This window comes from Oceanobacillus sp. M65 (assembly GCF_052246275.1).
In the GTDB taxonomy this organism is placed as follows: Bacteria; Bacillota; Bacilli; order Bacillales; family Amphibacillaceae; genus Oceanobacillus_B; species Oceanobacillus_B jordanicus.
This window is the reverse complement of the sequence record NZ_JBQQCJ010000004.1, coordinates 230687-287162: the sequence shown is the minus strand read 5'-3', so window position 1 is coordinate 287162 and position 56476 is coordinate 230687. Positions and strand designations below refer to the sequence as shown.

The following is a 56476-nucleotide window of genomic DNA, read 5'->3' as shown; positions in this document are numbered from 1 at the left end:
ATGTCATCTGTGTAGCCTTCTTCGTACCCATTATCAAAGGTTAGGTAGATATTTTTTTGTCCGGTTTTATCTGCATAATAGGCTCCGTATTCCTCAAGCATACTTTCGTACTTACCTATATACGGAAGTTCATGGTTGGAGTTCTTTTTATAACCCCAGCCATACCCTGCAGCCTGTACTGTAGACATTTGGAAAAGAGGAAAGGTAAGGAGAACAACCATGGATAACATTATCAACTTCTTCATAACAACCCACCTGTTTTTACCTTACTTTCTCCCCTTTCCATTTAATTATGCGTGAGAGAAATCCTTACGATATGTGATCTCTTTACAAAATAATTGCTGCTACCCATCCAAACAAGAATAATGGAATATTATAATGTAAGAATGTAGGAACAACGGTGTCCCAAATGTGATTATGCTTTCCGTCAGCATTCAACCCAGAGGTTGGGCCGAGCGTGCTATCAGAAGCAGGAGAACCTGCATCACCTAGTGCACCCGCTGTTCCAATTAGTGCTGCAGTAGCCATTGGTGAAAAACCCGCTGCCATACAAATAGGTACATATAGAGCTGCCAGGATTGGAATCGTTCCAAAGGATGACCCGATCCCTAATGTTACAAGCAACCCCACTAAAAGCAAGATAAAAGCAATGAGTGCTTGGTTACTGCTATCTAAAAATCCTGATGATGATTCAACTAAAGCTTGCACTGCTCCTGTTTCAGTAAGGATGTTCCCATAGCCTGAAGCAACAAGCATCACAATTGCGATCGTACCCATCATGGCAATCCCTTCTGACATGACTCTATCTCCGTTTTTAAAAGGTACTGCCAATAAAAGAAACATAAGTACTAAGCCAGTTAGTGCACCTATTACAAGGCTTTCAGTAATAAGCTGTACAGCTAAAGCTGCTGCTATAGCAATTAAAGTCATGACATGCTTACGATTGAATGATACTGCTTCCTGCTCAATAATAGCAGATGCTTCGATTCCACCTGCTCCTTCTGGCATATCACGGTCCTTGCGATAAGAAACGAAAATCGCAATAAGCAGTCCAACAATCATTCCCGAACCTGGTATCAGCATGGATAGTGCCGACTCACTAACTGTGATATTCGCACCATTTTCTGTCATACCCGTTACGATCGTTTCGTGAAAAATTAATCCAAAGCCTGCCGGGATCATAATATACGGTGCCTTTAAACCGAAAGTTAGAGCTGTAGCTACTGCACGGCGATCCATCCGCATGTTATCAAATAATTTCAGTAACGGTGGGATTAAAATTGGTATAAATGCAATATGCACCGGGACTAAATTCTGTGATAAGGACGCGACACCTGCAATAACCAATAGCATCATTGTCTTCTTACCAGTTAACACACGTATAAGAAAATTTACTAATATGGTAGTAATACCTGTATAGCTAATTGCAACAGCAAATGCTCCAAGTAAGATGTAGCTTAATGCAGTATTGGCTCCTCCGCCCATTCCATTAACTAGTAATTCAGTTGAGTCTACAGTAGATAAACCTGCCATCAATCCTGCAGTAAGTGAGGCAGCAATAATAGCTATTATGACATTAACACGTAATAAACTTAAGATAGTCATTACGAGAACAGATACAATAACAACCCATTCCATGTTTTTCTTCCCCTTTCTCTATTACCAAATCATTCATTCACTTTAATACTTTATTATGATAAAGCAATGAAGCATTACTTGTCAAGACGTTTTATAATGGATTTTGGGGTTCTGTTTATGATCAGCTCCCCCCTTAACTGGAAAGGTTAGATAATAAAAAATTGATCTCGAATTGGAATTGATGGGGCATTTGTTTTTCCGGCGCTTCTTTTAGGGTTGGTGCGTCTCTCATGGGTACCGTTGCGCCATTCCAAACGCTGATGCGCCTCTTTGGATGCGGAGCGTCTCTCATGTACCCCGATGCGCCATCCCCAATGATCACTGCGCCTCTTCCGATCCTTGCCGCGTCACTTTGAGTTCCTGTGCGTCTCTTTTTCAGTACTAAAAACCCCGCAAATAATGCACGGGGCTGATAAACGTTCTAAACAAGCAGGTTATTTCACATTATAGGAGAAGGAAACATGATCCTGGATAGGAATCCATGCACCTATCCCTTGCTTTGTTACATTTTTTACTACGAGGGACTTTTTAGAGCCTTTTAACTGAATATATACCTCTCCAAACGTAACCTGTCCCTTCTCATTGACAGCAGGCGCGTAGGAATCTAAAGTTGCATGCTTATCCGTTGGAACTGCATAGGAATTATCCTTCTTCGTGTTTTTACCGATAACAGTATGGTAAGCCAAAGGAAGCTTTGTTTTTTCTTTCGACTTAATTAACATCATGCTCTTAATATCATCAGGGTTCGCAATTTTATTTGTTAACGCACCTTTTACTTCCTTTTCTTCTTGCTGTACATAGTTCATCTTCTGATCTGATTCTCCACCTAAATTGTTGAGTTCATTTTTATTTATCTGCTGGTACTCCCAGTTAATGGTTGTCTCTAGAGACTCATAATTTAGTGGCCATCTCCCTATAAAGACCATCCCACGATATCCAAGTGCAATGGGGGATGGGTTAATAGTAGACTCGTTCAGCATTTTAATTAGATCAGGATTCTCAATTTTTATTTTTAACCCATCCATTAATTCCTGTGTTAGCTCGCTAGGCTCAATAACTTCTTGATCCTCAGTGGCATTAGGAAATGTATTTTCCTTTGAAATGGTTAAGACATGGCTTGGTGTTTCAAAGTCTTCCTTCTTTTCTTTGCTTAAACCAGTTGCGGGAAAAAGAAACGTCAACACGAATACAGTTAATAATAGAAAACCAACATTGCTTTTTTTCATATTTTTATGTCCCTTCTTTTTCCTCTAGTTTTTTCGGACATAAAAATTTTATACCTCGTATCTGCTATCGTTAGCTTAATTCAACCGTATCGATATGCTCCTCTATCGTAATACTCCCTTCGACAGACCTTATCATAGAGCAATTTTTACGAGCTATTTCCATATTTTTATATAACCTTTCAGGGTCAAGACGTCGCCCTTTCACCATGTACTTTAAGGTTATTTTCTCTATACGATTGGCTACCTCCGAGTTCCTCTCCACTTCTGCATGAACCTGTAGATCCGCGACCTCCGTACGTTGCTTCTCTAAAATTTTACGAAAGACAGATGCACTACAACCAGCTATGGATGCAACCATTAATTGGAAAGGACGATAGCCATAATCTTCATTCCCAGAAATATCAATTTCTCCATATGGCAATTTTGCTTTCATACCATTTTCTTTGAGATAAAAATCCATCTTAAACTCCTCCTTTTTCTATACTATTTCCTAAAACAGATTTTTCCTAACATCTTACAATCTAAATGATTGACGATTGCAAATAAAGCCATTAAATTGAATAAAGAGAACCCAACAGAAGGAGAACAACATGGTATCAGCTAAAACACGATTTTGGATATTAATTTCACTTGTAACTATTTCAGGCTTTTCACAAGGAATGTTGCTTCCCCTCTTGGCTATCATTCTAGAGCAAAACCAAATCTCTTCTTCTATCAATGGACTTCATGCAACTGGTTTGTATGTTGGAGTCTTAATTGCCTCCCCGTTCATGGAGAAACCAATGCGTAAATTAGGATTTAAACCGATAATTGTCATAGGTGGATTTCTTGTATTTGCTTCCTTAGCATTGTTTCCATTATGGCAGTCTTTATGGTTTTGGTTTGTGTTACGAATGATGGTAGGAGTCGGAGACCAAATGCTTCACTTTGGTACCCAAACATGGATTACCACAACAGCAACAAAAGAGACTCGAGGTCGCAATATTGCTTACTATGGTATGTTTTTCGGCTTAGGCTTTGCGCTTGGTCCGTTAATGACAAGGCTGCTTTCAATCAATGAAGTACTTCCTTTCTTTGTATCCGCAGGTTTAAGCATTATCGTCTGGTCCCTTATGCTATTCGTTAGAAATATGTGGCCCACAGAGGATTATGATTCTGGAAGTGGCTCAAGTTCCACTAAACGGTTTATTCAAACAGGGAAAATTGCCTGGGTTGCTTTACTTCCTAGTTTTGGATATGGCTTCCTTGAAGCAACACTCCATAGTATCTTCCCGATTTACGGATTAAGAATTGGCCATGATGTGGACATACTCTCATTACTTATTCCTTGTTTTGCGATCGGAAGTCTTATTACACAGCTTCCGCTCGGGATACTTAGCGACAGAATCGGCAGAAGAAGCATATTATTATATGTACTTGTTGGCGGAGTTGCCTGCTTTATGATGGCAGCATACCTCGAGACATCCGTTACTGCGCTCTTCATTCTATTTACATTAGCGGGGATGTTCGTAGGATCCCTGTTCTCTTTAGGTATTTCGTATATGACAGACCTGTTGCCGGGTAATCTACTGCCTGCTGGTAACCTCATGATCGGAATTGCTTTCAGTCTTGGAAGCATTAGTGGTCCATTTTTAGGTGGATTGTATGTCGAGTTTTTCCCAACACTATCATTTTTCTACATGATTGGGATCATGCTCGTTTTCATTCTTGCTGCGATCTATTTTAAACGTGAGAAACAAATTTCGGTAAGCTAGCACACCAAGTCTTTATGTAGCTTTGCGTAAGCGGCAACTGTTTATTCACGCTAAAAGAGTTCTCTGCTTATTGTTCCTATAATCAAAAAGGCCGAGCGACCATTACGTAGTAGATACGTAAGGTCACTCGGCCTTTTAACGTTAAAAAACATCTATCAATTTTTTTATAAAAATCGGCTATAACGATCTTCCAAGCGATCTTGGAAGAAGGAAATAACGATACACACCGGCCAATAGATTAATGCAACGAGAATATACAACGTCATCGCATCGAATTCCCTACCTGTCACAAGTTGTGCCTTTTGAAACAGCTCCGGCACTGTAATAACGGCTGCTAGAGAAGTTGCCTTTACAATATCCATAAATACATTGGTAAGTGGCGGAATCGCAATTCGTGTTGCCTGTGGAAGAATAACTTTACGCAATGTCTTCAAATAGCTCATATTTAAAGCCTTTGCTGATTCCCATTGACCACGATCAATGCTATTGATTGATGAGCGATCAATTTCTGCTATGTAGGCAGCACTATTTAAACCAAAGCCTAAACAAGCTGCGACAATTGCTGTAAATTTAATTCCAACCACCGGTAAACCAAAGTATAGTATAAACAAAAATACGAGGATAGGTGTTCCACGCATAAAGGAAATATAGATTCTTGCAGGCCAACGTAATATAATTCGGTTCGAGCCTCTGGCTAATGCAAGGAAAAGCCCTAGGATAAGCCCCATGCCCATGCTTACAATAGCAATGAGCATGGTTACTGGTAAGCCACCTAATACAAAGGGAAGGCTTTCCCATGCAAGTACCGGATTAAATAATCCACCAAAGTTAAAAGCACCTAAATTCATAATAGCCTCCCCTTAGAGGTCAATTCCTTCAAGTTCTTGAATCTCTTCTTCTGGTTTTTGTGATGCGTCTTCATTATAAAATTCTTCCGCTAGCTTTGTAAGCGTACCATCCTCACGCATTCCTTCAAGCGCCTTGTTTATTTCTTCAGTTAGCTTATCGGCACCCTTGGGTATCACAACTGCCTGTTCTGTTGGATGGAATTTCAAGTCTGGATGTAAATGAATATCGAAGTCAGGAAAACCTGCAACACCAAATTTAGATAAATAGTAATCATTTACAATAACATCTGTTCTGCCGTTGTCAACATCACGTAAGTAGGCTTCATTTGGCGCATTGCCATATGTTTTTATTTCTGCACCAAAATGCTCGGCAATCTGGCTGTAAATCGTGGTTGCTCCACCACCAGCAATTTTCCCATCCAGATCTTCCAAGGACTCAATTCCAGAATTATCTTCTTTTCTTACAACCATCGTTGAGTATGAATATTTATATGGCGCACTAAAATTAAATTCTTTTTTTCTTTTATCTGTAGCTTCCACGTCGTTAGCAGCAACATCAATGCGCCCACTTTTTACCGCAGGAAGCATACCGTCAATTCCCATGATTTCAAATGAGATATCCAAGTCGAGGCGCTTGGCAATCTCGCGCATCACTTCTACATCATAGCCTGTCAGCTGGTCCTTACTTTCCTCTTCACCATCATAATAGGAAGCAGCCATTAGAGTACCAGATGTGCCCACAACAATTTCACCAGACTCTTGGATCTCATCCCATCTTTCATCTGTTCCACTAGATTCATTATCACTGTTACTTTCTTCCTCCCCATTACCACACGCACTAAAGAACGCTACAATAGCAACTAATGAAACCAATAACAAAAACTTCTTCAATACCATTCACCCCTATTGTTATATTTAAAATGACAATATGATTGTAACAGCTTATCTAAATAATTTCAAAATTTATTTACTTCGCTTTTTGCTTTTCCCTATAGTTTGGCTTAGGGTTAGAATTTTACCCGAACAGTCCACAATACTCCGGTTGCAAATGAAAAATCAGCGAGACTGATAAAGCCTCGCTGATTGGTAGTGTTTATTTTAGAAGCTATGTTAACTATAGTCTTTTAAGACTCCAGCTTATTCTTTCTTATGACAGCATTCATTATGCCACCCGCCATAATAATAATGCCTGAAAGATAAAACCAAATCATAAGGACAATTACGGTTCCTAAACTTCCATATGTGGCCGAGTAATTGCCGGCTGTACTGACATAATATGAGAACCCAAGTGAAGCTAGTTGCCATAAAATGGTAGCAAACAGTGCGCCCCATACCGTATTCTTTAAATAAACACGGAGATTTGGCGCAAGCTTGTACAATGCGACCAGCACAATAAAAATGACGATGGAGGATAACACCCAACGAAGTCCTTGCCACACGAGCAGGAAGCCTTCAGATAGGCCAACAAACGAAAATAAGTAAATACCGATCATCCGTCCAAAAATGGGGAGGAGAAATGCGATTGAGATCACCAGCACCATCGCTACGGTAAGAACGATAGCGATAAGGCGTGAAACAATAAAAGAACGATTCTCTTCCACTCCATACGCAATATTAAAGCCTCGCATGATAGCATTTACACCATTGGAAGCTGCCCAAAGTGTTGCAATAAATCCAAATGACAATAACCCACCATTTTGTTGTTCCAGCAAGTTACTGACATTCGTACTTATAAGATCCACAATTTGAGCTGGTGCATAGGTTCTGATCATATCAAGTATGGCTATGTCATCAAATGGCAAATAGCCAACCAATGTCAAAAGGAACAATAGAAAAGGGAATAATGATAACAGGAAAAAATATGCAAGCTGTGCAGCGAGACCAAACACGTCTACCTCTTCAAGCTTGGCATATAATTGTTTAACAAAGTTTAATACTTTGCTCACGTGGACACACTCCTATACGATCTGTCATCCCTATTCTATTCAGTTTGATCCATTTCTATTTGTATATTTTTCTAAAGTTGTTTCTACTTGTTCTAATGCAGTAATGGTGCTTTCCACCCCAGATGTAAAGTTTTGATTAAATGTATCAAAAGTCTTCCTTATATTTCTAACTGCCTCAGAAGGGTTTTTCAAAACAGATTGCGAACTATATTTCATGTTCGATAACTTCATTCGCGAGTAGTTTCGAGTCTCTCTGTCGAATAAAGTAATTGCACCCCCAACTATTGCTCCAATTAATACACCTACTACAAGCTTACGATTGCCCATGTTTGTTTCTCTCCTTTTTCTGTATAGAATCCATAGCTCTTTCTAGCTTTTCCAAACTTTTATATTTTAAGAGCTCATTCGATAATATCTTTATTATAAGCAACTTAGTAAGCAGGAAGCAATGGATTAGGTGTTCTGTAAGAAATTACACTAAAAAAACGCTTGACTTAAATTTTCTTAATATTTAATATAGTAAAATAACAGGGGAGGGGTTTGGATGGAAGAAATAATTAGCTCCATAAGTGACATAGTATGGGGACCACCAATGCTAATATTGATCGTGGGTGCCGGGTTGTACTTAACATTACGTCTAGGTTTTTTACAATTTCGTACATTACCCTATGCTTTGAAGCTAGCTTTTAGTCCAGCACGTCAGGACAAGAAATCCAAAGGGGATATCAGCCATTATCAGGCATTAACAACTGCCATGGCCGCAACGATTGGGACCGGTAATATTGTCGGGGTAGCAACAGCAGTTGTGTTAGGTGGCCCAGGTGCCGTGTTATGGATGTGGGTTACAGCCCTTTTGGGAATGGCAACAAAGTATTCAGAGGCTATTCTCGCTGTAAAGTACCGTCAAGTTAACAGCAAGGGGGAAATTTCAGGTGGGCCCATGTACTACCTAGAAAAAGGGCTAAAGGCAAAATGGCTCGGCGTTCTGTTCGCAATCTTTGGTTCGTGTGCTGCCTTTGGAATTGGTAACATGGTTCAGTCCAATTCTGTTTCTAAAGCAATGTCAGATTCTTTTAATGTACCAACATGGGTAACCGGAATTTTACTTACCGTATTAGTTGGATTGGTTATCTTGGGTGGTATTAAAAGTATTGGGAGAGTTACTTCTTTCTTCGTCCCGATTATGGCAGCCTTTTACGTTTTAGGTGGACTTATTATTATGATTTTAAATTTTGATCTTGTCCCACAAGCTGTCGGAATAATTTTTAATGATGCCTTTACAGGAAGTGCCATCGGTGGTGGTATACTTGGAACAGTAATTCGATACGGAGTAGCACGCGGAGTATTCTCTAACGAAGCTGGACTAGGCTCCGCACCAATCGCAGCTGCTGCCGCTAAAACAGATTTACCTGGAAGACAGGCACTTGTTTCCATGACCCAGGTTTTCATTGATACAATCATTGTTTGTTCCATTACAGGAATTACGATCGTTATGGCAGACATGTATGGTGGCGGACTTGAAGGCGGAGAGCTTACCTCAGCTTCATTCGCGGCATTTCTAGGCGATACAGGCGGATACATCGTCACAATCGGGATTGTATTATTCGCATTTTCTACCTTGGTAGGTTGGTCTTACTACGGGGAAAAGTGCTTTTCTTATCTATTCAGCGATAAGGCTGTCCCTTACTATCGCGTTGTATTCGTTGCTGCTGTCATGTACGGTGCTCTTGAAGAACTTAGTGTTGTATTTGGAATCTCGGACATTATGAATGCTCTAATGGCCGCACCAAACATCATTGGCTTGGTTGGCTTATCAGGAGTAGTGGTATATGAAACAAAACGATTCCTAAAAGTAGCCAAAGAAGAAAAACTTCAAGATAAAGAAAGAAAAGCTCGAGTCGGATAGTAGAACTAAATAGCATACCAAATTACATTGTGTTGGTATGCTATTTTTTTGATATCCCATACAAGATTGAAAGCAAATTAATTATTATTACGTCATTTTTGGTTAAATATGAATATAAAACAGTAAGATAAAAATTTTAATAGGATTAATCTTACATTGAAAATGGGAGGTGATCGCGTGCAATTATGGATAATATTGCTAATCATATTTGGCGGTTTTATAATCTTTGGTCTACTGTACGATTGGGTAGCAAAGAAAAAGAATATGAATACTGATTTTCAAGGTGGCGTAAAAAGTCTAAATGAAGCCAAAAATATATATGCAGAAAAAACATTGGAGGATGCAAAAGGTAAAATCGGTAATAATGGGAAGTGGTAAATTTGCCATAAGTGTGTTAATTGCTTGGTATAGACGTCTTTTTCTTTCAATAGTTAAGAATGAAAACGCTTGGATACTTCATTATCTGAGCATTTTTCGTATTTGCTAATATCGAAGGGGGGCTTTCTCTCTTTTAACCACTTAACTTATCATTCTCAACCTATGCAAGTGGTGCAATACATGTGGCATCATTATTTTTCGCGGCATTCACATAAGAAGAAACATTGTATGCGTGAAGGTCGTCTATATCTATATTTTGAAGAAATGCATGCATCGTGTCAGGCTTCTCTTTTTGTGGTTCGATCCAATCTGTCTCTTTTTCTTTTGGCAAAATAATTGGCATACGATGATGGATGTCCTGCATAAAAGGATTTGCCTCTTTCGTTAAAATGGTGCAGGTGAAAAGGTCTTTATCTTCCTGCTCCCATTTGTCCCAAAGCCCTGCAAATGCAAAGAGCTTGCGATCTGCCAGTTGAATTCGCTTCGGCTGTTTTCCAGCTTCATTCTTTTGCCATTCAAAGAAGCTATCGGCAATAATTAAACAGCGCTTTTGCGCCATCAACTTTTTAAAGCTAGGTTTTTCATGCGCCGTCTCACTCCGTGCATTAATCATTTTATAGCCAATTTTTTCATCCTTTGCCCAGGATGGGACCAGCCCCCAACGCATATAGCCTGCACGCTTTTTATTTCCATCATGAATAATAGCAAGCACATTCTGACCTGGTGCAATATTATAGCTTTGTCCAAAGTTATCTATCCCGTCCTGTTCCAAGTCGAACGCCCTTAAGACCTCAAGTTCATCTGCTAACAATGTATATCGTCCACACATTTACTCCACCACCCTAGCCTCATCTGTTTCTAGAATATACTTAAATCCCATTGTGTCGCAATATGACGCAACAGTCTGATTCCTGCTGTACTGTTTCCCTTGCTATCCAGCGCCGGTCCGTAAACCGCCATCCCACAGCCATCCATAAACGGAAGCGGTTCATTTCTAACACGAGGTGGGGACACTGCAATAATCCCGCCTGACACCCCACTTTTTGCTGGTATGCCGACATAGGCTGCGAATTTCCCAGAAGCGTCATACATGCCACACGTCAACATTAGTGCTTTCGCCAACCGAGCAACCTGTCTCGGTATAATTTCTTGGTCTGAATCTGGGTCTTTTCCATCGTTTGCTAGGATAAGGCCAATTCTGGCTAAATCATCAATCGTAACTTCAATGGAACACTGTTTGAAATAGGTATCAAGTGTAACTTCTATATCCGAGTCCAAAAATCCTGTTTCCAAAAGATAGTAGCCAATCGCTCTGTTCCTCATGGAGGATTCACGTTCTGACTCATATACTTCAAGGTTGATGGGTGGACGATGGCCGATTATTTCTTCCAATAATGAAAGCAGCGGCTGCAGCTTTTCCTCTGATGTTTCACCATCTAGCATGGAGGATACCGTAATGGCGCCTGCGTTGACGAGTGGGTTAAATGGTTTTTTTAATGGTTTCATTTCTAAATGCATGATTGAATTAAATGCCTCTCCTGTTGGCTCCACATCCACCTTATCCAGCATGTAGGAAACCCCTCTTTGCATACATGCTACGATGAAGCTAAGTACTTTGGAAATACTTTGGATGGTAAACCGAACATCGACATCCCCAGAGCGTATCTTCATCCCGTGCATACCAATAATAGAAATCCCGAGATGATCCTGATTCGCTTCTTTTAATGCAGGTATGTATGAAGCGACCTCTCCCTCAGCAGTATGCTTCCTATAGAAAGATACCCAATCATCCACATATTCTTGCAACCACTCTTGGGTCATCCCCGTATTCCAGTTCGCTGCTCCCTGTACCATAATAAACCTCCTGTCCGTAATCTATAAATACATTCCCTTCTGTTTTTCCCTTAAACACGTGGAATTATAAAGTGAAACTTCAATCAGTGGGTGTTTTTTTTCTTCCCCCACTGATTGTTAGTTGAACGAATCGGGGTGTTAGCGTCCCTTTACTCCCACTAAAAATTAACGGTTTCACTTCATGTTTTGAAGTGGGAGTCTTACGGACGGTTGCACCGGGACCAACAAAACGTTATTAGAACTATGATTCGTCTTTGTTTGCGTGTGGTAGTTGTGCGTGGTTGATTGATGTTTGGCTGTGGTCGCGATTGGAGTGCTTATGTGGATGATTGGCGCTCTGATATGGTCGATTGGATCGATTATGTGGTTGATTGGCGCTTCGGTGTAGTTGATTGAATCGCTTTTGTTGTCGATTGGCGTTCCGATGTGATCGATTGGCACTCCACTTTGATCGATTGGATTGCTTATGTGGTCGATTGAAAGTTTATAAACGCAAAAAAGAGGCTAACCTAAGTTAGCCTCTTTGCAGAAATATTATTTTCCAATAAATTGTTGTGTCCAGTGATTACCCTGTTCAACATATCCAACACCGATATGAGTGAAGTTAGCATTCATAATGTTAGCACGGTGACCTTCACTGTTCATCCAAGCATTTACTACTTCTTCTGGTGTACGTTGCCCTTTAGCAATGTTTTCACCAGCAGTGCTGTAGCTAATACCGAATTGTTTCATCATATCAAACGGAGATCCGTATGAAGGACTGTTATGAGCAAAGTATCCATTTGATGCCATGTCGCGTGATTTTTCTCTTGCAACTTTGCTTAGTTCTGTATCAATTTTTAACGGTGAAAGACCTTGTTTAGCTCTTTCTTGGTTCGTTAATTCTACAACTTCTTGTTCAAATTGGCTTAGTTCTGAAGATTGGTTTTGTTCAGTTGTTTGTTCAGTTTCTTCAGCTACTGGTTGTTGTGGTGCTGGTGCTTCTGTATTTTCTTCTTGTTTTGGTTCCTCTTGCTTAGGTTGTTCTTGTTTTGGTTGTTCTTCTTTAACAGGAGCCTCTTCTTCAGGCTGTTCTTGTTTCGGTTGCTCTTGTTTTGGTTCTTCTTTCTCAACTACTTCTTCTTTTGGCTCGTCAGCTTTTTCTTCTTTTGCTGGTTGCTCTTCTTGTTTTTCAGGTTGTTTCACTTCTTCTGTTGGTTGAGCTGATTCTGTGTTTTCTTTTTGTTCAACTTGAATTTTATCCCAGTTGAAGTCTTTCCAGTTAAGTTGGAACTTAGTAAGATATTTATTTACAAGTTCATTGATGTTATCATCAGAAAGTTTTCCACCATTCCCATTAATAGAATAGTAGATTTTATATATATGATTCTGATTTACATCCTTGGCTTGTGCATCAACAGAATTTTGAAAAGCTCCTCCAAATAATAAAGCAGCTGATAGTGCTGTAACCATGCTTACTTTCTTAAACATCTTGCTACACTCTCCTTTTGGCTTGTTTTGTTTTGCAAAATTATCATAGCATGGGTTTTCTGTAATATTAGTGGCATTCTTTGCCAAAGTAGATACGTAGACTCACTTTTCTTGAGGTTAATTCCAAAAACCCTTCTAAATAAAAGAGGTGTTACTTGACCTAAAAACGGGTAAACAGGAAAAAGTTCAGCGCAATGGAAATTTTTACATCGAAAGTACTATTGACAACCTTTAAAACAGCAATCGTTTGTTACAGAAACCAATAACTTGTAACGAAAATGTCACTTGATTTTACACGGCAGTATGGTTTATTTTGGTCACAACCTAGGTAGAATCTATTGCCAAAATATGTGCATTGTATTACTACCCCCAGAAAGTATACTATTTAATAGAATGACTGTATGAGAAAATTGTCATCATTGGAGGATATTATATGTTATCTACTGCAGAAATCGGTATTGATTTAGGTACCGCAAATATACTGATATATTCAAAGACTAAAGGAATCGTATTAAATGAACCATCTGTTGTTGCAATTGATGTTAATACGAAGCAAGTGGTAGCGGTAGGAACCGAAGCAAAACAAATGGTTGGTAAAACACCGCAAAATATCATTCCAATTCGCCCATTAAAGGATGGCGTTATTGCGGATTATGATGTAACGGCTCAAATGCTAAAAGAGTTTTTGAAAAAAGTAAGTAAGAAAATTGGCATGTCCATGAGAAAGCCAATTGTTGTTGTATGTACGCCATCAGGAAGTACAACAGTTGAACGTCGTGCGATCCATAATGCTGTCACAAGCTATGGTGCGAAACAGGTACATTTAATAGAAGAACCTGTAGCTGCAGCAATCGGTTCCGACCTACCTGTAGACGAACCTGTAGCCAATGTTGTCGTTGACATCGGGGGCGGTACTTCAGAAGTAGGAATTATTTCATTTGGTGGGGTTGTATCATGTAACTCTGTACGTACTGGCGGAGATAAAATGGACGAAGAGATTATTCACCATATCCGCAAGAAATATAATATCTTAATTGGTGAGCGCACAGCAGAAAATGTTAAAATGGAAATCGGCTATGCTCATCCAAACCATAAAGAAGAAACAATGGAAATCCGTGGACGTGACATGGTATCAGGACTTCCAAAAACAGTGATGATTACATCTACTGAAATTCATTATGCTTTAAAAGAATCACTAGATTCAATACTAGAAACCATTCGCGCTACGCTTGAAAACTGTCCTCCTGAACTAAGTGGGGATATTGTCGATCACGGTATTGTGCTTACAGGTGGAGGAGCATTGCTAAGAGGCATGCAGGAATGGTTATCAAACGAACTAATCGTTCCCGTACACCTTGCGCCAAACCCGCTTGAATCTGTGGCAATCGGTACAGGACGTGCTCTGAAAATGATTAACAAACTACAAAAAGCAGCAAAATAACCAAATTAAAGCCTGTGTAAAATAGCACAGGCTTTTTTTATTAGCTAAAATTTATTGTGGGCAGAGTTTGAGCCCGATTGAGTAGCGCTCGGCGTTATTTCCACTTTCACGGGGGATGCGGACTTGCTCTCGGGCGATACTTCCACCTTCTCAGCCGATGTGGCCACGCTCTTGGGCGATACTTCCACCTTCTCAGCCGATGCTGGCTCGCTCTCAGGCGATACTTCCACCTTCTCAGCCGATGCAACTACATTCCCAGCCGATATACGCACACCACAGGCGATCGTACCCGCCTCGCACAGCCAGCCCAACGTGACTTTGTTCTTATCCGTTTTTTTCGTTTTCTGTTATCACCACGCCGCGTTTTTTCATTTCTTGCATGTACTTCTTTCCTGGCACAATCTGTTCGGGTGGATATACGCCAGGCTTGCTTATTGTTTTATTGCCGATCATTTGCGCCACTACGGAGATTGTATTTGCAGTAGCTCTGGCCATTGCAGTAACATTCTCTTTTTTAAAGGTTGCCATTTCGTAATGATAGATCGTCTTTTTTCCAGCCCTTTCACCTGAAACAATTACTCTTAATAGGACTGCGTCTTCTTTATTACCTAGTTCTACGATAGGCTCCAAAACTTTTAGCAGAACGTCTCTTGGGTTAATCTCGTTTCCCCGAACGTCTACCTTATAATCTTTTTTCGTTAGATTTAAATCTACCAGCAATTTAAATTTTTCCGCATGTCCTGGATAACGAATGGTTTTGTATTCCAATGTGTTTAGGTGTGGATAGGTCAAGGATAGGGTCGATGTCCCACCAGATGTATGAAAAGCCTCCAATGGACCAAATCGGTCAAAATAAATGTTTTCAACTTCTGTTAATGAAGGAATTTCCTGCTTTAATCCATTACGAATGATGAGAGACGGGTCTGTATAGTGATCGAAAACACCTTCCATGGAAAAAACATGATTGTACTCGAGGGGTGGATCAGGTTTCACTGGAATCCCACCCACGTACAGTTTTATTGTATTTAGCTTATCAAGTTTGCTAGCACCATAGCCAGATAGAATATTGATCATACCTGGTGCAACTCCAAGATCCGGAATAATCGTCACACCAGCAGCCACTGCCTCCTCCTTCAATGCCAAGACTGCGTTTGTCATATTTCCAATATGCCCACCTAGATCAACAGCATTTACCCCAACTTTGATTGCCGTTTTGGCTACCTTTTCATTAAAAGAGTAAAATAGCGCATTGATCACGACATCATATTGGCGCATGTATGCAGCTAGATCATCCTCGTCACTAGCATCCACCCGAAACGCGTTTAACTTGGTTGAGGCAATCTGATTACACGCTTCCTGGGCCAGTGATAGATTAATATCTGCTAGGCCAACTTTGCTGACACCGTCACTTACTGCAAGATCACGAGCGGCTTCTTTTCCCATCAATCCTGCTCCTAGAACTCCTATCTTCATACCATCACTCCTCTTGGAATTGTTCTTTACTCGATATCGATCTGTGCCCGCTGGAGCTTCCCGCTATAATCGACGTAGATTGCTTTCCATTCTGTAAAAACATCGAGTGCTTGAACTCCTGAATCGCGATGTCCATTCCCTGTTCCCTTCGTTCCACCGAAAGGCAGGTGAATTTCCGCCCCAGTTGTACCAGCATTCACATATACAATTCCTGTATCAAGATCGCGCTGGGCTCGAAAAACTCGGTTCACATCATTTGTAAATATCGAACTCGATAGACCAAAGGAAACACTATTGTTAACCTCAATTGCCTCTTCAAAACTCTTAACGGGAATTAAGGAGACGACCGGTCCAAATATCTCCTCTTGCGCAATCCGCATAGTTGAAGAAACATCAGTAAACAAGGTAGGAGCAAAATAGTTCCCATCTTGTTTGGCTCCTTCTTTTAATGCATGCCCACCTGCGAGTAATTTGGCTCCTTCTTTTTTTCCGATTTGAATATATTCTTCTATTTTTGCAAGTCCCCTATCATTAATAATCGGCCCAACTTTTATCGTTTCATCTAGCCCATTTCCAATGGTTAGCTCTTCCATCTTCGCAAGCAAGCGAGTTTCTAAAGTGGCTTTTACTTGCTCATGGATGATCACCCTGCTGCACGCGGTACACCGCTGCCCACTCGTTCCAAACGCACTCCATAATATTCCCTCTACTGCCAAGTCAATATCTGCATCATCCATTACGATAACTGCGTTTTTCCCACCCATTTCAAGCGATACCTTTTTTAATTGCCGGCCACAAGCAGCAGCAATCTCTCTTCCGACATTGTTAGATCCTGTAAAGGAAATCACCTGTACTTTTTCATGATTAACGAGTGCATTGCCTACCTCATTCCCTGAACCAAATACGACATTAAGTACACCCTTTGGCAGACCCGCCTCTTCAAAAATTTTGGCTAGTTCAAAGGCCATGATTGGCGTTTCTGTCGCTGGCTTCCAGACCACGGCATTTCCTGAAACGATTGCAGGGAATGACTTCCATGTAGCAATAGCGATTGGGAAATTCCATGGTGTAATGATCCCAATTACACCGACCGGCACACGTTGGCTCATCGCAAACTTATCCTTCAGCTCTGCAGGAGTTGTCTGGCCAAATAGCCTCCTCCCTTCTCCAGCCATGTAGAACGCCATATCAATTCCTTCTTGCACTTCACCGCGTGCTTCTTCAATAACTTTTCCATTTTCGCCAGTTAAAAGCTGTGAAAGTCGCTCTTTTCTCTCTTTCATTAAATAACCAACACGGTACAATACTTCCGCGCGTTGCGGTGCCGGCACAAGAGCCCACTCTTTTTGTGCATTCTTCGCTGCGAATACTGCTTTATCTACCTGCTCCCCAGATGATAACGGCACTTGGACAATTTCTTTTCCAGTAGCAGGATTTAAAACAGCTGTTGTGCGAGCAACATCCTGCCATTCACCATTAATAAAATTACGTAATTTCTCCGCTTCCAGCTTTACCATTCAGCAACACTCCCTATAACAATTTCGAACAGCAATGATAGTCTTTGGAGGAACACGATCGAACCCTTTTCACATAAAAGCGTGTACCTCTTTTTCCAGATGCCGCTAGCCTTTTTGTCTGCTACTATATATTTTATTTATAAAAAACTTTCATATGACGTATTTCCTTCAACAGTCCATTATTTGGTAATCCATAATGAGATCTAACCGTTCAAATGGCCAAAAACCTTGGCCGTAATGCCTTGAGGCTACAAATATCCAATAAGGCTAAAACGATTTATGCGTAATGTTTAAAAAAATCATGAAATATAGTGATGGCTTTTGTTAGAATAGTAGACACAATACTTTTACAGGAAGAGGCGGTCTGATTGAACACAGAAAAATCGTATGCTAAAGAGTTAGACCAGCAGGATGAATTAAAAAGTTTTCGCAAAGAGTTCTATTTAGGAAATGACACGATTTATTTTGACGGAAACTCACTAGGTCTTTTATCAAAGCGAGCGGAGCAAAGCGTTTTAGCACTCATGGCTTCTTGGAAAGAACATGCTATTGATGGATGGACGGAAGGAACTCATCCTTGGTATTACGTATCAGAGAAATTAGGAAAGCTTTCAGCTCCACTAATTGGTGCGGAGGCAGATGAGGTGATCGTGACAGGATCGACTACCACCAACCTTCATCAATTGGCTGCTACTTTTTTCAATCCAAAAGGAAAGCGGACGAAGATCCTGGCAGATGAATTGAATTTTCCTTCTGATATTTATGCCATTAAAAGCCAGTTGGAGTTGAAAGGGGTGGATCCCGAGGAACATCTCGTTCAAGTGAAAAGCAAAAATGGGAACACATTGGAAACAACAGACATAGTAGCAGCGATGACTGAAGACATTGCCTTAATTATTTTGCCAAGTGTTCTGTACAGAAGCGGGCAGCTCCTTGATATTCAGACCTTAACCAAAGAGGCACATCAGCGTGGCATTATGATTGGTTTTGACCTCTGTCATTCCATTGGTTCTATTCCGCACCATCTATCTGAATGGGGTGTTGATTTTGCATTCTGGTGTACATATAAGCATCTAAACGGCGGCCCAGGAAGTGTTGGTGGTCTCTACGTAAATAGAAGGCATTTCGGAAAAAGACCAGGACTTGCAGGATGGTTCAGCTCTGCAAAAGATAAGCAGTTTGATATGGAGCATACGCTATCACCAGCCGACACTGCAGGTGCCTATCAAATTGGTACACCACATGTACTAAGTATCGCTCCGTTGATCGGTTCACTGGAAATGTTTCAAGAAGCAGGGATAGACAGAATAAGAGATAAGTCACTCCGATTAACCGGATACTTGATGGACCTCATTAAATCTGAACTATTTTCTTACGGGTTCACAATTGCCAACCCTGAGGATGAAACGACACGTGGTGGTCATGTGTTTTTAATTCATCCAGAAGCAGCCCGAATATGTAAAGCTCTAAAAGCTGACGGCGTTGTACCAGATTTTCGTAATCCAAATGGCATTCGCCTTGCACCTGTTGCGCTTTATAACACATTTGAGGAAGTATGGGAAATGGTCTCGCGTCTAAAGGAAATTATGGATAAAAAAAGCTATAAAAACTATGAGAACAAACGAGGAGTGATTGCATAATGGCAAACTGGATTGATATTTCGCAACCTCTTACCAATGATATGGCACACTGGCCTGGTGATACACCTTTTCGTTATAGCCTAACCTATTCCAAGGAAGAGACTGGTTCTGTCAATATCGGCCAATTGACAGCTAGCTTGCATACCGGTACCCATGTTGATGCTCCATTTCATTATGACTCAAAAGGAAAGACCATCGATATGCTTGACTTGGAGCGCTACATCGGAGAAGCAGTTGTTGTAGACGTGAGTGCACACGATGAAATTAATCTGGATGTGTTGAAGAAGGCGGATTTAAAGGGCAAGACAAGAGTTTTACTGAAAACGTCCCTTCCTAACAATCCCAATAGATTTCCTGACAACATGCCCACTATTGCACCGGATGTTGCAGCCTATTTGCAGGAAAAAGGCGTTACCCTGCTGGGTGTCGATATCCCTTCAGTTGATCAGACGGACAGTAAGGAGCTTGCTACACACCATGCTTTATACAACCATGGGATTAACATTTTAGAGAATATCATGCTAGATCACGTTGAAGTTGGTGTATATGAACTGATCGCATTGCCACTAGCCATCCATGGTGCAGACGGCAGTCCAGTAAGAGCTGTCATCAGACCATTAGGTACAGAGGAGCGAAACAGATAATGAAGGACAACCAGACGAACGATACATTTAAATCAGAAAAAGGCATCCACACCGATTTCAAGGAAAAAATGACATATGGTGATTATTTACAACTTGATACCTTACTAGATAGTCAAAAGCGGCTGTCCGATCACCATGATGAAATGCTTTTTATCGTAATTCATCAGGTGAGCGAGCTTTGGCTTAAATTAATTATCCATGAAACACAGGCCGCGATTGCAGCAATACAGAAGGGTGAATTACAAGCTTCTTTTAAGATGCTATCACGTGTTTCCAGAACGCAGGCACAAATTACTCAAGCATGGGATGTTCTTTCAACCCTTACCCCAGCTGAGTATATGGAGTTTCGCGATCAATTGGGAAATGCATCAGGCTTCCAATCTTACCAATATCGGCTTGTAGAATTTGTGCTCGGCTATAAAACACCTTTCATTTTAAAAATATATGAAAAAGATCCTAAAGTGCATACTATAATGGAAAAAGCCTACCATGCACCAGGCCTTTATGATGTATCCATTCAAGCCCTATCTCGAGCTGGCTTCGACATTAATCCTGAAATACTTAACCGAGATTTTTCCGAAACGTATGAAAAAGATGATTCCGTGGAAGCAGCATGGTTGGCTGTCTATCAAGATGTCGATAATAATTGGGAGCTTTACCAGCTAGCAGAAAAACTCGTTGATATTGAAGATTGGTTTCAGCAATGGCGCTTCAGACATATGAAGACAGTAGAGCGGATTATTGGGCATAAGACTGGTACAGGTGGCTCTTCTGGTGTCGGGTATTTGAAGAAAGTCTTGGATCATTATTTCTTCCCAGAACTATGGTCCATTCGCACAAAGCTTTAATTGTTAAATAAGCACAGCAACTGATATACTGAGCAAATGTGCAGGCGCCCGATATGATAAGGGAAATCTCGCTATTTTCGGGCCTGAAGCTAGACGTGGCTGTCCCGTAATTGAACAGCATTAGTCCAACATATTATATATCCTTAACTTAAAAATTTTACAACTTAGATGTTTGAAAGAGAGGCGTACGATGGGTAACAAAACAGAACAATGGTCTACAAAACTTGGATTCATTTTATCTTCAACAGGTGCAGCAGTCGGTCTTGGTGCCATCTGGAAATTTCCTTACATGACCGGAATGAACGGAGGAGGAGCTTTTTTCCTCGTCTTTATCGCTTTTACCATTATAATCGGGCTCCCTATCCTAATTGCTGAGTTTGTGATTGGCCGTGGGGCACAAAAAGAAGCTGTCTCGGCCTACAAGACACTGGCACCACGCTCAGGATGGTCGTTCATAGGTAAATGGGGCGTTGCTGGCGCTTTCCTGCTTTTATCCTTCTACAGTGTGGTTGGTGGCTGGGTACTTCTTTATAGCTTGATGTCCATACCAGGAATGATTATAAAAGAAAATGCAGACTATGCAGCACTTTTTGGAACGATAACTGGCAGTCCTTTTCTAACAATACTCGGACTGGCACTTTTCCTCCTGATCAATGTTATTGTCATATCCTTTGGTATTAAAAATGGAATAGAGAAATCAAGTAAAGTATTAATGCCACTTCTTTTCGTTTTCTTTATTATCTTAGTAATTCGTGCACTAACGTTTGAAGGTGCAATGGAAGGAATTACCTTCTTTTTGCAACCAGACTTTTCCGAACTAACTGCAAGTAGCATTCTTTATGCACTTGGGCAATCCTTTTTCTCCCTTGCTGTAGGGATATCTGTCATGGTTACATACAGTTCCTATTTAAAAAAGGATGTTAGTCTCCCAATGTCAGCAGGAATGGTATCCATTATGAATATTTTCGTATCTCTGTTGGCTGGACTAGCGATTTTCCCAGTGGTGTTCGCTTTTGGACTTGAGCCATCTGAAGGACCTGGATTATTATTTATCGTGCTTCCTGAAGCATTTTCCCAAATGCCTTTTGGTGAAGTATTCTTGAGTTTGTTTTTGCTGCTATTTTTATTTGCAGTACTGACATCATCCTTTAGTATGTTGGAAATAATAACTTCTGCTTTCACAGAGAAGAAACAGCGTTCACGAAAAAAGGTTGCTTCTATTGCTGGCGTATTTATTTTTATTGCTGGTATCCCTGCCGCTTTGTCATCAAGTAATCTGTCAGAGTTTAAACTATTTGGTTTAACTATCTTTGACGCATCAGACTTTCTTGTGAGTAATATTATGTTGCCGGGTGGCTGTCTCTTCATAGCATTATTTATTAGTTTTAAGATGGATAAGAATCTAGTTAGGAATGAGTTCTTCTATGGAAACAATTTACCATCAGGTATGTACCAATTGTGGTTCCAGCTAATTCGTTGGCTCGTTCCTTTGACGATCATCATTGTCGTCTTAAATTCTTTTGGAATAATTTAATCAGGAGGAATGACGTTGAAGAAAAAAATAGTAATTGTCGGAGGAGTAGGTGGTGGCGCGACAGTAGCTGCACAAATAAGAAGGACCGACAAAGAAGCCGAAATCCATCTCTTCGAAAAAGGAGGCTATGTATCCTTTTCTAACTGTGGAATGCCTTATTACCTTGGTGGCGTACTTGAAAGCCGGGAGGACATTCTTTATCCAGCCGAGGAGTTTGAAGAGAACTTCAACCTTCACGTGCATACAGAAACAGAAGTAACGCGTGTCCTCCGTGAGCAAAAGCAGATTACGTTCCAAAAGCAAGACAGTGCCACGCAAGAGGAGACTTTGTCATACGATAAGCTTATTCTCTCTCCTGGTGCCTACGCTTTATGTCCTCAAATTGATGGCATGGCTAAAGCACGGACATTTACTTTGCATACCATTCCCGATATGGATGCTATTGATCAATTCATTGAAAAACACCAACCAGCCACAGCGGCAGTTATCGGTGCTGGATTTATCGGTTTGGAAATGGTGGAAAACCTGAAAGCTAGGGGGCTTCACTGTACGCTCATTGACCGAGGGGAACAGGTAGCAAAATTAGTAGATAAAGACATGGCAGACCATGTTGCTGACCATTTAACTGAAAAAGATGTTTCTCTTAAGCTCAATGATGGGCTTTCCTCTTTTTCTAATGAGGGCAAAAAACTACATCTAGCAAGTGGTGAAACGGTGGATGCAGACATGACTATCTTATCCGTTGGTGTGCGACCAAACACACAGCTTGCAGTTCATTCTGGTTTAAAAATCGGTAACACGGGAGCAATCGCTGTTAACCAATTTATGCAAACATCAGATCCAGACATTTATGCACTAGGAGATGTCGTGGAAACACCTGATAGCATCACAGGAGTAGAACGAAACGTTGCACTTGCGTGGCCAGCACACCGGCAAGCATTTATTATTGCCAGCCACTTAACAAACAAGAAAATTGCATATCAAGGAACCATGGGCACGGGGATTTTAAAGGTGTTCGAGCTTACTGTTGGATCGACAGGTCATACGAGCACGACATTAAAGCAGGAAGGTTATACGTTTAAAGAGGCTATATTGCAGGCGAATTCAAATGTAGGCTATTACCCGGGTTCAGATAGGTTATGGATTAAAATATTATTTGATGCAGAGACCGGTTTAATCTACAGCGGACAGGTAGTAGGTTACGCAGGAGCTGATAAGCGATTAGCGGTCCTTGCAACAGCTATTAAAGGAAAACTGACTGTCTATGATTTACAAGAGCTTGAAATAGGCTATGCACCACCATTTTCTAACTCTAAGGATCCGCTAAACATTTTAGGATATAAAGCGGCATCGCTTATAACATAAAGATAGAAAAAGAACCGCATGAAGTGAAGGCGAAAATGCCTACATTCATGCGGTTTCTTCTTTTACGAATTTTATCCCGGTGCAACCGTCCGTAAGACTCCCCCTTCAAAACATGAAGTGAAACCCTAATGCTTAAGTGGGAGTAAACGGACGCTACCACCCCGATTCGTTCAACTAATAATCAGTGGGGGAAAAATGAAATCCCCCACTGATTGAAGTTTCACTTTATAAGTCTTCTTCAAAGCGATAGACAAGTGTATAGTTGTTTTCATCAAGCAGCTCTGCAACATGAACACGTACACCATGGCCAAATACGACTTCATCTTCTGTCATTGCCACAATCATTGCCTTTGTGCTATTTCTAACATCAATATAAATGTCACCGACTACCGGGTTAAGCGAGTTATCACTTTCAGCCAGATAGCTAATTGACTCATCCTCAAGCTGTTGTGCTTCCGGTACAAGATTCTTATCGTAATAAGCAATTTCCTGGCTTGCTTCTGATCTTCCAGGGACCATAACAACATATTCACTATGCTTTACGCCATTATCTCTTGTTGTAACAACGTTACCATCTTCAACACTGTCCACTTTTTCAATCTCGTTCAATGAATAGTGATCAAGGAAGTCTGGTGCAGGCTTGGTAATTAAAATATAATCACCTGGCTCTGGCTTACGATCTTTATCTACAGTATAACGTTTTCCATAAAAGATAAAGGTATCATTATGCTGTGGTCTGTATAGCGTAATCTCACTTGCTTTCGTCAAGATTTGTTTCATATCCTTTAGACGATATAAATGGACAGACTTCTTAAACATAGGTTTTACCGTATATACTTTATGTAGCTCGTTATTATAGAATACGAACTGTCCCTTTCTAACCTGAAATAACTTCATTCCGCAACCTCCTACATAGTAATGCATTCTGAGTCTATTATAACTGCATTTTCACAAAAATAAAGTCTTAAATTATGTTTCCTTAAAGTTGCACAAATTAAACATCTTTTTTGTAAGTTATTCAATACAAGTGGTAGATCGTCACTTTTAACATCCCCTACGTTTTGTTGCCCTTCATACAAGGTTAACGAACATTTTTTTCCATATGAACGAACGGCAATTCTGTGTCCACTTGTCCCAGTATCCGTTTTGCTTGGATCCTCTCCCCTTGTAGCCACTTTTGGAAGTTAAATATCATAGGCTCCCGGTCACCACCTAGCGCGAACCATACCTTCCCGGCCTGAGGGAAATAAACGGATGTATGAATGGTTCCTGCCCATTGCTTATACTTTGTTGAAAATACACCTTTGTCTGTATCATTTAACATGCGAAAAGCTTTGTAAGGATCAAGGACATTTTCTTTTTGACTTGCGATGGATGCATAACGTTTATACGAATCATCTAAATGATGGCGATTTTCGTCCTTCTGGATTTCAAAGTGATTTGTACATATATTTGATTGACGTACTTCTACTGCTCTTGGTGTCGCCTCTACCACGTACGTTTCTCCACTTTTATCTAATAATACATAACTGAATGAATGGCGGTGTGGTATTTCTTTTAATAAGGAAATAGCTTCATCCACATCAGCACAGGTTTCTAAGAGAATTCTACCTATCATATTACAAATAAAACCGTCGCCTGGCTTTTTACGATGCATAAAGTTATAGCCCATCGCAAGGCCTTTTTCGTTCATTCCGTCCATCCGTCCGGTAATCCGCTGAGATGGACCGATGACTGCATAGCCTTGGTCACTCGGTTGGAATATGGTATATCTTCCTTCATATGTTTTAGGATGATAATCATAATTTCTCACCATGTAGTCAGATCCTGTAAAAATGGAGCAACCACTTTTCGTATATTCCAAGCGGTATCCCCCAAACTCCTGTAATACATCCTCCATTTTCCATTCTAGTGCATCCTGTAATCCACGAAGCTCATCCCAGATAGCAGGTGCAAACGGCACTATCACCTGTTTTACTTCTTCCACCGAAATGGTGAAACGTGGCCTGCGAATTTTCCACTGTTTTTTTCTGTTTTGCAATGTGTGCGAGTCCTTTAATTCTAGTCCCTGCTTATAGCCAAAATCATAATGACTTCCGCGAAACTGAATAATATCGCTATATATCTGTTTCATTTATTTCCCTCTTTTTTCATCTGTATTGACCTCAGTCTAATATACAACCTTATGTTTTCAAACGAAATTGTCTCGAAATGAAACTTTTTTACATTCACAACGTATTACATTCCGACAGAGAAAACACATAGGAGTTGAAATCATGACAGGTATTTTAAGCACCACGATACTCTCATTTATATTGTATCTAATTATTTCACTGTTTTTTGTTATCAACAATAAAAGACATCGCAAGACCACATTGAAAGCAGTTCTGCTCATCTTTATCGTGCTATTTATTATTGGAGCGATTGCAATATACGTTATTATGCTGCCGATGACCATTCCAAATATGACTATATCTAACATCGTTATCGGAATTGCAGGTATGGTTGGACTCTACGCTTTAACGACAAGTCAGCCATTTACAAAGTCTAGCAAGCAGCTAGACACTGTCTCTGGGGTGATTGTTCTACTAGCAATCCTAGCTATACCTACTTTCTTTGTACTAGGTATTTTTGGATTGGATGATTCTTATGAGTCTATCCCTAAAGAAGAAATACCAGAAGCAAAACCATTGGATAAGGACGCTACACCAATTGTCGTATCCCCTGAATTTGCAAGAAACAAGGTGCAAAAAGCAATGAGTGTTGTTCCAAATACACAATTCTACGACTTAGGGAAACTGCAAGTGCAAAAAGTCAACGATGATATTGTGTTTGTTGCTCCTGTCGAGTTTACTGACTTTTGGCGTTACTTCCGAGGCAAAGAAACGGAAGGGTATTTCACCATTTCCGCGACAGATGTTAACGCACAACCACAGTTTGTAGAGAGTAAAATGAAATACACGAATTCAAGCTTTTTTAATCATAATGTAAAGCGTACTATTTACGGTGCTTACCCTAACTATATTCAAAGTGGGGAACCACAGTTGGAAGTGGACGAAGATGGAAAACCATGGTATGTCCAAACGCTTTATAAACCAATCGGTCTTACAAACAAACCAAATGTAGAGAAACTAAATGTTGCCATTGTCGACCCGGTAACAAGTGATGTCACTTTATACAAGACAAATGAGGCGCCTGATTTTATAGATGGCTCTGTCAGCTCTGAAATGGCTTCTGATGAAAACGAGTACTTTGGTAAGTATGTACATGGCTGGTTAAACTCCATTTTTGGTAAACGAGATGTAAAAATACCAAATGGCTCTGGAACCGAAAGTAATGTCACGCCGATTTTTGATGAAAATGGAGAAATGCATTACTTTACTGACATGTCCTCACCAAAAGAGAATATTGATTCCGCTTTAGGTTACACCTTAATTAATGCTCGTACAGGAGAGCTCACCTACTACAATGGTGATAAAAACAATGGAATTATGGACAGTAAAGGGGCAAAAGAAATAGTAAACAAAGAATTCCCAGAGAAGAATTGGACTGGATCAATGCCTGTACTATACAACATTGATGGGGATCCAACATGGGTTGTAAATGTTCTGGATCCAAACGGTTTATTCAAGCACTATGCCTATATCAAGGCTTCTGATTCTGACTTTGTAGTGTTTGGTGACACAGCTCGACAAACACTGGAAGCATATCGCCTTGCGCTCGCCCAAGATCCAAGCAATGTTTCCTCTACAGGAGAATCTGCTTTGGAAGAACGGAGCGGGGAAGTAGAAAGAGTACTTGTAAGCAATCAAAACAACGGGCAAGTAGTACAATTTTTAATTAAAGATGATAACACTATTTATAATGTTAGTTCAGGGAAATCCCAACTCGCCATTTTCATGCAACCTGGTGATAATATTACTTTTGAAGCAAATATTCGTGATAACGGCACCGGTATTGTAGAAAGCATTGAGATAGAAGGTCTAACAGAATAATAAAAAGAGCAGGCTGTAGAAATTATAGCCTGCTTTTGCTTTTAATCTGCTCTCTTATCATGCTTAATCATGATAAATAACTTAGTAAATCCATACGCGAGGAAGGCAATTACAATATCAATAAGAAACAGATAGAACAGATTCATGCCTTTATGCATTTCCACCAGTCCTACCAAAACAGAAAAACCTCCGAACCCAAAAGCAAAGACGACTGATGTTCCAATAAAAAAGATCCAGATATTTTTGTTATGTTTTGTACAATATTGGTAAACCAGCATGAAGACGACCGGAAATATAACCGCAGTAACGGAAAAGCCTACTGGAAGCAAATAGGATAGACTGTGAGGGTGCAGCAAATAATTTTGGGAAGCTAAGATATTATCTAGATTGGCCCAGAGAATATGCGCTGTAAACCCGTAAAATGAAATTTCAAAGATTCGTTTACGATCAAGCAAAAAATAAAGAATTAGTAATGGCAAGAAAATCGACAGAAGGTTAAACCAAAAATACCATGTCTCAAAGTCTGAGTAATCATTCCAAAAATCTCTGTGTAACTTTGCTAAATGTTCCTTAACATCATATATCTTCTTGTATAGTTGTTCTTCACTCATTTCTAAAACCACCCATTTATAATAATAGGTTTAGTTTATACCCAATATAAGAAACTATGCCGATAAAAAACCCTTTCCTCATTGCTTCGCCTTCCAATCCTGTTTCATCATCTTAAATAATTTCGTGAAAGCAAAAGCAACAAAAACAGTAACAAGGTCAATTAGATAAAGAAACCCATAATTCATACCTTTGTTCATTTCTAGAAAGCCGAGGTATACATACAACGGTCCCATACCAAAAGCAAATAACAGATTTAGTACGATAGTATAGAGGAAAAAGTTTTTCCCTTTCTTAAGACAATATTGATATACAAGCATAAATACTACTGGGAATACCACTGTGGTTGAGGTAAATCCTGTAGTCATTAAATAAGTTAGACTATGTGGATAGCTGAAATAATTGAGGGATGTTAAAATCTGATCTGTATTTGCCCAAAGTACATGTATGGTAAAACCAAAAAAAGTAAGTTCAAAGAGTCTTTTTCTATCCACAGTAAAATACAAAATGATTAGTGCAATAATCATGCTTCCTAGCAGAAACCAAAAACGCCATGTATCGAAACTGGTAGTCATTTCCCAGTAGGTGTGTTGTAAATTATGTAGCTCTTCTTTTACCTCGAGTATTTTATTATAAAGCTGGTCTTCGCCCATTATCAGCCCACCCATATTTATATAGTAGGCTTAGTGTGGACAATATAGTAAAAACCATGTATTTAGCAAAAATAAGAAGTGCACGCTCGGATAAATCGAGGCTTTTGGGTGAAACTTCTGCCTCTCAGGTGAAGTTATCGTGTTGTTGGGCGATGTTATCTTGATTTCAGGTGATGTTTCGGTTTCTCGGGTGATACTTTTAGTCTCGGAGCCGATAGTCTTCTGCTCTCGGGCGATATCTTCTATTTCTCAGCCGATTCCTCTTACCTCATGAGCGATACTCCTTATCTCAAAGCCGATACTCACTCCCTCTCAGCCGATGCTTGCTTTCTACCTCGGTGGCTGATCAGTACCCCTAACCATATTTTATAATAAAATAGCCTCCCAAAATCCTGGGAGGCCTCTAACTTACTTATTATTTTCAAATTCTTCCACCATGAGTGAAAGCTCTTCCCAACGCTCCATCTTCTGTTCCAGTGCTACTTCTGCTTTTTCTTGTTCCTGGAAGAGCTTTTGGACTTTTTCAGAATCACTACCAGCATCTATAATCCCTGCTTTTAGTTCATCTATCCGACTCTCTAGCTCCATAATTTCTTCTTCAATGGTATTCCATTCTCGTTGCTCATTATAGGATAGCTTTTTCTTTTTCTGCTTTGGTTTTTCTTTTACTGCCCTTGGTGCTGTTGTGACGCTTTGTTCAGCCTGAGCCTGTTCAAGGTACTCACTATAATTACCATAGTACTCACCTACCGCACCGTTGCCTTTAAAGACGATTAAACGATCTACTACACGATCTAGAAAATAGCGATCATGCGATACTGTAACTACAACACCAGGGAACTGATCCAAATATTCCTCCAGCACTCCCAGCGTCTGAGTATCCAAGTCATTTGTCGGCTCATCAAGGAAGAGGACATTTGGTTCTTGCATTAAAACCTTTAAAAGGTATAGACGACGTCTTTCCCCACCAGATAGCTTGCGGATATACGTCCACTGTGCGGAGCGGGAAAATAGAAAACGCTCAAGCATTTGTTCAGCTGTAATAACGTCACCATCACTCGTGTGAATTACTTCTGCAACTTCCTTAATGTAATCAATAATGCGTTGTGATCCATCAAGCTCTTCATCACCTTGTGTATAGTACCCGATGTTGACCGTTTCTCCAACTTCAACCTGACCGCCATCTGGCTTGATACGACCTGCCATAATATTTAACAGCGTTGATTTTCCCGTACCATTAGGTCCAATAATACCTAACCGCTCACCTGGCACAATCAAACGGCTGAATTCATTGATTAGTCTTTTTTCACCAAATGATTTGCTGATTTCCTGTAGCTCCAACACTTTCTTTCCTAGCCTGGTTGACCCTACTTTAAAATCAACTTGCTCTTTCTTCGTATCAAATGTTTCTTCCTTCATTTCTTCAACGCGCCCTATTCGAGCCTTTTGCTTTGTGGATCTAGCTTTTGCTCCACGTCTTAACCATGCTAGTTCACGTTTTAAAGTATTCTGATGCTTCGCTTCATTGCTTGCCTCAAGCGCTTCACGTTCCGCTTTTTTCTCAAGAAATATTTCATAGTTTCCTTCATACACATACAAATTACCTTTATCTAACTCATAAATTCGATTGGTGACCCGATTTAAAAAATACCTATCATGCGTAACGAGCAGCAAGGATCCTTTGTATGTCTGCAAATATTTCTCCAACCACTCTACTGTCTCATTATCAAGATGGTTTGTCGGTTCATCTAAAATCAAAAGGTCTGCAGGCTGAATCAGCGCCTTGGCAATAGCTACTCGTTTCTTCTGGCCGCCCGATAGTTCTGTTACTTGTTTATCAAAATCGGTAATTCCAAGCTTTGTCAAAACAGACTTTGCAGCTGTGTTAGCTTCCCATGCCTCTGCTTCGTCCATTTTTTGTTGCATCTTTATTAATCTGCTTTGCGCTTCATTGCTTTCCGGTTCCTCTTGCAGTTTCAACAATGCCTGCTCATAGTTACGCATTACCTGCATAATCACAGAATCTCCGTAATAGATTTGTTCCATTACATTCAGTTCAGGATTAAGTGGTGGATCTTGGGCTAAGTATTCAATCCGATAATCTTTTGGGTGTTTGATGGTGCCCTTTTCCGGTGCTTCCAGCCCAGCAATTGTTTTCAAAAAGGTGGATTTCCCCGTTCCATTTACTCCAATCAGCCCAATTCTTTCCCGATCTGTAATGGTGCTCGTAACGGAATCGAATAATATTTTGTCCCCGAAGGATTTATGTAAATTTTCTAATGTTAGCATTGTTAACTCATCCTCATCTTTTTCTAGCTTTTAGCCAATCCTTTGTAACCAGTACCAACAAAAGTAATAACCATGATGTTACCAAGTAAAATATCCCTTTGCTCACAGGCGTCATTTCGGAATAAAAGAAGGCCATGCCTACCCATATAACCGCTATCATGACAAGCTGTATTCCTAGTAATTTTATGTTAATCGCCTCCGAATTATAAAGTGAAACTTTAATCAGCGTGGGTGTCGTTCTCCCCCCCACTGACTATTAGTCGAACGAATCAGGGTATTAGCGTCCGTTTACTCCCACTTAAACACCACTGTTTCATGTTTTGAAGGAGGAGTCTTACGGACGGTTACACCAGAATAAATTTCCCTACCAACCAGTTTATCTTACTGAGAAGCTTTTTTCCATTAAGAGAAGCATAGACTGGCTGATTGAAGCAACAGAGATTTGCGGTCATGTGAAATTAACCAGCGCTAAGGCTTTAATTCACCATCTATTGGGAGACTATGTATGGTGGAGGTTAGTGCTGTTCGCTAAAGGCAGCTTTAGTTGATTGGGGCGGTCATTTGGTTGATTAAAACATTGTCGTGGTTGATTTACCACGACTTTTGGTTGATTGGATCGCTCTTACGGTTGATTAAAAACGACATGTGATCGATTGGATCGCTCTTATGGTTGATTAAAAACGACATGTGATCGATTGGATCGCTCTTACGGTTGATTAAAAACGACATGTGATCGATTGCTTCTCTCCTGCGGTTGATTGGACACGTCATTTGATCGATCGGATCGCTCTTATGGTTGATTAAAAACGACATGTGATCGATTGGATCGCTCTTATGGTTGATTAAAAACGACATGTGATCGATTGGATCGCTCTTATGGTTAATTAAAAACGACATGTGATCGATTGGATCGCTCCTGCGGTTGATTGACCGCACCATTTGATTGATCGGATACTCTTTACACTTTTTTTATACTTTTCTTGTCTAATTATTTATGCCTTCCGCTTATTATTAAGTTAGTCAGCAAAGAAAGGATGATAGGTATGTCGGAAACGATTTTCAAGGCTACGAATATTACGAAGATATACGGCGAAAACAAAGCACTCGATAAAGTATCGATTGAAATTAAACGAGGTATGATATATGGATTGATCGGAAAAAATGGCGCGGGAAAATCGACATTCATGCGCACAGTTATGGGTTTAATTAAAGTCAACGAAGGCGACATTGAACTTTTTGGAAAAACTGACAAAAAAGGATTGCAGCTGGCACGAAGAAAAATGGGCCAATCCATTGAAACACCGGCACTTTATCCAGAATTAACAGCCCAAGAGAACTTAAAGGTACAAGCCGCTAACGGGGGCGTAAGTGAGCGAGAGATTGATGATTTACTTCGTTTAATGAACTTGGAAAATACAGGTAAGAAGAAAGCTAAGAACTTCTCTTTAGGAATGCGACAACGTTTAGCGATAGCCTCCACACTTATTACAAACCCTGAGTTTCTAATTTTAGATGAACCGACAAACGGGCTTGACCCATCAGGAATTGTGAATATGCGTGAAATCATCCAACGATTGGTGACAGAACGTGGTATAACAGTCTTACTATCTAGTCATTTGCTAGATGAACTTTCACAGGTTGCCACCCATTACGGTATTTTACATGATGGAAAACTGATTAGTGAACTTTCTAAAGAAGAGTTAGCGAGTAAAACCCGGCAATACATTGAATTAGAAACAATGGATGTTCAAAGCGCAGTCATTGTACTCGATGAATTGGGGATTCGTGATTATGAAGTAATCAGTGGGACGGGAATCAACATTTATGAACACTTAGATGACGTTGCAAAAATCAACCGTTCATTAGTCTTAGCAAACGTGGAGATTTTGAGAATTGGTACTACCAGACAAAAACTTGAAGAATATTTCTTACAATTAACGGGAGGAACACCAAATGCTTAATCTTTTAACGGCGGAAAAATTTAAATTGCATAGAAGTAAAAAGTTATGGATCGTCCTAGGTATCTTACTCTTACTCCCGATTATGCAAGCCGTCAACAGTATATTAGAAGTGGATAACGGGAAGGAACTCGTCCAAGTAAAGGATACAGTCATCAATGGAGCTACTGGTATTCTGATGATGGAAAAAAACGGGTTTACAATTTTACTTGTCTTCAGTGCTTTTATTAGTTTCTTTATTGGGGAAGAATTTCAAAATGGAACCATTCGAAATGCGCTATCATTAGGTCGTGGTCGTACTCTCTATTATTTGTCAAAGCTAGTGATAACTGCCTTAATCTCTTTCATTGGTGTAATTATATTGACGGCAATTGGTATTATACTCTTTTCATTAGTATTTGGCTTTGGTGAAGTTGCAGAGATTAACGATTACTTCGGTTATGCTATTAAGACTTTTAGCACGCTTTATTTATTAATTTTGGCGAACGTATCAATTTATGTGATGATTAGCTTTCTAACTAAAAATAGCAGCATCTCGCTTATTTGGAGTTTTCTATATACAATGGCGACAGCTTTTTTACCTGAAATTTTCCTACAAACCGAGCATTTTAAATATGTCACGTTCTGGTTTACGGAAACTTACTTGAACTATTCAGATTTTGCAAACCTAGCTGATATCGCAAAATACCCTGAAATGATATTAGTCAGTCTTATCACCATTGTGCTATCATCAACGTTAGGAATCCTTCATTTTAATAGAACAGATATAAAGTAGGTCGAATAGATATGGCTACGATATTAATCATTGAAGACGATAATGCAATTCATTCACTTATCAAAGATACGTTAGTTTTACATGATTTTAAAACACTTAGTGCGTACTCAGGGACAGAGGGAAAATTGCTATTTGAACAAAATCAAGTTGATGTAGTTCTTTTAGATTTGATGCTTCCTGGAATGAATGGGAAAGAATTTCTTCAAGACATCCGGCGTAATTCAACTACCTCTGTCATTGTAGTTTCAGCAAAGAATGATCAAAATTCTAAATTGGAACTTTTGACAAATGGGGCAGATGATTACATCATAAAACCTTTTGATATTAAAGAACTGCTTGCGCGGATTAACATTCAATTACGGCATACAACAAAGCCTTCTATTACCAATACGAAAGAAATTCATTACAAAAATATTAATGTGAATTTAGAGACACGTGAAGTGAGGATAAATGATCAAACACTACATCTTACTGGCCGGGAATATGCTATTCTCCTCCTATTTCTCGAGAATCCACAAAAGGTATTCAGTCGTGCCAATATTTATGAAAGTGTTTGGAATGAACCCTATTTTGACAGCGATAAAACGATTAACATGCATATTAGCAATTTACGAAATAAGCTTAACATAGATGGCACAAACTATATTAAAACAGTATGGGGCATAGGCTTCAAATTTGTTAACTAAGAAAGGAGAAGTGATTGGTATGTGGGGATGGATATTTGTTTTCCTGGCATTATCGCTTCTTCTTTATATTATCTTTTTAAGGAGAGAACAAAGGAAATTAATACAGAGAGTTAGGGAAATTTCAGTTGATTCCAGTTTTGGAAGCAGGTTATTTCTAGATTTTCGTGAGAAGACATTGCTAGATTTAGTTGATGAATTGAATCATATGATTGATGAATATGAAGAAAAAAATCGCCAAGCAATACAAATGGAGGAGAATGTGAAGTTATCCATCGCTGGTCTGTCTCATGATTTACGGACACCACTTACGTCCATTAAAGGCTATGTTCAACTTCTGCATACGTCTACAGATCAAGCTAACAGGGCGAACTACCTCAAGATTATTGAACACTCCATCACGCGACTTATGGAAATGACCGATCACTTTTATGACTTAGCACGTATTGAAACGAATCAAAAAGAAATAGCATTATCTACTTTTTCTCTCTCCAAGCTAGTAGAACAAACTTTCTTAGACTTTTACGATCAATTGGAGAAAAAACAAATTGAAGTTCAATTTCCAGAAGAAATATATGAACAAAAAATCATAGCTGACAGAATAATGCTTATTCGTGTTATCCAAAATGTTATCCAAAACATCCTACGTTACGCTAAAAGCAAAACGATTATCGACTATAACATGAAAGAAAACCATCTAATACTCACAATTCGAAATGACATTAAAACAGATAGTAAAGTCGCCATAGAAAAAGTATTTATGCGATTCTACACAGAAATTACCAGTAGAACGAACACCGAATCAAGTGGATTAGGTCTTTATCTTTCTAAAAAATTAGTGGAAAAAATGAATGGAAATATCGATGCAGAGCTTAATGATGACTGGTTTATTCTTAAAATCCATCTCCCCATTAATAGAATTCCAACCTAATTAATACTGAATATGACATTAGGAAACAAGCCGCATTTTGGTATAAAAATACTAAATGCTTTTAAAAACAATAACTCTCTCTTTATCTGCATTTAAAAAGGCCGGGACACTGCCCGACCTTTCCTCACGTTTAATTAAAATTGTTTCAGTAAACTTACCATTTCAATAGCAGCTGTTGCTGCCTCTGCACCTTTATTTCCTGCTTTCGTTCCAGCACGTTCAATTGCCTGTTCAATTGTTTCTGTTGTCAACACACCAAAGATGACGGGTTTTTCTGTTTGCATTGCAGCTTGCCCCACACCTTTAGCTGCTTCACTACACACATAATCAAAATGAGGAGTGGAACCACGAATGACCGTCCCCAATGTAATCACAGCATCATATTGTTCCTTTTTTGCCATCTTCATTGCAGCAAGTGGAATTTCAAATGCTCCTGGAACCCAAGCCACATCTATATTTTCTTCAGGCACACCATGCCTCATTAATGTATCCTTTGCACCTTCGAATAATTTACTTGTGATAAAGTCATTAAACCTTCCAACCACTATTCCTATTTTCATGTCAGTACCAACTAAATTCCCTGCAAATACGTTTCCCATTTTATTATCCCCTCTCCATCATATATTGTTGCTGCTTTTTCCTGTATGCTGCCAAGTCTTCTATTGTGATCATTTTTAATCCGAACCGTTCGGCCATAACGGCTAAATCAGGGACTCGTGCCATTGTGCCATCCTCTTTCACGATCTCACAAATCACACCAGAGGGAGCTGCATCACTTAGCAATGCTAAGTCAACCGCAGCTTCTGTATGACCTCTACGGGCGAGTACACCCTCTTCCTTAGCGATCAGTGGGAAGACGTGACCTGGTTGTTTAAATTGATCAGCTGCTACCTGTTTATCCGTGAGTGCTTGAATTGTTTTAGCTCTTTCTGGTGCACTAATTCCCGTTGTCGTTGTAATGTGGTCTACACTGACAGTGAAGGCTGTCGACAACGGATCCGTGCTGTTACGCTTCATTAATTCTAGGCCTGCAGCTTTAGCAATGTCTGAGGTGATAGCTGTACAAACGAGTCCCTTGCCATGTGTAATCATAAAATTAATCATTTCCGGTGTCGCTTTTTCTGCTAAACCCACGAAGTCTCCTTCATTCTCACGATCTGCATCATCTACAACAATTACAATATTACCTTCTTGTAGGTCCGCGATTGCTTCTTCAATAGTATGAAACATAATCATCACTCCTTTCTTAAACTTGTCTTATAAAAACCCTTTATCCTGTAGAAATGTTTTATTTAGATTGCTTTTTGGAGCATTTTCCGTAAACTGCAAGAGGTGCTGTACATGTTTGGCTAGCATGTCGCACTCAATGTTCACGAAATCTCCCACTTCTCTTGTTCCTAATGTAGTTTGTGCTGATGTATGTGGAATAATCGAAATCGTAACAGTACTATCTTCCACGTCAAATATGGTCAGACTAATACCATCAATTGTGATCGATCCTTTTGGCAACAATAAGCTTTTGTAGTTAGCAGGTAGTTTGATCCTAAAATAGATCGCATTTTCTTGCTGCGCTTTGTATACGATCTCTGCTGTTGTATCTACATGACCTGATACAAAGTGACCACCGAACCTACCATTTGCAGCCATTGCCCTTTCTAGATTAACGAAGTCCCCTTCTTGTGTGGCGTTAAGGGATGTTGCTTTAATCGTTTCTGGCATAACATCCACTTCAAATGAATGATCCGAAAAACGCGTAACCGTTAAACAGATCCCATTAATTGCAATGCTATCCCCAATATTCATGTCTGACAGAATTTGTTCCGCTTTAATGCTTAGCGTAACCGCACGTTCTGACACACGTTTTTTCCTGAGCAATGTCCCTTTTTCTTCTATTATTCCTGTAAACATACGATCCTCCCCTTCAAATTTAATTGCATTAAAAACCCCCTGAATATCGCTTCAGAGGGTAAAAGGGCAGAATTTAATAAGCTAATAAAGCACGCTGATAAAACAATGTCCTACTATAACAGTGCAACATGCACATAGCATAATAAGGCGTTTCCTAATAAACATGCTCGCTTTTCAATTCCTTCTCCCATCCAGACTTTACTGTCGGCTCTGGAGTTTCACCAGATCCACCGCTTGGCATTGCGCCGCACGGGTCACGGACTTAGAAGCATAACACTTCATCACCGCCGGTTGGGAATTTCACCCGACCCCGAAGGAAATTCTAATTATTCGGTTGTATCTATGTTATAACTGAAATTTATATAGAATGCAAGCAACTCATTCCATACGTATCTTATTGCTTTCGTACACTTCGATATTAATTACGAACATATTAAAAGCCTACAGTCCCTCATCTTTTAGCAAAAACACCTACGTCTTTCATATACTGGGAATTTAAAGTTATACTACTGTCATTGCCTCTTGGCTAACATTTTTAACATACAAAAAAAGCCCCGCATTTGGAGCTCTTGCTGAATCAGAATCAGGTGTGCAGGTGTATATTTTGCATCCATAGAGGGCTTAAATTAATGTGTTAGGATCGATTCAAGAAAACGGATCTCTTCCTGTATTTTTATTTTTATCTGGTCATCTTCATATTTTTGAAGAAGCTCCGTTAAATACTCTCGGTCTCTTTTAAAATAAAACAGCTCTTCTTTCGTATACTCCACTAAAATGTCCTCCCAGTAGCGCGCTACGCTAGGTATTTTATACCCTATCTTCGAATAGTTAAACGGCTATTTTGATGTTTCGCTCAATTTTTCATATTCCTGTATCATCTGTTCGTAGGTTAAGGCACCAAAGGCTTTATACCTTATTTTTCCCTCGGCATCAATGAAATACGTAGTAGGAATTGGCTGTATACGATATAACTGACTTACTTTAGCCTTTTCGTCCAATAAGACTGGAAAGGTGACGCCAAATTCCTCTATAAATTCTCTCACTGTCTTTTGATTCACTTCTGTATCAGTCAGGTTAACGGCTAAGATGACAGGATCCTGATCCTGAAAAAACTGCTGCATATCTGGCATCTCCTGCCTGCATGGCGGGCACCAGGTAGACCAAAAGTTTAACAACACCCGCTCTCCTCGATAGTCAGAGAGCCTCACTTGTTCACCTTCTAGTGTTTTCAGTTCAAAGTCGGGTGCCTTATCCCCTACATTTACGCTTAGAGGAACGGTTCCGCTAACTTCCACACTTTCTTCCCCATTGTATAAGCCTTTGGAATGCTCTGCCTCCTTATCGGCAAGCATAAGATTATATACAGAGCCTATTACAATACTAATAGCAAATACGATGAACAGTATCCTTTTCATCACGATGCCTCCGTTTCATTCAGTTATGTATAGTCTGTCTCTTTCCAGCACATAACATACTAAGAAAAGCAGAGATCGCTCACTAAAATAACAGCGTTTTTGGTATTCTCTTTTGTTATACTATAGAAAATAGAGAAGGGAGCTGGGCATTTGACACTTGATAAGGGAAAGGCAAACTGTATTACTGATGTGATTGGTGTAAAAGTAGGACATGTTACATTGTATGAAAAGCTGGACGAAAATAAGACAATTTGTACGGGAGTAACAGCGATTCTTCCACACGAAGATAATTTATTTTACAAAAAAGTCCGTGCTGGTAGTGCCATTATAAATGGTTATGGAAAAACTACAGGTCTAGCACAGCTAGAGGAAATAGGGCTACTTGAAGCCCCTATTATGCTCACTAACACTTTTAGTGTGGGGGCCGTTTGGCAAGGGACATTGGAGTATATGCTTCAGACGACAAAGGATATTGGGGATACAACAAGCTCCATCAATATTGTAGTTGGGGAGTGTAATGACAGTTACCTGAACTCGATTCGGGAGCAAGCAGTTAAACCAGCTCACGCGATACAGGCAATAGAAGCGGCCACGGAACAGCCGGCAACAGAAGGGGCGGTAGGAGCAGGAAAAGGCATGGTCTGCTTTGGTTATAAAGGTGGTGTAGGGACTGCATCACGCATTATCTCAACTGAAAAAGAGCATTACACGCTGGGATGCCTGGTGGTAAGTAATTTTGGCAAACGAGAAGAAGCTTTGTTTGCAGATTGGGGCAAGCATAAGCTTGAGACACCAGATGGGTCGATTATGATGATTGTTGCAACAGATGCGCCTCTTTATGACAGGCAATTAAATAGACTAGCCAAGCGCTGTGCAGCTGGGCTTGGCAGAACGGGAAGTCATCTGGACAATGGTAGTGGGGATATCGCCATTGCATTTTCCACAGCGAATACTTATGAACACCACGCTGGGAAAGCTGATGAGACAATGGTCTACTTGCGAGATGATCATGAGGTTATGAACCAGCTATTTCAAGCTGTAGTGGAAACAACAGAAGAAGCAGTTATTCGTTCACTGCAAATGGCAGAAACCACCCATGGGAGACAAGGTAGAACTATAGAAAAAGCACCGTTTTAAGCTATTGCTTTTTGAGAGGGTGAGACGGTTTAGTCTCGCTCGCTCTTTGGGGTATGGTGGTTTCACTTTGAGATGCTTTGGATTCACTTATCACGTTTTCGATTCACTTTGCCGCCGTTTGGTTTCACTATATGTCGTTGTCGTTTCACTTTGCGGCATTCTCGTTTTACTTTATGTCGCTCTCGTTTCACTTGTAGCATTCTCATTTCACTCTATGTCGCTTTCGATTCACTAGCAGCATTCTCGATTCACTCTATGTCATTTTCGATTCATTTGCAGACTTTTCACTTCAAAATTGAGCCCCTACTTGCAGACTATTTCTGTTCTACTAAACCAATGCCTACTCCGGAGGGGTCTACAAGATAAGCGAGGTAAAATGAATCAAAATCCATTTTTTCTCTTACAATTATAGCACCGTTTTCAACAGCCTGTGCTATCGTTTCAGTAATCGATTCTACTTCGATTTGCACTCTTATCCCGTGTGGGTAATCTTGTGGGCCTTTTGCAATCCCGCCGTCGATCCCGTCCTCCCCAGTTTTCACAGCCCAATAATCCCATTTTGGCTCAGCGACTTCCCAGCCGAAAACATTCGCATAAAAAGCTGCTGCTTTCTCAGGTTCCTGGCTATTCATCTCAAAACCTACGACTCTACCATTTTGTTTTTTCATATTTTCTACTCTCTCTCCAATATTATGTATTTGTTCAAGCTAAATCCAAACATCCTGTTCAGCTGTTAACTCAGAGCTAGCCTCACCTGTGTTCACCACACCTTTTGGTTCGACAAGCATAATATGACACTCTGTTTCGGCAATAGGTTTGTGCTCCACACCTTTTGGGACGATATACATTTCTCCTTTGGACAGCCGCGTTTCACCATCTCGAAAGGCTATCTTCATTTCACCTTCCAATACGATAAACACTTCATCTGTATCTTTATGGGAATGCCAAACAAACTCCCCCTCCACCTTAACCAGTTTAAACTGATAATCATTCATTTCTCCGATAACTTTTGGAGACCACCGCTCATGGAATAAAGATAATTTTTCTTTGAAATTAATAGGATCTATGACCATCTCCACCTTTCTTGTTTTACTTTTCAACAGCTACTTTTGCTTCTTCACCACCATTTACATATTGATTGATTTTCACACCAATGAACACAAATCCTAGAGTCACAACGGCAGAAAATATCCATCCGCTAATATTCATATAAATAAGCATTTTACCATAGCCAGCTGTACCGTATGTTTGTAACAGGAAAGCTTTCAATCCATTCATAAAGATACTTCGAGCAACAAATAGTAACGTCAAAAGTTGAAACCATTTCAATAATTGCGGTTTGAAATATAACGTTCTACTATCTTGCCGCGCAAACCCCTGTAAGTAAGCCCAATCCACCATAAAATGTAAAGCTAACGGTTGTTTGATAAAAATAGATAATAAGAATACTAATCCGTAAGACATACCCAAATAAACCTGATTCCAGAGCATACTTTCCGCAGAGGAGGAAAGAAGGTTTACAGTCGTGCTGATTGTCAGGGAACCCAAGATAAATAAGCCAGCAATATTTAATTGTTTTTCCTTAAAAAATCGATAAACCGTGTAGATGAAACCAGGTACGGTTGACAATATAATCGCCCAATAATCCCCTAGACTCTCTCTCCCGTAATTCCAGATAAGATATGGGACAACGGCATAGCATATAATATCAAGCAAGATGAGCTTTTTGTTCATAGTACCCTCCTCTTCTTTCTACCATTATACCTAGAAAATTCTACCAGACTCAATTACTTTTTTGATTTATCTGTTTTTTACCCAAAATAAATAACCTGCTTCAGTAGCAGGTTATCCTGTACGTTGCTTATTTTGTTTTCGTTAAAAATGATTTCGGAACATCTGCTTTAAAATACATCGGTTGTTCCGTTGTTGGATGGTAAAAAGATAATACATGTGCATGAAGCCCGACTCGTCCAATTGGATTTTGAGTGGAGCCATACTTTTTGTCTCCAACGATCGGGTGTCCGAGATCCTGCATGTGAACACGAATTTGGTTCTTCCGTCCAGTCTCTAGCTCTAATTCCATCAAGGAGAAACTATCATTTGCCTTCAACCTTTTATAATGCGTTTTAGCAAATTGGCCGTTGTCTTTATTTTGCGTTGAATACATAACATGTGTTTTACTTTCTAACAGCCAAGAGGAAACGTAACCCTTCTCCTGTTTGACCTTTCCTTCTACTACTGCCACATACTTTCTTTCCCTAACAGCCTGCTTCCAATTGTCCTGTAGCTTAAGCTTCACCGCTTCGCTTTTTGCAAACATCATCACACCCGATGTGTTTTTATCGAGCCGATGCACAACAAAAATGCGGTTCGCAGGATCTTGAATACGCACATGCTCCATTAACTGATAATGAGCCGTCTGCTTTTTTTCTTTTGGTGTGGCAATGGATAACAGACCAGCTTCTTTATTTATGACGATAATATCATCGTCTTCATATAAAATTGACATCCCAATTAATGCCTGTCTTTTTACAGCAGCTTTATTTTTAAGTATCGTAATCGTTTGTCCTGGTTTTAATGGATAGTTATGCTTTGTTTCAATATGATCATCCACTGTAACCTGTCCTCTTGTCAAAATAGATTTCACGGAGTTCCTGCTACGATTAGGCATTGCTTCTAAAAGAAATGAAAGCAGTTCTGATTTTTCTTTTACACGAAAGATAAGTGTATTCGCCTGCGCTTTTTGATTTTTGGGCATATTTATTCTCCTTTAATAAGAGAGGCATTGCTCTCTTTAAAACATATAGGTTTAATCCTCATCATGCACATCAATATCTTCTGGAATTGGTTCATTGAGGTAGTCCTGGATAAGCTTACGGTATTTCTCCACCTGCTCAAAGTGTGTGTTGAACTGTTCTTTATTGATGAGGTACTGTTTTCCATCATGAAGAGAACGAATTCGCCCGTTCAATACCAGTGCTTTTACTTTTGACTCATCCATTGATAAGAATTCTGCTGTTTCCTCAATGTTAAGATACATCTATTTCCCCTCTTTACTTATACATCATGTGATTATTTGAACTATACTAGTATAACAGAAGAGCAATGCACATGTACAAACACCCTCCAGCATGAAGCATGTTTGGAGGGTGTTTGTATTACTGTTTCAGCACATCTTGATAGTCTGAGGTTTCCTCTAATTTCTTTTTGGCATAAGAGCATTGGGGAACGATTCTTCTTCCATCCTGTCTGGCTTGCTCTACGACCCGTTCGACAAGCTTCCCGGCAAGTCCTTGGCCTTGTAGCGATTCAGATACTACAGTATGATCAATGACAATGTCACCGTTCTCTGAAAAGGTATAGCCAATTTCAGCATCGGGATTTGTTTCACTCCCGCCAACGTAAAATGATTGTGAACCTTCTTTTATTGTAGTCATTTTTATATGCTCCTTATCCTTTTTAAAGTCTTTTCCTTTAAATTGTTTTCGTCAAACCAAGCCGTATGTGTAGTGTACGTAATACTTGTTTGCATAGCTTGTATACAGCCGGAAAAAGATGATAAGTACTTACTGTCTAAGTATGACCTTTTAAGTTGAAAGCCTACTGTTCTTTAAAAGTATGTTCAATGGAAAATGTTCTATGTAAAAAACGTACAGATGTTTTATCACCTGTACGTTCTTGCTTATTTTGTAAACCAGTTATAAAGTGCGTCTGATTCAATCGTTAGATGTGGACCGTTAAGTTTAGGAAATATAACTTTTCCTTCCTCCGAAAAGTCAAGATAGCTATCTCTTACCCGCCACATTTGGGATTCACTGGCATAGTATTCATGGTCTGTATAAACTTGGAACCACGTTATGCCACCTGCTTCGTATTCACGTACCGTAATATTTCCAACCTTTTTCTCGAATTCACCGTCGCCATCGCCAACCGCTAATTCAATAAATTTGTAGCCGTCATCCTTTGTATAGAAGTTTAGTTCCTTTCCTTCTGTTACTCTCGTTGAACCATTTGGTGTTGCTTTAAAAGCAACCTCGCCAGTGATGTATGGTGGTCCTTCTTCTTCCGCTTCCTCTTCATCTACTTGTGTTGCGACTACTTCTAAATGAATACTTCCTGTTTTCCCTTGATAAGCAATGTCATTCTCACCGTGTGGCCAATCTACCATAACTCTAAACTGTTCAGAATCCTGTTCAGGATGGAAGGTATTTTCCAACTCCACTTGCTCCCAGACTCCGCCTTTTAAACGTTCGAACTCCAGGTTTATTGGAGATTGTCCATTATCAGGAAATAAGTCACCCGACAATCCAAGGTTAACTTGATACTCTACTGGTACTGTTGTGTTATTTTTGTTAACTGCAAATGCATATACTTCTTTTTTCTCCATGCCAGGTACTAGGTCTTCGTCAAGATCAAACTCTGCATTACCAATTACCTTGCCTTCTTTATTAACTGCTTCGACATCAAAGTCAGCAGCCTTTGCAATATTGTCTTCACTTGAGAAACCGATTGTAAAATAAGCTACTGTCCCAATAACGGCCATCAATACAAAAGATAAAGCAATTAAACCAAGTGTTAATTTCTTCCTCATTCTTTCTCCCCCTTAGGTTTCATGAAAAAAATATTTAATTCGTACTTTGCTCTCTTCGCTGAACATATAGCTTTCTCATCAAAACGATTGTTACGTATAGTAGAAGAATCGCTCCTAGCACCACCCAGCCATTAGGCGACTTTAGAAACATTGCAACAGATCCTGCCATTGGAATATGAAAGGAATAGGTTCCGTAAATATCTTCTCCCTTTACAAAACCCTCATCTGTCACATTGTTAGCATCACCTTTCGTTTCATATACTGTCCCTTGTGCCGTCATTTGCTCACTGATTATACGGTGTGTGACCAAGGTCCCACCCTCTTGCTCAAACGTAATGATATCTCCAACTTTCACGCTATCAACATCATCAGATAGCACCACCATATCTCCCGCATGAAAAATTGGGTCCATACTGTCAGAAAGGACATTCATTAGCTGGTAACCAAGTACGTTGGCATTGCTACCCGGTTGCTTTACCGTTTGGATCAATGAATAACCAAGTAGAAGAATAAAAACAACTAAGAAAACAATGCCTATGTTCCCCAAGCCTTTCAGTACCTTTTTCAAGTCATAGCCCTCCTTCTCTCCTATGTAGCAAGATGGTACTTCCTCTGCTGTTAATCGTTACAAATCCCTTTTCGTTCTCCACTCTATAAGCAAAGCCAGCAATTATTTCCCCTGTCCCTTACTTACTTGCTCCATCTCCTTTTTTGCTTCAAGAAAAATGGATTCTAACATCGCTTGTACTTCTTCTTTCTCGCTTTCTTCCAAGGTAATTAACAGTTCATCCGCATAATCCTGCAAAGCCTTTACGCGTTGCTCTTTTTCCTCGGCAGTAAATTCCTGCAGCTTTTCTGATGTTCCTTGTAATTCTATTTTTAGCTCTTCTTTTAACCGCTTAGTTTGCTTCATCTGTTCGTCTGCAAGTGCCTCTTCAATCTCACTAATAGCATCCGATTTCTTTTGATCAAACCATCCTGCCAGCATTCCTTTTACACCCTCATCAGCAAACACTACATTTATCCCACTACCTAAGATGATAAAGAGAATAAGAGCGCCAACTAAAAACCGTCTTTTTTTCCGTCGTTGTGTCTGTTGGTGCTTGACCAATCTACTATCTTCCACTATTTGGTCACTCCTTTAATAGAGGGCAACGCCTATGCCAATGCACAGACGTTGCCATCCTTTTATTCTTTGCTTGACATAGAAGAAACAACATCATCTAAAGCAGTTTTTGCTTCATCTTCTAGAGTCTGAGCTGCGGCAGTGATGATTGCCTTTTGTTCTTCTACCAGATCTTCAAGTAATTCTTCTACAACTTCTCTTACATCATTTATTTTAAAATTAATTTGGTTTTTAAGGTTCCTCGTGTTTATTTCTTGCTCGTTATCGACCTCAGCCTCAACTTCCTCTCGAGCTTGTCGAATTGCTTCTTCCAATTCTGAAACTGCAGAGTCTTTCGCTGCAGTCAAATCATCGGTTAATTGTCCAAGTGCTTCTTCTCCTTCTGTACCAGTGAAGGCTGTCAGGTCATTTGTTGCATAATTGACTCCTTCTTCTCCTAATCTCTCAATCTCGAAATACCCTTCCAGGAAGAGATTATAAAACTGGACACCCATGCCTTCTAAAATCTCAGCTTTTGTACCCTCAAGTGATTCGATATGGCTATTTTTCACTTGGGTAATGGCCGCTTCAGCACTTTCGGTTTCGTTTGCTCTCTTTCCATCAATGTCCCCACTAGCATCAGCTTTTAAGCCATTGTATTCTGCAGTAAGCCCTGGCAATTTCCCTTCTCCATATGCTGTTACATCGGCTTCAATTTCAGCCGCTGTTTCGTTAAACAAACCATCATACCAACTCTTCAAATTAGCACCTGCGTCTGTACCTGCTAATGCCGCTCCTGTACCGGAAATCACTCCTACTGTAAGTACACCAACTGCAATTTTCCCTTTTACTGTACGTAATACTTTCATTCAAATACCCCTTTTCTATTTGGTTTCATTTTTGGATTCCATAAGAATTGATTTTATAATGGCTTTTGTTTCCGCTTCTAAGGATTCATCTAGCTCAGCTTTCTTTTCGTCATGAAAGCTTTGAAACATGTCAGATTCCAACAACGTTTTTTTTGATTCTTCTAGTTGTGTTAAATAGGCTTCTTTTTGTTTGATGATTTCTTTCTTAGCATTTTTGGTAACCGTTACACCATGTGTTTGCAGTTGTTCCGCATTTTCCAACAACGCTGTATCTACCGTTTTTTTCACAACTTCCCTTGCGATCGCAATAGACTCGATATACGTATCAATTTGCCGTGAAGCATCCCACCAGCTGTTTTGTGATGCGTGCTTTTCAGCAAACACAGTCCCTGCATGCAATAGAACTAGAAGCATTAATAGAATCACGCCCAACCGCTTCATTCCAATACAACCTTTCCTTTAAGCAAATACATGAATAGATCTCCCCCCTTTTAAGAATCGTATGGGTCTTCGAGTTCCTTTGTTCTATATCAAGAACATTTAAATCGTAGTATAGAACATAAAAGTATTGAATGCAATCTAGTAAATCTAGTGTTCTATCTCATTTATAGTTAAATAACTCTACATTTCTCTTGTTTACTCTACTTTTCACCCACGATTATTTTATGCAAAGATTCGTTAGACAATTATTGCAAGGAGATTGTAATGGGTTGTCAGAATTTGATTAGATAGGAAGAAACAGGAGAGAAGTTGTCCCTTGAATTAGTTTCAATTTAACCCCGAGCTAGACAAAAAAACGATGCCCTAAACTATATTGGGCATCGTTTTACTTGATTATGCTATTTATAATTACGGTAGATTTACCTCTTTACGCTCTTCCAAAAACCTTGACCTTTCCTCAGGTGAAGGCAGTCTACAGCTTTCCCTTTTGCCAAACCACTTATATCGGTTCCTGGCCACAATATTATAAAAGAAATCTCGTATCGGCTTTGGTATAACAAGCAATACAGAAAATACCTTCCATAATCCTTTCAAGTTTTTACATATTTTTAATGCGGCAGTAGACTTGGTATAATAAGTACCATCCTCAACTAGAATCATACTATCTAGTGAAGGATCAATCTTGTAATATTCCTTCACTCGTTCACCAGCCCCACTCTGCAACGATGCAAATGTAAACTTAGCTTCTGGGTCTCTTTTCATTACAAATTGTACACTTCTATCACAAAAGTTACATACCCCGTCAAACAAGATAAGCCTTTGCATCCTCTCACCATCCTCATGGAGACTCTTCTAGCATTTATTTTCCCTGTATCATGTCTATAAAACAAGTTCTAGAAATGATAGAATCATAAGTAGTCAAAATTGGGGATATATCACTTCCTCATCTTCCTCTACTCTTTCTCACCAAGATCCCTTTCCAATTCCTGTTCAGATAGCATCGGTAAGTACTGTAACGCCTGGTATTTTTCATCATGATCATAAACGCCATTCTTTTGATAATATCCTCCTTCTGGTAACGTCTCTTCTTCGGCCTCGTTTAAGGGGTACCAGCCTATCCTCATAAGCGCATTACCAGTGATGAATTCTTGCAAATAATCTACCTCTTCTAGCCGATAATAGTTTTTTAGAGTAATTGTCCAGTCTTCTGGGATTTGCTTTGCCCCGTAAGTGTGTTCTTTTAAAGAATAAATCTCCTCAAACTGAAATTGGGGCTCATAATGCTCTACCTCATTCATTTCATAGTAATGTCGTGGTCGATGCATATAGATGCCTAATTTATCTGTTTCCATAGCTGGATGGATATTCCATACTATATACGCTTCTTCTGGATCTTCTTTATCTATTCTCCAAATTTTTGGTAACAAGCTATTCTCTACAATAGTCAGCTTCCATTTATGGTTTTTCCATCCCCAAAAGCTTGCGCCCATATAGTTATCTTCTGAGATAAACGGTACAAAAGCATGAGATTCTGTCACTTTTATTATTTCCTGCACTACATCCACTTTCGCTTCAGGGTACACCTCATTTATTAGCTCTTTTGCTTCATCTGTCGTATAAAATTCTTCTGGAGAAGACGGATAAAAGTAATAAAGGAGTGTTCCTGTAGCTGCTAAAACAATCAATATTGCTAGAGGGATCATCTTTTTCATTCGTTACTCTCCTCCTTTAAGATAGAAGTTGGAGAGCGATAATAATAATGCGCTTCTGGCGTTGAAATGAGCCAACCCTTGCCATCATCCTCTATAAATACCATGGTGTCGATTCCAATGCCCCATTTTGGATCAATGCCAGTTATAAGATAGGGGAAACGTTCTTCTTCGTCATATAGACTGTCTATCCATTTCTCATTTCTTAGCTTTTGTTGTTCGAGATTAGAGAGTGCATCGTTTAGTATTTCTTTATGTAAAGTCTTCCCTTCCGCACTGATGAAGTTGGTGGTAATTAATTCTGGCTGGTGGATATTGGCTAAATAAGTTTCTGGTTCATTTGGATAAAAAAAGGCTTGGATTGGCTGGCTTAGCAGTGTTGTAGCAAACAAAATATAGCTTCCCAAAAAGCCGGTCCAAGCATATTTACGGTACCAATGCCAATTGCGCCTTTTTATTAGAAATTCGAAATATATTATCATAACGCCTATTGGGATAACAGGGACCGAGTAGGAGGCGATTTCATATTGGATATTGAGAAGACCAATAGAAGTAATGATTAGGATCAGCCACGGCTTCGGGTTCCCTTTTTCCCTTCTTTTATAAAGGTAATATACCATTAAAAGAATGCAACCAATCCCCAAAATCGTCATGATGAGTTCAACTATTTTTATATTTTCCATTTCAAACAATCCTTTGTCTAACAGTTTCCCTTATACAACAGCATTTTCTACAATCGAAAATGTTCCTTGATGACAATTTATCTCTGCCTTCACTCCATAAGGCAACACCATTTTTGGCTCTGTATGCCCAAAATTTAGATTATAAAGTACTGGCATTTTTTCCAGCCCATTTTCCTTAAGGACTAGGCGAATTGATTCTTTATATGCCTCATAATGCATCTCATCCTGTGGTTTACCAAAGATGATCCCTTTGGCTTTTTCTAAGATTCCTTGAGCAGCATAGTTTCGTAACCAAAAGATGAGCGACTGTGGGGCTGGTTTGTCTTCTGAAGTTTCAAAGAACAGGATAGCATCCTCCCAATAAGCTTCCTCTGGCCAAATCTTCGTTCCTTTTGCAAATTCAAGAACTTCGATACAGCCGCCTATTAATCGACCTGTTACAGTTCCTTCCCCTTGTAGCAACTCAAACCCTTTGTTTTTCTGCTTTTTTCTTTTCTGATTCTTATTTGCAATATCCCACTCTAAAAATTCGCTAGTCCACTCATCCGCTGGTAATATTTCACCTACAGCGCTATCTTGAAACAATGTTCGTTTTATATGATCGACTGTATAAGCATCCATCTCTACATTTTCAGCAAAGTCTGTTAAAATCGCAGGCCCATAAAAGGAAGAAAGCCCTGCCTTGTGACAAAGCAAATGGGAGATTGTTACATCGGAATAGCCCATAAAAATCTTCGGATTGTGGCGTATGATGTCAAAATCAATATAGGGAAGCATTCGTATGCTATCACTACCACCGATGTTAGCGATAATTGCTTTTATGCTTTTGTCCTGAAATGCCTCCATTAAATCTTGCGCTCTTGCTTCCGGATGGGAATCGATATAGTCCGTCCCTTTTAAGCTATGCGGCATTGCCACCACCTGTAGACCAAAGACTTCTTCTAGACGCTTTACACCTTGTTCATAACGCCACCTTATTTCAGGGTCGCCTGCTCCTCCCCATGAAGGACTTACGGTAGCAACCTTGTCACCAGGTTGCAGTTTTTTCGGTTTTCTCAGCATAGTTCAACACCCTTCCAATATTATTTTTCACAAGAAAACAGAAGGAACAGAGGAATTCTCTTTCTTCTTTCAAACTCTTCTTCTGTTTTAAAATTCTCCCGCTCAGGAGGACATTCACTTAGGTTCTTTATTTGAAAACCCACTTCCGTTAACAGGCCAAAATATTCTTCTATTGTTCGATGGTATTTCACTACCTCTTTATCAATCCAATTTTCCACTCTTCCTTCTAAATCAAAGTAATGGTCTACATTCCAGCTCGTTCTTTTCCCCTCCAAAGCTCCGTGTTTTGATGCGGTAAGCACTGGATGCTGGACACTAAAAATAAACCTACCATCTGTATGTAATGCCTGATAGACTCTCTCAAAAATGCCAGAAAGGTCTTCTATATAATGAAAAACAAGTCGAGATGTAATCAAGTCATAGCGGTTTGTCGGAAAGTTCCAGTTTTCTAATGGCGCATGATGAATAGAAGTAGATTGATTTGAAAGGTTCTCTCTAGCAGCTTCCACCATTTTGTCTGAACCATCTACCGCCTCATAGCCTTTGCAGCCGGCTTCTAAAAGATCTAGCCCAAACAAGCCGTCTCCACAGCCTAGATCAAGAATTTCACTACCTTTCACGTCACCTATATACCGCATCAATGCGGGGTACTCCATTATGTTGTTCGGACTCTCTTTGCGATTCCGTCTAGCAATGTAATTTCTATTAAACTCTTCATTATCGTATACAGCCGATCCCTTATATCCCAACTACTCTCCCCCTTATAACTCTCTCCCAATCAAATTAGCTGATACTGGTTTCTTATTTAACTCCCTTGCCCACACGGATAGCTGCCCAATATGATGGATCTCATGTACGAGAACATGGTTCATAACATCTTCTGCTATGTATTCATCCTCCTGCCATGATGCCTTTACCTTTTCCTCCAAGTTTATTTCTTCTAACCTATCTAGAAATGATTCCAATTCAAGTCTCAAGGTATCTGAGAGCTTCTTTAATTTGTTTATGCTTTGATATTCTTCAAAGGAAAACGTCACGTCTTCTTTTCCTTCAATAGCACGTATCCAACTGTACTCGACATCGATAATGTGGAAGAGTGTAAGCAAAATGCTTCCTGTACCACCAGTCCTTTTCTTGTTTAATTCACTGTCAGGTAATTGGTCACACCAATCGAACCATTCATCGCGGACCTGCCAATTATACTTAAATAACTGTTGCAAACTATCTCCCCCTCCTTAATTCATTAAAGCGATTACTTATATAAGAACAAACAATTCATACAATTATTATAATTGTAGCAAAAAAGGCAAAACCTTTACATGTGAATTTATTAGAAAAAAATACATTCGCTCGTCTTTTATCGAATGTATACATTTTTCTTATACTCGGAACATTAAAATAAAACTGCATCGTAATTGCTCCCTAGCTAAAATTATGTAAAAAAAGAAACCAGCTGACAGCTATTCTCTTTAATATTATTATTCTGCGGTTAGCGCAATAGTAGATAACGGGCGAATTGGGTACATGCTTTTATTTCTCTGCAATATACGTATTTCGGATTGAATTAATTTTTTCAGTTTCCCTGGAATTTCTGGTAACTGTTTCAATTCATCTTCAGCAAATTCTAGTGCAATGTCTACTTCCCATTCTCCATCCTTAAGCTTTGGTGAATAAATCGATTCCTCTTTCACCACATTCCAACCTGTGCCTTCTATAATATCTTTGATGTCTTCCACAGTAAAAAGGCTTCGAATGTTTGATTCACTGCTCTCTTTAAATGCCTCGTATTGCGCTTGCAGAAGAACCGCTAATATATGAGACTGTTGTTCAACATGTTGGATGGCAGGATCCCATTCAGCAAAACATAATTTTTTCCCCCAACTCCTGGATTTCTTCAATATCGCAGAAAGTTCATCAGCCGAACGTAAATACCATGAAGCATGCGAAAATACGATATAGTCAAAATGCTTTTCTGGAAAGGTTACATTGTCAGCTAAAACATCAACTTGAAACTGGATATCCATCTGCTTACCCAATGAAGATGCCAGTAAATATTCTCTTGACTCTCCAAGTGTCACAGGACTTCCATAGTCAGGACCTGCGATATCAATTGCATGGACATGTCCCTTTTCCCCTGTGAAATATGCCAGTACTGCTGTCGTATCACCTTGTCCGCACCCTATTTCTAGAATCTTACTCCCTGCTTCGATCCCCCATGACTCCGCTAGCTTTACGCGATGTTCTGTTTGATCCGTTTGAATTTCCCCTTTAACTGCCATACATGCTGCTATTTTCGAAACGATAGACTCTCTCATCTAACTCCCCCTTTTTCATAGATATTATTCATAAGCTTATCCTTTATTATGAAAAATGGGAACACTTATTTAATGAGAAATGTCTCAAAGATGTTAGTTCAAATCGTTTGCCGGCAATTTCTTTTTGGCGTAGTATAAAGTGAAACTTCAATCATTGGGGGTTTTCGTTCTTTCCCCACTGATTGTTAGTTAAACGAATCGGTGTGTTAGCGTCCGTTTACTCCCACTCAAAACTATTGTATCACTTCATGTAAGTGGGATCTTACGGACGGTTTCACCGGGGTAAGTGCTACAAAATAATGATTTAAAGGAGCGTTCGTCATGAAAGCAGTTGTCGTTAATCAACCTGGTGGTGCAGAACAGCTTCAAGTAGAAGAGGTTAGCAAACCTTCCCCCGGAAAAGGGGAACTTCTCATAAAAGTAAAAGCAGCAGCTATCAACCGTACAGATATTATTTCACGTGAAGGAAAATCTGGCTATATGAAAAACCCTATTCTCGGGGTTGAAGTAGCGGGAGAAGTCGTAGATGGTGGAGAGGAAGCAACTGTCCCACTCGGTACCAGGGTAATGGGGCTTGTTAATGGTGGGGGCTATGCAGAATATGCAGTGATGCCAACTGATCGGGCAATGGTTATCCCGGATAGTCTCAGTTATGAAGAAGCTGCCGCTATACCCGAAGTGTTTCTTACCGCATTCCAAACCTTATTTTGGCTTGGTGAACTTTCCGATAAAGAGACCGTATTAATTCATGCAGGCGGAAGTGGTGTAGGAACTGCTGCTATTCAGTTGGCCAGCCAGTTAACCAATGCTAAAATCATTACCACTGCTGGTTCCAGGGAAAAATTAGATTACTGTCGATCACTTGGAGCAGATATTGGGATTAATTATAAAGAACAAGATTTTGCTGAAGAAGTTTTAAAAGAAACAAATGGTGTTGGTGCTGACGTTATTCTAGACTTTATCGGTGCCTCCTACTGGGAAAAGAACTTGAAAAGCATCGCTGTAGATGGGCGTTGGGTCTTAATTGGCATGCTTGGTGGAAGTAAAGTAGATGAGATTGACCTCATGTCCCTTATGGGCAAGCGTGTCCATCTTAAAGGCACACTTCTCACCCCAAGAAGTGATGAGTATAAACAAGAACTTACGAATGATTTTGCAAAAAACGCCTTGCCACTGTTTAAGCAAGGTAAACTAAAAGCAATCGTGGATCGTGTATTCCCTATGGAAGAGACTTCCGAGGCACATCGCCATATGGAAGCAAATAAAAATATTGGGAAGATCATTGTAGCAATGGAATAAGTGCTCCAAGGGAGGCGTTTCTCCTAGCAAAGAGGCGCACTTATATTCATATAAGAAGCACCAGCAACCTGCTTTAGGTCGTTGGTGCTTCTTTCAATTGGAAGGTAATCCATGCTTCTGACGCTTTGAATGGGAAACTCCTCATTATTTCCATGGCAAATGGATCTGTTGTATCAAACTCCCCATCCACAAACCGAAAACCAGCTTTTTTTGCAAAAATTAATTGGCATAAAACTAGACTTTCGAGCTCTTTTATCCCCTCAAGATCACGGGAACCACACCAACCAAGTTCCACTCTATCCAATTCTGTTGAATGATGTAGGAAGGTATAGGCCAACAATTTCTGAGTCCCTTTATCTATAGCTAAATAGCTTCCATTTTGAATTAAATCTTCCGCAAACACTAGCTTCTCCCACGACTTGAAATCAAGATTTGCCACAGGATTAATAAAATGTGTCCGCTCGTAATTACTTTTCACCAAGCTTATTAATTCATGTCGCAAAGTATCATTCACTTGTACTTCTGTGAGTGGAAGAATAGTGGTATTGTCTAGTTCTATAACCGAATTTCCACTTATTTTCTCAACATCTAAACACGGCATATATGTTCTTCTTACTTCTTTAAACCCATGCTTTTCATAAGTAGTTCTCTACTTGGTAGAAGAGTGCCATAGTGATGTCTGGATAGGAAATGTCACTTCATCTTGAATTAATTTATTCAGAAGGGATCTTCCAATTGCCTCGTGATCTGTGTTTCTCTTATTTATAATTTTCATATATGTACAGTAGGGATGAAATTGGTTTTGCCAGGAAACAAGGATTCCAGTCATCACGTTTTTTTCCCGTGCTGTGTAAGCATATAGATGATTTGAAGCAGCCAATAAATCCAAAACTTCTCCGCCATCGTTATCTTGTCTTAACCATTCTAGAATATCTTTTAAGTCATCTATCGTAAATTCTTTAACTTCTACTGACATGCTTTCCCCCTTTTACCTCAATCGAATTTTGTCACATTTTATGCTGTTTTAGCTTGTTTTGTAGAAACTATTGCATTACCAAGCAAAGTTTTGCATACTTACTTTTGTGCATTTATGACGAATGTCCCAAAATATTTTCATATATGAAGAAAAGGAGCTTTTTAGTTATGAAAGTTATTAAACCAGCCGAAGCAAAACTAAACCAAGCAATCATCGTAAAACAAAAGGAAATGCTCGAATGTGCTAAACGTTATGGCATGACCGATCGACGTACCGTTCTGTGTAGCCAGCAGCTTGACGTCTTGTTAAACAAGCAGTTAAAAACTTCCCTTTCACTAACTGGGTAAAGAACTCAGATAGATCACCAGAACTCTTTGTTCTGCTTATAAACAGGATTCCGGAATCCAGCCAACTTCACCTTGTTTGTTTTTTATTAATACATAGCCAGTGCAGTCAGCATTTATAATAGAAATCACGTCACCTTCGTGTACAGATAAGAAGGTTGTACTCACATCACCTTTGCTACGTGTTGTTCTTCCAGAATGAATAAGATATTCATTTTTCACCCATTGTTTTACTCCTAGGCTCTTATTCTCACAGAATGTAAAAAACGTATCATCTTTTAGCAACGTAAATTCATAATTGGGATAGGTGACCGTGCCAATACGTTCTGTAAGATCCTTATGTTCTTGCCGAACGGTGGCTCGCTTATATATTTCATCTACAAATGTATAGGAAAAATGCCCATTCTCATAGAGGACCGCGTTCAGCTGGCCATCTGATTTTATTTGATTCCCACCATCCATGGTAATTATCTTTTTTTCTGTATCTATGATTGGATTATTGGAACTGATTTTATCCGCGGTATAATTTACCGCGGGCCAGTGGCCGACAATAACCGGCTTTTCTGCCTCGTGACCTTGCTCGTAAAAGGAGGGCATAGCAAGCGCTGACTGTTCACTTGTATTTTCCCAGTCAGGCCTGTTCTCAATTCCAGCATGTACAAGGATAAATGCATCTGTTTCATAAGCCAGTGGCCTGCTTATTAGCCATTCCATCTCGTTAGAAAAATGCTCTCTGTAAAAATCACCCAGTTCCTTTAAGCTTGAAAAGTCATCTAGCTTCTTTTGTTTAAGATGAAGCATGTCATGAAGAATAGAATTGGGTTGATTTTTGATATAGTTCCATACTCCTTCATTCTCATCCAGTACATATTGAAAGAGAATGTCGCAATTACCTTTTGTGATAAAGACACGGTTTGAAGACTGTTCTAATTCCATGGCATAACGTACAACCTCCAAGCTATTTGGACCTTTTTCACAAAGGTCGCCATTAATGAATAGATAATCCTCTGACGTGTAGACTACTTTATCTAGCAGTCTTATAAATAATTCCTTGCTTGCATGAATATCAGAGACAATGATAACTCTTTTACCTGGTTCTAACTGTAATTTCTCTATCTCAAGCATAGTTAATCACCTTTCTTGTCGTTTTACATTTCGCTTGGAGCTTGCATTCCAAGCAGGCTTAGTCCCTCTTTTATGACAATGGCAGCACATTCGACCAAGGCCAATCGACTTGCTAATTTGTT

The 56476-nt window shown here is 39.7% G+C and carries 62 protein-coding genes, 1 pseudogene and 1 riboswitch (2 of these 64 cut by a window edge); of the genes and pseudogenes, 17 read left to right on the top strand and 46 right to left on the bottom strand.

Features of this window, described 5'->3' with window-relative positions; genetic code table 11:
• The 4 genes from pdaA to ACTWPF_RS16510 all read right to left on the bottom strand — a co-directional run.
• Positions 1-245, bottom strand: partial view of a delta-lactam-biosynthetic de-N-acetylase gene (pdaA, locus tag ACTWPF_RS16525; protein WP_443149850.1) — the beginning only. 550 nt of this gene lie to the left of the window's left edge; 245 of the gene's 795 nt are visible here — the first part of the coding sequence; its start codon is at positions 243-245; the stop codon falls past the left edge of the window.
• A gap of 82 nt (positions 246-327) precedes the next feature.
• A complete protein-coding gene (locus tag ACTWPF_RS16520; protein WP_106895961.1) occupies positions 328-1638 on the bottom strand; it encodes a Na+/H+ antiporter family protein in 1311 nt (436 codons plus the stop codon).
• 434 nt (positions 1639-2072) lie between these two features.
• Positions 2073-2864: a YfkD famly protein gene (locus tag ACTWPF_RS16515; protein WP_058949695.1), complete on the bottom strand. Its 792-nt coding sequence runs from the start codon at positions 2862-2864 to the stop codon at positions 2073-2075.
• Between the two features lie 70 nt (positions 2865-2934).
• A complete protein-coding gene (locus ACTWPF_RS16510) occupies positions 2935-3324 on the bottom strand; it encodes an OsmC family protein (protein ID WP_443149849.1) in 390 nt (129 codons plus the stop codon).
• 130 nt (positions 3325-3454) lie between these two features.
• On the opposite strand from ACTWPF_RS16510, the gene ACTWPF_RS16505 reads away from it, so the two are divergent.
• Positions 3455-4618: an MFS transporter gene (locus tag ACTWPF_RS16505; RefSeq protein WP_161464179.1), complete on the top strand. Its 1164-nt coding sequence runs from the start codon at positions 3455-3457 to the stop codon at positions 4616-4618.
• Between the two features lie 164 nt (positions 4619-4782).
• Here the strand turns inward: ACTWPF_RS16505 and ACTWPF_RS16500 are convergent, their stop codons facing one another.
• The 4 genes from ACTWPF_RS16500 to ACTWPF_RS16485 form a co-directional block, all read right to left on the bottom strand.
• Entirely contained in the window at positions 4783-5466 is a 684-nt protein-coding gene (locus ACTWPF_RS16500) for an amino acid ABC transporter permease (RefSeq protein WP_161464180.1), read from the bottom strand.
• Between the two features lie 12 nt (positions 5467-5478).
• Entirely contained in the window at positions 5479-6363 is an 885-nt protein-coding gene (locus ACTWPF_RS16495) for a transporter substrate-binding domain-containing protein (protein ID WP_443149848.1), read from the bottom strand.
• 227 nt (positions 6364-6590) lie between these two features.
• Entirely contained in the window at positions 6591-7412 is an 822-nt protein-coding gene (locus ACTWPF_RS16490) for a YhjD/YihY/BrkB family envelope integrity protein (RefSeq protein WP_161464182.1), read from the bottom strand.
• A 39-nt stretch (positions 7413-7451) separates the two neighbouring features.
• Complete coding sequence (locus ACTWPF_RS16485) at positions 7452-7739, bottom strand: YtxH domain-containing protein (RefSeq protein WP_443149847.1); 288 nt, start codon at positions 7737-7739, stop codon at positions 7452-7454.
• Positions 7740-7956: 217 nt separating this feature from the next.
• Between ACTWPF_RS16485 and ACTWPF_RS16480 the strand changes: the two genes are divergently transcribed.
• Positions 7957-9318 (top strand): alanine/glycine:cation symporter family protein, encoded by a 1362-nt coding sequence (locus tag ACTWPF_RS16480; protein ID WP_106895954.1) that lies wholly within the window; start codon positions 7957-7959, stop codon positions 9316-9318.
• Positions 9319-9495: 177 nt separating this feature from the next.
• Complete coding sequence (locus ACTWPF_RS16475) at positions 9496-9696, top strand: hypothetical protein (RefSeq protein ID WP_106895953.1); 201 nt, start codon at positions 9496-9498, stop codon at positions 9694-9696.
• 160 nt (positions 9697-9856) lie between these two features.
• On the opposite strand, the gene ACTWPF_RS16470 is transcribed toward ACTWPF_RS16475, so the two are convergent.
• The 3 genes from ACTWPF_RS16470 to ACTWPF_RS16460 all read right to left on the bottom strand — a co-directional run bounded on the left by ACTWPF_RS16470 (position 9857) and on the right by ACTWPF_RS16460 (position 13020).
• Positions 9857-10525 (bottom strand): SOS response-associated peptidase, encoded by a 669-nt coding sequence (locus tag ACTWPF_RS16470; protein WP_443149846.1) that lies wholly within the window; start codon positions 10523-10525, stop codon positions 9857-9859.
• A 29-nt stretch (positions 10526-10554) separates the two neighbouring features.
• Positions 10555-11550, bottom strand: coding sequence for a glutaminase (locus ACTWPF_RS16465; RefSeq protein WP_106895951.1), 996 nt, complete (start codon positions 11548-11550; stop codon positions 10555-10557).
• A gap of 534 nt (positions 11551-12084) precedes the next feature.
• On the bottom strand, positions 12085-13020 hold the full coding sequence (locus tag ACTWPF_RS16460; RefSeq protein WP_106895950.1) for a CAP domain-containing protein: 936 nt from the start codon (positions 13018-13020) through the stop codon (positions 12085-12087).
• 433 nt (positions 13021-13453) lie between these two features.
• Between ACTWPF_RS16460 and mreBH the strand changes: the two genes are divergently transcribed.
• The gene (mreBH, locus tag ACTWPF_RS16455; RefSeq protein WP_106895949.1) at positions 13454-14461 is read left to right on the top strand and encodes a rod-share determining protein MreBH; all 1008 of its coding nucleotides are present in this window, start codon (positions 13454-13456) and stop codon (positions 14459-14461) included.
• A 324-nt stretch (positions 14462-14785) separates the two neighbouring features.
• On the opposite strand, the gene ACTWPF_RS16450 is transcribed toward mreBH, so the two are convergent.
• Entirely contained in the window at positions 14786-15934 is a 1149-nt protein-coding gene (locus ACTWPF_RS16450) for a saccharopine dehydrogenase C-terminal domain-containing protein (protein WP_443149845.1), read from the bottom strand.
• A 26-nt stretch (positions 15935-15960) separates the two neighbouring features.
• Positions 15961-17451, bottom strand: coding sequence for an aldehyde dehydrogenase family protein (locus tag ACTWPF_RS16445; RefSeq protein WP_443149844.1), 1491 nt, complete (start codon positions 17449-17451; stop codon positions 15961-15963).
• A gap of 368 nt (positions 17452-17819) precedes the next feature.
• Here ACTWPF_RS16445 and kynU point away from each other — a divergent pair, with 368 nt between their 5' ends.
• From kynU to ACTWPF_RS16420, 5 genes are all read left to right on the top strand, one after another.
• Positions 17820-19091 carry a kynureninase gene (gene kynU, locus ACTWPF_RS16440; protein WP_443149843.1) on the top strand — a complete coding sequence of 424 codons (1272 nt, stop codon included), beginning with the start codon at positions 17820-17822 and terminating at the stop codon, positions 19089-19091.
• Positions 19091-19735 carry an arylformamidase gene (gene kynB, locus ACTWPF_RS16435; protein WP_443149842.1) on the top strand — a complete coding sequence of 215 codons (645 nt, stop codon included), beginning with the start codon at positions 19091-19093 and terminating at the stop codon, positions 19733-19735. The genes kynU and kynB overlap by 1 nt, the downstream gene beginning before the upstream one ends.
• Complete coding sequence (kynA, locus tag ACTWPF_RS16430) at positions 19735-20583, top strand: tryptophan 2,3-dioxygenase (protein ID WP_443149841.1); 849 nt, start codon at positions 19735-19737, stop codon at positions 20581-20583. The genes kynB and kynA overlap by 1 nt, the downstream gene beginning before the upstream one ends.
• Before the next feature lie 190 nt (positions 20584-20773).
• Positions 20774-22117 carry a sodium-dependent transporter gene (locus ACTWPF_RS16425; protein ID WP_106895943.1) on the top strand — a complete coding sequence of 448 codons (1344 nt, stop codon included), beginning with the start codon at positions 20774-20776 and terminating at the stop codon, positions 22115-22117.
• Positions 22118-22132: 15 nt separating this feature from the next.
• A complete protein-coding gene (locus ACTWPF_RS16420) occupies positions 22133-23482 on the top strand; it encodes a CoA-disulfide reductase (RefSeq protein ID WP_443149840.1) in 1350 nt (449 codons plus the stop codon).
• A gap of 225 nt (positions 23483-23707) precedes the next feature.
• On the opposite strand, the gene ACTWPF_RS16415 is transcribed toward ACTWPF_RS16420, so the two are convergent.
• Together ACTWPF_RS16415 and ACTWPF_RS16410 are read right to left on the bottom strand one after the other, a co-directional pair.
• Complete coding sequence (locus ACTWPF_RS16415) at positions 23708-24379, bottom strand: hypothetical protein (RefSeq protein WP_036577415.1); 672 nt, start codon at positions 24377-24379, stop codon at positions 23708-23710.
• 184 nt (positions 24380-24563) lie between these two features.
• Positions 24564-25616 carry a C45 family autoproteolytic acyltransferase/hydolase gene (locus ACTWPF_RS16410; protein ID WP_443149839.1) on the bottom strand — a complete coding sequence of 351 codons (1053 nt, stop codon included), beginning with the start codon at positions 25614-25616 and terminating at the stop codon, positions 24564-24566.
• A 142-nt stretch (positions 25617-25758) separates the two neighbouring features.
• Here ACTWPF_RS16410 and ACTWPF_RS16405 point away from each other — a divergent pair, with 142 nt between their 5' ends.
• Positions 25759-27477: a DNA-binding protein gene (locus tag ACTWPF_RS16405; RefSeq protein ID WP_443149838.1), complete on the top strand. Its 1719-nt coding sequence runs from the start codon at positions 25759-25761 to the stop codon at positions 27475-27477.
• Between the two features lie 41 nt (positions 27478-27518).
• Here ACTWPF_RS16405 and ACTWPF_RS16400 read toward each other — a convergent pair whose 3' ends face one another.
• The 4 genes from ACTWPF_RS16400 to ACTWPF_RS16385 form a co-directional block, all read right to left on the bottom strand.
• Complete coding sequence (locus ACTWPF_RS16400; RefSeq protein WP_443149837.1) at positions 27519-28088, bottom strand: hypothetical protein; 570 nt, start codon at positions 28086-28088, stop codon at positions 27519-27521.
• Between the two features lie 78 nt (positions 28089-28166).
• Positions 28167-28739 carry a hypothetical protein gene (locus tag ACTWPF_RS16395; protein WP_106895938.1) on the bottom strand — a complete coding sequence of 191 codons (573 nt, stop codon included), beginning with the start codon at positions 28737-28739 and terminating at the stop codon, positions 28167-28169.
• Positions 28740-29147: 408 nt separating this feature from the next.
• Entirely contained in the window at positions 29148-31028 is a 1881-nt protein-coding gene (locus ACTWPF_RS16390; RefSeq protein WP_443149836.1) for an ABC-F family ATP-binding cassette domain-containing protein, read from the bottom strand.
• A gap of 591 nt (positions 31029-31619) precedes the next feature.
• Positions 31620-31967: a hypothetical protein gene (locus ACTWPF_RS16385; protein WP_443149835.1), complete on the bottom strand. Its 348-nt coding sequence runs from the start codon at positions 31965-31967 to the stop codon at positions 31620-31622.
• A gap of 104 nt (positions 31968-32071) precedes the next feature.
• On the opposite strand from ACTWPF_RS16385, the gene ACTWPF_RS16380 reads away from it, so the two are divergent.
• From ACTWPF_RS16380 to ACTWPF_RS16365, 4 genes are read left to right on the top strand one after another with little or no spacing between them, the layout of a single operon-like run.
• Complete coding sequence (locus ACTWPF_RS16380; protein WP_443149834.1) at positions 32072-32989, top strand: ATP-binding cassette domain-containing protein; 918 nt, start codon at positions 32072-32074, stop codon at positions 32987-32989.
• Complete coding sequence (locus ACTWPF_RS16375) at positions 32982-33761, top strand: ABC transporter permease (protein ID WP_443149833.1); 780 nt, start codon at positions 32982-32984, stop codon at positions 33759-33761. Before ACTWPF_RS16380 ends, ACTWPF_RS16375 begins: the two co-directional genes overlap by 8 nt.
• A gap of 11 nt (positions 33762-33772) precedes the next feature.
• Positions 33773-34447, top strand: a complete 675-nt coding sequence (locus ACTWPF_RS16370) for a response regulator transcription factor (RefSeq protein ID WP_443149832.1) — start codon at positions 33773-33775, stop codon at positions 34445-34447.
• Between the two features lie 19 nt (positions 34448-34466).
• Entirely contained in the window at positions 34467-35375 is a 909-nt protein-coding gene (locus ACTWPF_RS16365) for a sensor histidine kinase (RefSeq protein ID WP_443149831.1), read from the top strand.
• Between the two features lie 134 nt (positions 35376-35509).
• Here ACTWPF_RS16365 and ribH read toward each other — a convergent pair whose 3' ends face one another.
• From ribH to ACTWPF_RS16340, 5 genes and pseudogenes are all read right to left on the bottom strand, one after another.
• Positions 35510-35974, bottom strand: a complete 465-nt coding sequence (gene ribH, locus ACTWPF_RS16360) for a 6,7-dimethyl-8-ribityllumazine synthase (protein ID WP_443149830.1) — start codon at positions 35972-35974, stop codon at positions 35510-35512.
• Positions 35975-35999: 25 nt separating this feature from the next.
• Positions 36000-36605: pseudogene (gene ribB / locus ACTWPF_RS16355) on the bottom strand (3,4-dihydroxy-2-butanone-4-phosphate synthase); the annotation flags it as partial.
• A 27-nt stretch (positions 36606-36632) separates the two neighbouring features.
• The gene (gene ribE, locus ACTWPF_RS16350; protein WP_443149829.1) at positions 36633-37283 is read right to left on the bottom strand and encodes a riboflavin synthase; all 651 of its coding nucleotides are present in this window, start codon (positions 37281-37283) and stop codon (positions 36633-36635) included.
• Positions 37284-37458: 175 nt separating this feature from the next.
• Positions 37459-37605, bottom strand: a riboswitch (FMN riboswitch).
• Positions 37606-37909: 304 nt separating this feature from the next.
• Positions 37910-38053, bottom strand: coding sequence for a hypothetical protein (locus ACTWPF_RS16345; protein ID WP_155988311.1), 144 nt, complete (start codon positions 38051-38053; stop codon positions 37910-37912).
• Between the two features lie 66 nt (positions 38054-38119).
• Positions 38120-38698: a redoxin domain-containing protein gene (locus tag ACTWPF_RS16340; RefSeq protein ID WP_106895930.1), complete on the bottom strand. Its 579-nt coding sequence runs from the start codon at positions 38696-38698 to the stop codon at positions 38120-38122.
• A 150-nt stretch (positions 38699-38848) separates the two neighbouring features.
• On the opposite strand from ACTWPF_RS16340, the gene ACTWPF_RS16335 reads away from it, so the two are divergent.
• On the top strand, positions 38849-39835 hold the full coding sequence (locus ACTWPF_RS16335; RefSeq protein ID WP_443149828.1) for a DmpA family aminopeptidase: 987 nt from the start codon (positions 38849-38851) through the stop codon (positions 39833-39835).
• A gap of 314 nt (positions 39836-40149) precedes the next feature.
• Here ACTWPF_RS16335 and ACTWPF_RS16330 read toward each other — a convergent pair whose 3' ends face one another.
• The 18 genes from ACTWPF_RS16330 to ACTWPF_RS16245 form a co-directional block, all read right to left on the bottom strand.
• Positions 40150-40503: a VOC family protein gene (locus ACTWPF_RS16330; RefSeq protein WP_443149827.1), complete on the bottom strand. Its 354-nt coding sequence runs from the start codon at positions 40501-40503 to the stop codon at positions 40150-40152.
• Between the two features lie 39 nt (positions 40504-40542).
• Positions 40543-40908 carry a cupin domain-containing protein gene (locus tag ACTWPF_RS16325; protein WP_443149826.1) on the bottom strand — a complete coding sequence of 122 codons (366 nt, stop codon included), beginning with the start codon at positions 40906-40908 and terminating at the stop codon, positions 40543-40545.
• A 16-nt stretch (positions 40909-40924) separates the two neighbouring features.
• A complete protein-coding gene (locus tag ACTWPF_RS16320) occupies positions 40925-41569 on the bottom strand; it encodes a VC0807 family protein (protein ID WP_443149825.1) in 645 nt (214 codons plus the stop codon).
• 127 nt (positions 41570-41696) lie between these two features.
• Positions 41697-42593, bottom strand: a complete 897-nt coding sequence (locus ACTWPF_RS16315) for an RluA family pseudouridine synthase (RefSeq protein ID WP_161464124.1) — start codon at positions 42591-42593, stop codon at positions 41697-41699.
• A gap of 51 nt (positions 42594-42644) precedes the next feature.
• Positions 42645-42875, bottom strand: a complete 231-nt coding sequence (locus ACTWPF_RS16310; RefSeq protein ID WP_036577402.1) for an excisionase family DNA-binding protein — start codon at positions 42873-42875, stop codon at positions 42645-42647.
• A 118-nt stretch (positions 42876-42993) separates the two neighbouring features.
• Positions 42994-43272, bottom strand: a complete 279-nt coding sequence (locus ACTWPF_RS16305; protein ID WP_443149824.1) for a GNAT family N-acetyltransferase — start codon at positions 43270-43272, stop codon at positions 42994-42996.
• A 245-nt stretch (positions 43273-43517) separates the two neighbouring features.
• A complete protein-coding gene (locus tag ACTWPF_RS16300; protein ID WP_106895924.1) occupies positions 43518-44426 on the bottom strand; it encodes a hypothetical protein in 909 nt (302 codons plus the stop codon).
• Between the two features lie 34 nt (positions 44427-44460).
• Complete coding sequence (locus ACTWPF_RS16295; RefSeq protein ID WP_443149823.1) at positions 44461-44994, bottom strand: signal peptidase I; 534 nt, start codon at positions 44992-44994, stop codon at positions 44461-44463.
• Positions 44995-45096: 102 nt separating this feature from the next.
• Positions 45097-45552: a hypothetical protein gene (locus ACTWPF_RS16290; RefSeq protein ID WP_443149822.1), complete on the bottom strand. Its 456-nt coding sequence runs from the start codon at positions 45550-45552 to the stop codon at positions 45097-45099.
• Positions 45553-45614: 62 nt separating this feature from the next.
• Positions 45615-46400: a hypothetical protein gene (locus ACTWPF_RS16285; RefSeq protein WP_161465131.1), complete on the bottom strand. Its 786-nt coding sequence runs from the start codon at positions 46398-46400 to the stop codon at positions 45615-45617.
• Between the two features lie 15 nt (positions 46401-46415).
• Entirely contained in the window at positions 46416-46841 is a 426-nt protein-coding gene (locus tag ACTWPF_RS16280; protein WP_161465130.1) for a hypothetical protein, read from the bottom strand.
• A 408-nt stretch (positions 46842-47249) separates the two neighbouring features.
• Positions 47250-47666, bottom strand: coding sequence for a thiol-disulfide oxidoreductase DCC family protein (locus tag ACTWPF_RS16275; RefSeq protein ID WP_443149821.1), 417 nt, complete (start codon positions 47664-47666; stop codon positions 47250-47252).
• A gap of 128 nt (positions 47667-47794) precedes the next feature.
• Positions 47795-48553, bottom strand: a complete 759-nt coding sequence (locus tag ACTWPF_RS16270; protein WP_443149820.1) for a hypothetical protein — start codon at positions 48551-48553, stop codon at positions 47795-47797.
• Positions 48550-49233 (bottom strand): hypothetical protein, encoded by a 684-nt coding sequence (locus tag ACTWPF_RS16265; RefSeq protein ID WP_106895913.1) that lies wholly within the window; start codon positions 49231-49233, stop codon positions 48550-48552. Before ACTWPF_RS16265 ends, ACTWPF_RS16270 begins: the two co-directional genes overlap by 4 nt.
• Before the next feature lie 30 nt (positions 49234-49263).
• The gene (locus ACTWPF_RS16260) at positions 49264-50295 is read right to left on the bottom strand and encodes a S66 family peptidase (protein ID WP_443149819.1); all 1032 of its coding nucleotides are present in this window, start codon (positions 50293-50295) and stop codon (positions 49264-49266) included.
• Between the two features lie 20 nt (positions 50296-50315).
• On the bottom strand, positions 50316-51044 hold the full coding sequence (locus ACTWPF_RS16255; RefSeq protein ID WP_443149818.1) for a class I SAM-dependent DNA methyltransferase: 729 nt from the start codon (positions 51042-51044) through the stop codon (positions 50316-50318).
• Between the two features lie 12 nt (positions 51045-51056).
• Complete coding sequence (locus tag ACTWPF_RS16250) at positions 51057-51515, bottom strand: DinB family protein (protein ID WP_443149817.1); 459 nt, start codon at positions 51513-51515, stop codon at positions 51057-51059.
• A 258-nt stretch (positions 51516-51773) separates the two neighbouring features.
• Positions 51774-52610 (bottom strand): class I SAM-dependent methyltransferase, encoded by an 837-nt coding sequence (locus ACTWPF_RS16245; RefSeq protein ID WP_443149816.1) that lies wholly within the window; start codon positions 52608-52610, stop codon positions 51774-51776.
• Between the two features lie 321 nt (positions 52611-52931).
• On the opposite strand from ACTWPF_RS16245, the gene ACTWPF_RS16240 reads away from it, so the two are divergent.
• Entirely contained in the window at positions 52932-53909 is a 978-nt protein-coding gene (locus ACTWPF_RS16240) for an NAD(P)H-quinone oxidoreductase (protein ID WP_443149815.1), read from the top strand.
• 73 nt (positions 53910-53982) lie between these two features.
• On the opposite strand, the gene ACTWPF_RS16235 is transcribed toward ACTWPF_RS16240, so the two are convergent.
• Both ACTWPF_RS16235 and ACTWPF_RS16230 read right to left on the bottom strand, forming a co-directional pair.
• Complete coding sequence (locus ACTWPF_RS16235) at positions 53983-54510, bottom strand: hypothetical protein (protein ID WP_443149814.1); 528 nt, start codon at positions 54508-54510, stop codon at positions 53983-53985.
• A gap of 48 nt (positions 54511-54558) precedes the next feature.
• On the bottom strand, positions 54559-54885 hold the full coding sequence (locus ACTWPF_RS16230) for a hypothetical protein (RefSeq protein ID WP_443149813.1): 327 nt from the start codon (positions 54883-54885) through the stop codon (positions 54559-54561).
• A gap of 167 nt (positions 54886-55052) precedes the next feature.
• Here ACTWPF_RS16230 and ACTWPF_RS16225 point away from each other — a divergent pair, with 167 nt between their 5' ends.
• Positions 55053-55232: an aspartyl-phosphate phosphatase Spo0E family protein gene (locus tag ACTWPF_RS16225; protein ID WP_106895906.1), complete on the top strand. Its 180-nt coding sequence runs from the start codon at positions 55053-55055 to the stop codon at positions 55230-55232.
• A 36-nt stretch (positions 55233-55268) separates the two neighbouring features.
• Here ACTWPF_RS16225 and ACTWPF_RS16220 read toward each other — a convergent pair whose 3' ends face one another.
• Together ACTWPF_RS16220 and argS are read right to left on the bottom strand one after the other, a co-directional pair.
• A complete protein-coding gene (locus ACTWPF_RS16220) occupies positions 55269-56354 on the bottom strand; it encodes a metallophosphoesterase (protein ID WP_443149812.1) in 1086 nt (361 codons plus the stop codon).
• Between the two features lie 23 nt (positions 56355-56377).
• Positions 56378-56476 carry the final stretch of an arginine--tRNA ligase gene (argS, locus tag ACTWPF_RS16215; protein WP_443149811.1) on the bottom strand. The gene runs 1593 nt beyond the window's last position, so the window shows 99 of its 1692 coding nt (coding positions 1594-1692); the start codon falls outside the window, past its right edge; the stop codon is at positions 56378-56380.

What these genes read in the sequence shown, in the direction of transcription:
- ACTWPF_RS16465 (WP_106895951.1), bottom strand. Translation starts at nt 11,550, where the DNA reads ATGGTACAGGGAGCAGCGAACTGGAATACGGGGATGACCCAAGAGTGG.
- ACTWPF_RS16260 (WP_443149819.1), bottom strand. Translation starts at nt 50,295, where the DNA reads ATGCTGAGAAAACCGAAAAAACTGCAACCTGGTGACAAGGTTGCTACC.
- ACTWPF_RS16310 (WP_036577402.1), bottom strand. Translation starts at nt 42,875, where the DNA reads ATGTATCTTAACATTGAGGAAACAGCAGAATTCTTATCAATGGATGAG.
- ACTWPF_RS16380 (WP_443149834.1), top strand. Translation starts at nt 32,072, where the DNA reads ATGTCGGAAACGATTTTCAAGGCTACGAATATTACGAAGATATACGGC.
- ACTWPF_RS16470 (WP_443149846.1), bottom strand. Translation starts at nt 10,525, where the DNA reads ATGTGTGGACGATATACATTGTTAGCAGATGAACTTGAGGTCTTAAGG.
- ACTWPF_RS16500 (WP_161464180.1), bottom strand. Translation starts at nt 5,466, where the DNA reads ATGAATTTAGGTGCTTTTAACTTTGGTGGATTATTTAATCCGGTACTT.
- ACTWPF_RS16400 (WP_443149837.1), bottom strand. Translation starts at nt 28,088, where the DNA reads ATGAGTGAAGAACAACTATACAAGAAGATATATGATGTTAAGGAACAT.
- ACTWPF_RS16390 (WP_443149836.1), bottom strand. Translation starts at nt 31,028, where the DNA reads ATGCTAACATTAGAAAATTTACATAAATCCTTCGGGGACAAAATATTA.
- ACTWPF_RS16370 (WP_443149832.1), top strand. Translation starts at nt 33,773, where the DNA reads ATGGCTACGATATTAATCATTGAAGACGATAATGCAATTCATTCACTT.
- ACTWPF_RS16275 (WP_443149821.1), bottom strand. Translation starts at nt 47,666, where the DNA reads ATGCAAAGGCTTATCTTGTTTGACGGGGTATGTAACTTTTGTGATAGA.
- ACTWPF_RS16395 (WP_106895938.1), bottom strand. Translation starts at nt 28,739, where the DNA reads ATGGGCGAAGACCAGCTTTATAATAAAATACTCGAGGTAAAAGAAGAG.
- ACTWPF_RS16330 (WP_443149827.1), bottom strand. Translation starts at nt 40,503, where the DNA reads ATGAAAAAACAAAATGGTAGAGTCGTAGGTTTTGAGATGAATAGCCAG.
- ACTWPF_RS16300 (WP_106895924.1), bottom strand. Translation starts at nt 44,426, where the DNA reads ATGAGGAAGAAATTAACACTTGGTTTAATTGCTTTATCTTTTGTATTG.
- kynA (WP_443149841.1), top strand. Translation starts at nt 19,735, where the DNA reads ATGAAGGACAACCAGACGAACGATACATTTAAATCAGAAAAAGGCATC.
- ACTWPF_RS16280 (WP_161465130.1), bottom strand. Translation starts at nt 46,841, where the DNA reads ATGAAGCGGTTGGGCGTGATTCTATTAATGCTTCTAGTTCTATTGCAT.
- ACTWPF_RS16385 (WP_443149835.1), bottom strand. Translation starts at nt 31,967, where the DNA reads ATGGTGCGGTCAATCAACCGCAGGAGCGATCCAATCGATCACATGTCG.
- ribH (WP_443149830.1), bottom strand. Translation starts at nt 35,974, where the DNA reads ATGGGAAACGTATTTGCAGGGAATTTAGTTGGTACTGACATGAAAATA.
- ACTWPF_RS16235 (WP_443149814.1), bottom strand. Translation starts at nt 54,510, where the DNA reads ATGCCGTGTTTAGATGTTGAGAAAATAAGTGGAAATTCGGTTATAGAA.
- ACTWPF_RS16410 (WP_443149839.1), bottom strand. Translation starts at nt 25,616, where the DNA reads ATGAAACAGATATATAGCGATATTATTCAGTTTCGCGGAAGTCATTAT.
- ACTWPF_RS16325 (WP_443149826.1), bottom strand. Translation starts at nt 40,908, where the DNA reads ATGGTCATAGATCCTATTAATTTCAAAGAAAAATTATCTTTATTCCAT.
- ACTWPF_RS16445 (WP_443149844.1), bottom strand. Translation starts at nt 17,451, where the DNA reads ATGGTAAAGCTGGAAGCGGAGAAATTACGTAATTTTATTAATGGTGAA.
- ACTWPF_RS16460 (WP_106895950.1), bottom strand. Translation starts at nt 13,020, where the DNA reads ATGTTTAAGAAAGTAAGCATGGTTACAGCACTATCAGCTGCTTTATTA.
- ACTWPF_RS16505 (WP_161464179.1), top strand. Translation starts at nt 3,455, where the DNA reads ATGGTATCAGCTAAAACACGATTTTGGATATTAATTTCACTTGTAACT.
- ACTWPF_RS16285 (WP_161465131.1), bottom strand. Translation starts at nt 46,400, where the DNA reads ATGAAAGTATTACGTACAGTAAAAGGGAAAATTGCAGTTGGTGTACTT.
- ACTWPF_RS16415 (WP_036577415.1), bottom strand. Translation starts at nt 24,379, where the DNA reads ATGAAGTTATTTCAGGTTAGAAAGGGACAGTTCGTATTCTATAATAAC.
- ACTWPF_RS16365 (WP_443149831.1), top strand. Translation starts at nt 34,467, where the DNA reads ATGTGGGGATGGATATTTGTTTTCCTGGCATTATCGCTTCTTCTTTAT.
- ACTWPF_RS16510 (WP_443149849.1), bottom strand. Translation starts at nt 3,324, where the DNA reads ATGGATTTTTATCTCAAAGAAAATGGTATGAAAGCAAAATTGCCATAT.
- ACTWPF_RS16265 (WP_106895913.1), bottom strand. Translation starts at nt 49,233, where the DNA reads ATGGAAAATATAAAAATAGTTGAACTCATCATGACGATTTTGGGGATT.
- ACTWPF_RS16225 (WP_106895906.1), top strand. Translation starts at nt 55,053, where the DNA reads ATGAAAGTTATTAAACCAGCCGAAGCAAAACTAAACCAAGCAATCATC.
- ACTWPF_RS16485 (WP_443149847.1), bottom strand. Translation starts at nt 7,739, where the DNA reads ATGGGCAATCGTAAGCTTGTAGTAGGTGTATTAATTGGAGCAATAGTT.
- ACTWPF_RS16340 (WP_106895930.1), bottom strand. Translation starts at nt 38,698, where the DNA reads ATGAAAAGGATACTGTTCATCGTATTTGCTATTAGTATTGTAATAGGC.
- ACTWPF_RS16425 (WP_106895943.1), top strand. Translation starts at nt 20,774, where the DNA reads ATGGGTAACAAAACAGAACAATGGTCTACAAAACTTGGATTCATTTTA.
- ACTWPF_RS16480 (WP_106895954.1), top strand. Translation starts at nt 7,957, where the DNA reads ATGGAAGAAATAATTAGCTCCATAAGTGACATAGTATGGGGACCACCA.
- ACTWPF_RS16220 (WP_443149812.1), bottom strand. Translation starts at nt 56,354, where the DNA reads ATGCTTGAGATAGAGAAATTACAGTTAGAACCAGGTAAAAGAGTTATC.
- ACTWPF_RS16515 (WP_058949695.1), bottom strand. Translation starts at nt 2,864, where the DNA reads ATGAAAAAAAGCAATGTTGGTTTTCTATTATTAACTGTATTCGTGTTG.
- ACTWPF_RS16245 (WP_443149816.1), bottom strand. Translation starts at nt 52,610, where the DNA reads ATGAGAGAGTCTATCGTTTCGAAAATAGCAGCATGTATGGCAGTTAAA.
- mreBH (WP_106895949.1), top strand. Translation starts at nt 13,454, where the DNA reads ATGTTATCTACTGCAGAAATCGGTATTGATTTAGGTACCGCAAATATA.
- ACTWPF_RS16320 (WP_443149825.1), bottom strand. Translation starts at nt 41,569, where the DNA reads ATGAACAAAAAGCTCATCTTGCTTGATATTATATGCTATGCCGTTGTC.
- ribE (WP_443149829.1), bottom strand. Translation starts at nt 37,283, where the DNA reads ATGTTTACAGGAATAATAGAAGAAAAAGGGACATTGCTCAGGAAAAAA.
- ACTWPF_RS16450 (WP_443149845.1), bottom strand. Translation starts at nt 15,934, where the DNA reads ATGAAGATAGGAGTTCTAGGAGCAGGATTGATGGGAAAAGAAGCCGCT.
- kynB (WP_443149842.1), top strand. Translation starts at nt 19,091, where the DNA reads ATGGCAAACTGGATTGATATTTCGCAACCTCTTACCAATGATATGGCA.
- ACTWPF_RS16520 (WP_106895961.1), bottom strand. Translation starts at nt 1,638, where the DNA reads ATGGAATGGGTTGTTATTGTATCTGTTCTCGTAATGACTATCTTAAGT.
- ACTWPF_RS16305 (WP_443149824.1), bottom strand. Translation starts at nt 43,272, where the DNA reads ATGACTACAATAAAAGAAGGTTCACAATCATTTTACGTTGGCGGGAGT.
- ACTWPF_RS16405 (WP_443149838.1), top strand. Translation starts at nt 25,759, where the DNA reads ATGACAGGTATTTTAAGCACCACGATACTCTCATTTATATTGTATCTA.
- ACTWPF_RS16495 (WP_443149848.1), bottom strand. Translation starts at nt 6,363, where the DNA reads ATGGTATTGAAGAAGTTTTTGTTATTGGTTTCATTAGTTGCTATTGTA.
- ACTWPF_RS16375 (WP_443149833.1), top strand. Translation starts at nt 32,982, where the DNA reads ATGCTTAATCTTTTAACGGCGGAAAAATTTAAATTGCATAGAAGTAAA.
- ACTWPF_RS16270 (WP_443149820.1), bottom strand. Translation starts at nt 48,553, where the DNA reads ATGAAAAAGATGATCCCTCTAGCAATATTGATTGTTTTAGCAGCTACA.
- ACTWPF_RS16240 (WP_443149815.1), top strand. Translation starts at nt 52,932, where the DNA reads ATGAAAGCAGTTGTCGTTAATCAACCTGGTGGTGCAGAACAGCTTCAA.
- ACTWPF_RS16230 (WP_443149813.1), bottom strand. Translation starts at nt 54,885, where the DNA reads ATGTCAGTAGAAGTTAAAGAATTTACGATAGATGACTTAAAAGATATT.
- ACTWPF_RS16315 (WP_161464124.1), bottom strand. Translation starts at nt 42,593, where the DNA reads ATGCCCAAAAATCAAAAAGCGCAGGCGAATACACTTATCTTTCGTGTA.